At 43.7% G+C, this 57671-nt stretch carries 49 protein-coding genes, 1 tRNA gene and 2 riboswitches (2 of these 52 cut by a window edge); of the genes, 18 read left to right on the top strand and 32 right to left on the bottom strand.

Features of this window, described 5'->3' with window-relative positions:
- The 4 genes from NST85_RS00670 to fba all read right to left on the bottom strand — a co-directional run.
- Nucleotides 1-12, bottom strand: the beginning of a protein-coding gene (locus NST85_RS00670) for a radical SAM protein (RefSeq protein WP_127194612.1). The gene continues 1257 nt to the left of window position 1, outside the view; only the first 12 of its 1269 coding nucleotides appear in the window; it begins with the start codon at nt 10-12; its stop codon lies off the left edge, out of view.
- Between the two features lie 63 nt (nt 13-75).
- Entirely contained in the window at nt 76-1413 is a 1338-nt protein-coding gene (gene rho, locus NST85_RS00665; protein WP_127194611.1) for a transcription termination factor Rho, read from the bottom strand.
- Between the two features lie 176 nt (nt 1414-1589).
- The gene (locus NST85_RS00660) at nt 1590-2843 is read right to left on the bottom strand and encodes a UDP-N-acetylglucosamine 1-carboxyvinyltransferase (RefSeq protein ID WP_127194610.1); all 1254 of its coding nucleotides are present in this window, start codon (nt 2841-2843) and stop codon (nt 1590-1592) included.
- A 200-nt stretch (nt 2844-3043) separates the two neighbouring features.
- Nucleotides 3044-3895: a class II fructose-1,6-bisphosphate aldolase gene (gene fba / locus NST85_RS00655; protein WP_127194609.1), complete on the bottom strand. Its 852-nt coding sequence runs from the start codon at nt 3893-3895 to the stop codon at nt 3044-3046.
- A gap of 345 nt (nt 3896-4240) precedes the next feature.
- On the opposite strand from fba, the gene NST85_RS00650 reads away from it, so the two are divergent.
- A complete protein-coding gene (locus NST85_RS00650) occupies nt 4241-5563 on the top strand; it encodes an IS4 family transposase (protein WP_341188262.1) in 1323 nt (440 codons plus the stop codon).
- Nucleotides 5564-5752: 189 nt separating this feature from the next.
- Here NST85_RS00650 and NST85_RS00645 read toward each other — a convergent pair whose 3' ends face one another.
- The 3 genes from NST85_RS00645 to rpoE form a co-directional block, all read right to left on the bottom strand.
- Nucleotides 5753-6127: a response regulator gene (locus tag NST85_RS00645; RefSeq protein WP_127194608.1), complete on the bottom strand. Its 375-nt coding sequence runs from the start codon at nt 6125-6127 to the stop codon at nt 5753-5755.
- Between the two features lie 128 nt (nt 6128-6255).
- Nucleotides 6256-7857 carry a CTP synthase gene (locus NST85_RS00640; RefSeq protein WP_127194607.1) on the bottom strand — a complete coding sequence of 534 codons (1602 nt, stop codon included), beginning with the start codon at nt 7855-7857 and terminating at the stop codon, nt 6256-6258.
- Nucleotides 7858-8171: 314 nt separating this feature from the next.
- Nucleotides 8172-8738: a DNA-directed RNA polymerase subunit delta gene (gene rpoE / locus NST85_RS00635; protein WP_127194606.1), complete on the bottom strand. Its 567-nt coding sequence runs from the start codon at nt 8736-8738 to the stop codon at nt 8172-8174.
- 483 nt (nt 8739-9221) lie between these two features.
- Between rpoE and NST85_RS00630 the strand changes: the two genes are divergently transcribed.
- Nucleotides 9222-10370, top strand: a complete 1149-nt coding sequence (locus tag NST85_RS00630; protein WP_127194605.1) for a S8 family peptidase — start codon at nt 9222-9224, stop codon at nt 10368-10370.
- Between the two features lie 131 nt (nt 10371-10501).
- Here the strand turns inward: NST85_RS00630 and argS are convergent, their stop codons facing one another.
- The 5 genes from argS to speE form a co-directional block, all read right to left on the bottom strand.
- A complete protein-coding gene (gene argS / locus NST85_RS00625) occupies nt 10502-12181 on the bottom strand; it encodes an arginine--tRNA ligase (RefSeq protein ID WP_127194604.1) in 1680 nt (559 codons plus the stop codon).
- A gap of 1 nt (nt 12182) precedes the next feature.
- On the bottom strand, nt 12183-12605 hold the full coding sequence (locus NST85_RS00620; RefSeq protein WP_127194603.1) for a DUF1934 domain-containing protein: 423 nt from the start codon (nt 12603-12605) through the stop codon (nt 12183-12185).
- A 239-nt stretch (nt 12606-12844) separates the two neighbouring features.
- Complete coding sequence (locus NST85_RS00615) at nt 12845-13789, bottom strand: hypothetical protein (protein WP_341188261.1); 945 nt, start codon at nt 13787-13789, stop codon at nt 12845-12847.
- A 147-nt stretch (nt 13790-13936) separates the two neighbouring features.
- On the bottom strand, nt 13937-14806 hold the full coding sequence (gene speB, locus NST85_RS00610) for an agmatinase (protein ID WP_341188260.1): 870 nt from the start codon (nt 14804-14806) through the stop codon (nt 13937-13939).
- A 14-nt stretch (nt 14807-14820) separates the two neighbouring features.
- Nucleotides 14821-15648, bottom strand: a complete 828-nt coding sequence (gene speE, locus NST85_RS00605) for a polyamine aminopropyltransferase (protein WP_341191056.1) — start codon at nt 15646-15648, stop codon at nt 14821-14823.
- A gap of 214 nt (nt 15649-15862) precedes the next feature.
- Between speE and NST85_RS00600 the strand changes: the two genes are divergently transcribed.
- The 4 genes from NST85_RS00600 (at nt 15863) to NST85_RS00585 (ending at nt 21586) form a co-directional block, all read left to right on the top strand.
- A complete protein-coding gene (locus NST85_RS00600; protein ID WP_127194600.1) occupies nt 15863-17926 on the top strand; it encodes a transglycosylase domain-containing protein in 2064 nt (687 codons plus the stop codon).
- A gap of 92 nt (nt 17927-18018) precedes the next feature.
- Entirely contained in the window at nt 18019-18699 is a 681-nt protein-coding gene (locus NST85_RS00595) for a DNA-3-methyladenine glycosylase (protein WP_341188259.1), read from the top strand.
- 257 nt (nt 18700-18956) lie between these two features.
- Nucleotides 18957-19337, top strand: coding sequence for an ArsR/SmtB family transcription factor (locus NST85_RS00590; protein WP_127194598.1), 381 nt, complete (start codon nt 18957-18959; stop codon nt 19335-19337).
- Nucleotides 19334-21586 (top strand): heavy metal translocating P-type ATPase, encoded by a 2253-nt coding sequence (locus NST85_RS00585; protein ID WP_341188258.1) that lies wholly within the window; start codon nt 19334-19336, stop codon nt 21584-21586. The genes NST85_RS00590 and NST85_RS00585 overlap by 4 nt, the downstream gene beginning before the upstream one ends.
- 100 nt (nt 21587-21686) lie before the next feature.
- Here the strand turns inward: NST85_RS00585 and NST85_RS00580 are convergent, their stop codons facing one another.
- A complete protein-coding gene (locus NST85_RS00580; RefSeq protein ID WP_127194596.1) occupies nt 21687-22199 on the bottom strand; it encodes a YwhD family protein in 513 nt (170 codons plus the stop codon).
- Nucleotides 22200-22377: 178 nt separating this feature from the next.
- Between NST85_RS00580 and NST85_RS00575 the strand changes: the two genes are divergently transcribed.
- The 6 genes from NST85_RS00575 (at nt 22378) to NST85_RS00550 (ending at nt 28492) form a co-directional block, all read left to right on the top strand.
- On the top strand, nt 22378-24378 hold the full coding sequence (locus tag NST85_RS00575; protein WP_341188257.1) for a M1 family metallopeptidase: 2001 nt from the start codon (nt 22378-22380) through the stop codon (nt 24376-24378).
- A 159-nt stretch (nt 24379-24537) separates the two neighbouring features.
- On the top strand, nt 24538-25368 hold the full coding sequence (locus tag NST85_RS00570; RefSeq protein ID WP_127194594.1) for a hypothetical protein: 831 nt from the start codon (nt 24538-24540) through the stop codon (nt 25366-25368).
- A 230-nt stretch (nt 25369-25598) separates the two neighbouring features.
- A riboswitch (cyclic di-AMP (ydaO/yuaA leader) is annotated at nt 25599-25733 on the top strand.
- Between the two features lie 6 nt (nt 25734-25739).
- Entirely contained in the window at nt 25740-26231 is a 492-nt protein-coding gene (locus NST85_RS00565) for a C40 family peptidase (protein ID WP_127194593.1), read from the top strand.
- Between the two features lie 258 nt (nt 26232-26489).
- Nucleotides 26490-26626: riboswitch (cyclic di-AMP (ydaO/yuaA leader) on the top strand.
- A gap of 4 nt (nt 26627-26630) precedes the next feature.
- Nucleotides 26631-27113, top strand: coding sequence for a C40 family peptidase (locus NST85_RS00560; protein WP_127194592.1), 483 nt, complete (start codon nt 26631-26633; stop codon nt 27111-27113).
- 360 nt (nt 27114-27473) lie between these two features.
- Nucleotides 27474-27995: a GNAT family N-acetyltransferase gene (locus tag NST85_RS00555; RefSeq protein WP_341188256.1), complete on the top strand. Its 522-nt coding sequence runs from the start codon at nt 27474-27476 to the stop codon at nt 27993-27995.
- Between the two features lie 140 nt (nt 27996-28135).
- Nucleotides 28136-28492, top strand: coding sequence for a c-type cytochrome (locus tag NST85_RS00550; protein WP_127194590.1), 357 nt, complete (start codon nt 28136-28138; stop codon nt 28490-28492).
- A 335-nt stretch (nt 28493-28827) separates the two neighbouring features.
- Here the strand turns inward: NST85_RS00550 and NST85_RS00545 are convergent, their stop codons facing one another.
- The gene (locus NST85_RS00545; RefSeq protein ID WP_127194589.1) at nt 28828-29130 is read right to left on the bottom strand and encodes a 4a-hydroxytetrahydrobiopterin dehydratase; all 303 of its coding nucleotides are present in this window, start codon (nt 29128-29130) and stop codon (nt 28828-28830) included.
- A 198-nt stretch (nt 29131-29328) separates the two neighbouring features.
- Nucleotides 29329-29622, bottom strand: coding sequence for a hypothetical protein (locus NST85_RS00540; protein WP_341191055.1), 294 nt, complete (start codon nt 29620-29622; stop codon nt 29329-29331).
- A gap of 200 nt (nt 29623-29822) precedes the next feature.
- Here NST85_RS00540 and motA point away from each other — a divergent pair, with 200 nt between their 5' ends.
- Both motA and motB read left to right on the top strand, forming a co-directional pair.
- On the top strand, nt 29823-30626 hold the full coding sequence (gene motA / locus NST85_RS00535) for a flagellar motor stator protein MotA (RefSeq protein WP_127194588.1): 804 nt from the start codon (nt 29823-29825) through the stop codon (nt 30624-30626).
- Nucleotides 30610-31398, top strand: coding sequence for a flagellar motor protein MotB (gene motB / locus NST85_RS00530; protein WP_127194587.1), 789 nt, complete (start codon nt 30610-30612; stop codon nt 31396-31398). The genes motA and motB overlap by 17 nt, the downstream gene beginning before the upstream one ends.
- A gap of 88 nt (nt 31399-31486) precedes the next feature.
- Here the strand turns inward: motB and NST85_RS00525 are convergent, their stop codons facing one another.
- Together NST85_RS00525 and NST85_RS00520 are read right to left on the bottom strand one after the other, a co-directional pair.
- A complete protein-coding gene (locus NST85_RS00525) occupies nt 31487-32191 on the bottom strand; it encodes a pseudouridine synthase (protein ID WP_127194586.1) in 705 nt (234 codons plus the stop codon).
- A gap of 9 nt (nt 32192-32200) precedes the next feature.
- Complete coding sequence (locus tag NST85_RS00520; protein WP_341188255.1) at nt 32201-34093, bottom strand: ATP-binding protein; 1893 nt, start codon at nt 34091-34093, stop codon at nt 32201-32203.
- Nucleotides 34094-34488: 395 nt separating this feature from the next.
- Here NST85_RS00520 and tadA point away from each other — a divergent pair, with 395 nt between their 5' ends.
- Nucleotides 34489-34983: a tRNA adenosine(34) deaminase TadA gene (gene tadA / locus NST85_RS00515; RefSeq protein ID WP_341188254.1), complete on the top strand. Its 495-nt coding sequence runs from the start codon at nt 34489-34491 to the stop codon at nt 34981-34983.
- A 118-nt stretch (nt 34984-35101) separates the two neighbouring features.
- Here tadA and NST85_RS00510 read toward each other — a convergent pair whose 3' ends face one another.
- The 4 genes from NST85_RS00510 to NST85_RS00495 all read right to left on the bottom strand — a co-directional run bounded on the left by NST85_RS00510 (nt 35102) and on the right by NST85_RS00495 (nt 37674).
- A complete protein-coding gene (locus tag NST85_RS00510; protein ID WP_341188253.1) occupies nt 35102-36013 on the bottom strand; it encodes a YitT family protein in 912 nt (303 codons plus the stop codon).
- A gap of 245 nt (nt 36014-36258) precedes the next feature.
- Nucleotides 36259-36417 carry a small acid-soluble spore protein P gene (locus NST85_RS00505; protein WP_341188252.1) on the bottom strand — a complete coding sequence of 53 codons (159 nt, stop codon included), beginning with the start codon at nt 36415-36417 and terminating at the stop codon, nt 36259-36261.
- A gap of 94 nt (nt 36418-36511) precedes the next feature.
- Nucleotides 36512-37399 carry an SPL family radical SAM protein gene (locus NST85_RS00500; protein WP_341188251.1) on the bottom strand — a complete coding sequence of 296 codons (888 nt, stop codon included), beginning with the start codon at nt 37397-37399 and terminating at the stop codon, nt 36512-36514.
- Nucleotides 37400-37585: 186 nt separating this feature from the next.
- Nucleotides 37586-37674 (bottom strand) — tRNA-Ser (locus NST85_RS00495).
- Nucleotides 37675-37934: 260 nt separating this feature from the next.
- Between NST85_RS00495 and NST85_RS00490 the strand changes: the two genes are divergently transcribed.
- Nucleotides 37935-40277, top strand: coding sequence for a helix-turn-helix domain-containing protein (locus NST85_RS00490; protein WP_341188250.1), 2343 nt, complete (start codon nt 37935-37937; stop codon nt 40275-40277).
- 44 nt (nt 40278-40321) lie between these two features.
- On the opposite strand, the gene NST85_RS00485 is transcribed toward NST85_RS00490, so the two are convergent.
- From NST85_RS00485 to NST85_RS00475, 3 genes are read right to left on the bottom strand one after another with little or no spacing between them, the layout of a single operon-like run.
- Nucleotides 40322-41338, bottom strand: a complete 1017-nt coding sequence (locus NST85_RS00485) for a glycoside hydrolase family 130 protein (RefSeq protein ID WP_341188249.1) — start codon at nt 41336-41338, stop codon at nt 40322-40324.
- A gap of 57 nt (nt 41339-41395) precedes the next feature.
- A complete protein-coding gene (locus tag NST85_RS00480; RefSeq protein WP_307401889.1) occupies nt 41396-42310 on the bottom strand; it encodes a carbohydrate ABC transporter permease in 915 nt (304 codons plus the stop codon).
- Between the two features lie 24 nt (nt 42311-42334).
- Nucleotides 42335-43288 (bottom strand): ABC transporter permease, encoded by a 954-nt coding sequence (locus NST85_RS00475; RefSeq protein ID WP_127195140.1) that lies wholly within the window; start codon nt 43286-43288, stop codon nt 42335-42337.
- 342 nt (nt 43289-43630) lie between these two features.
- Here NST85_RS00475 and NST85_RS00470 point away from each other — a divergent pair, with 342 nt between their 5' ends.
- The gene (locus NST85_RS00470; protein ID WP_341188248.1) at nt 43631-46384 is read left to right on the top strand and encodes an alpha-mannosidase; all 2754 of its coding nucleotides are present in this window, start codon (nt 43631-43633) and stop codon (nt 46382-46384) included.
- A gap of 27 nt (nt 46385-46411) precedes the next feature.
- Nucleotides 46412-47698: a glycoside hydrolase family 125 protein gene (locus tag NST85_RS00465; RefSeq protein ID WP_341188247.1), complete on the top strand. Its 1287-nt coding sequence runs from the start codon at nt 46412-46414 to the stop codon at nt 47696-47698.
- Nucleotides 47699-47919: 221 nt separating this feature from the next.
- On the opposite strand, the gene NST85_RS00460 is transcribed toward NST85_RS00465, so the two are convergent.
- From NST85_RS00460 to NST85_RS00425, 8 genes are all read right to left on the bottom strand, one after another.
- Entirely contained in the window at nt 47920-49482 is a 1563-nt protein-coding gene (locus NST85_RS00460) for an extracellular solute-binding protein (RefSeq protein WP_341191054.1), read from the bottom strand.
- Between the two features lie 485 nt (nt 49483-49967).
- On the bottom strand, nt 49968-51251 hold the full coding sequence (gene serS, locus NST85_RS00455; RefSeq protein ID WP_341188246.1) for a serine--tRNA ligase: 1284 nt from the start codon (nt 51249-51251) through the stop codon (nt 49968-49970).
- Nucleotides 51252-51398: 147 nt separating this feature from the next.
- Nucleotides 51399-51983 (bottom strand): pyridoxal 5'-phosphate synthase glutaminase subunit PdxT, encoded by a 585-nt coding sequence (pdxT, locus tag NST85_RS00450; RefSeq protein ID WP_341188245.1) that lies wholly within the window; start codon nt 51981-51983, stop codon nt 51399-51401.
- A 19-nt stretch (nt 51984-52002) separates the two neighbouring features.
- Nucleotides 52003-52884, bottom strand: coding sequence for a pyridoxal 5'-phosphate synthase lyase subunit PdxS (pdxS, locus tag NST85_RS00445; RefSeq protein ID WP_127195145.1), 882 nt, complete (start codon nt 52882-52884; stop codon nt 52003-52005).
- A gap of 109 nt (nt 52885-52993) precedes the next feature.
- Nucleotides 52994-54412 carry a D-alanyl-D-alanine carboxypeptidase family protein gene (locus NST85_RS00440; protein ID WP_341188244.1) on the bottom strand — a complete coding sequence of 473 codons (1419 nt, stop codon included), beginning with the start codon at nt 54410-54412 and terminating at the stop codon, nt 52994-52996.
- Nucleotides 54413-54523: 111 nt separating this feature from the next.
- Nucleotides 54524-55981, bottom strand: coding sequence for an IMP dehydrogenase (gene guaB, locus NST85_RS00435; RefSeq protein ID WP_127195147.1), 1458 nt, complete (start codon nt 55979-55981; stop codon nt 54524-54526).
- 308 nt (nt 55982-56289) lie between these two features.
- The gene (clpP, locus tag NST85_RS00430; protein ID WP_341188243.1) at nt 56290-56877 is read right to left on the bottom strand and encodes an ATP-dependent Clp endopeptidase proteolytic subunit ClpP; all 588 of its coding nucleotides are present in this window, start codon (nt 56875-56877) and stop codon (nt 56290-56292) included.
- A gap of 19 nt (nt 56878-56896) precedes the next feature.
- A protein-coding gene (locus NST85_RS00425; RefSeq protein WP_341188242.1) for an RNA polymerase sigma factor crosses the window boundary here: on the bottom strand, nt 56897-57671 show its 3' portion. The gene runs 20 nt beyond the window's last position; 775 of the gene's 795 nt are visible here — the last part of the coding sequence; its start codon lies off the right edge, out of view; its stop codon occupies nt 56897-56899.

Below are 57671 nucleotides of genomic sequence, written 5' to 3'. Positions count from 1 at the left end.
TACTAAATACATGTTGTTCTCCTCTTCGCTTAACCTTCATGCGTCCTACACCAGCAGGGAAATCAGGCGTGATTGTTAAGACCCAGATCCGGAACCAGATCCAGATCCTGGTGATGGTGCAGTACGTACAGAGCGACGTGCTCCGCCACTACTTCCAGATGGTGCGCTTCCTGCTGCGTCGAACGAAGCTAGGAACTCCGTATTTGTCTTGCTGTTTCGCAGCTTTTTCAGAAAACCTTCCACAAAATCGTAAGAATCATTCATATTTTTACGGATCGACCAAATCGTATCCAATTCTTCCTTCTTCAGCAACACTTCTTCACGGCGAGTACCAGAGCGACGAATATCGATAGCCGGAAAAATCCGACGTTCCGCCAGCTTGCGGTCCAAGTGAAGTTCCATATTTCCTGTACCTTTAAACTCTTCATAAATGATATCATCCATACGCGAACCCGTATCTACTAGTGCGGTAGCCAGAATAGTTAGACTTCCGCCTTCCTCTACGTTACGAGCTGAGCCAAAAAACCGCTTTGGACGATGAAATGCTGCAGGATCAATCCCCCCGCTAAGAGTCCGGCCCGAAGGTGGTACAACAAGGTTATATGCCCGTGCAAGACGAGTAATGCTGTCCATTAAAATAACAACATCCTTCTTGTGTTCCACTAAGCGAATAGCGCGCTGTAATACAAGTTCGGCTACTTTAATATGATTCTCTGGAAGTTCATCGAATGTAGAAGCAACCACTTCACCTTTAACCGAACGCTGCATATCTGTTACTTCTTCCGGACGCTCATCGATTAACAATACGAATAACTCGATTTCGGGATGATTAGTGGAAATGCTGTGGGCAATTTCTTTCAGAAGCAGCGTCTTCCCTGCCTTAGGCGGAGCTACGATCAATCCACGCTGTCCGAGTCCGACTGGGGCGAGTACATCCATAATGCGGGTAGATAAATGATTAGGGGATGTTTCAAGCACGAGCTTAGTCTGTGGGTAAAGCGGAGTTAATGCTGGGAAGTGTAGGCGTTCAGCAGCCACTGCGGGGTTCTCCCCGTTAACCGCATTTACCTGAAGAAGGCCGAAATACCGTTCGTTCTCCTTTGGCGTTCTGCATTTACCAGAGACTAAATCTCCTGTTCTCAGGTCAAACTTCCGTATTTGCGAAGCGGAAATATAAATGTCCTCTGCACTTGGCAAATAATTTATAGGTCGTAAAAATCCATAACCCTCAGGTAATATTTCAAGTACGCCTTCCATAAACATAAGTCCACTTTGTTCTGCTTGCGCTCTTAAAATAGCAAAAATCAATTCTTTCTTTTTCAACTGTCCGTAGTATGGAATCTGATACTGTTTCGCAAGCTTATACAGCTCGGTCAGTTTCATTCCTTCCAAATCGGCAATTTGCAGATCCATGTAAAAACCACCTATTCAATTTTTTCATATAAACTCAACTATATAGATTGAACTAAAGTTTGTACTGACAGAATTCATAATAGCTTAGTATACATAGATGATGAGTGCCATTGTCTTTAGTTCAATTCTATCTAGCATATCCAATTATGTGGTAAATTATGACATTAGGCAAGAGACTACTCTTCTTCTCGCCACACGTCCGCACCCAAAGCGCGCAAATTAGTTACTAGATTGTCGTATCCACGGTCAATTAGTTCTACCCCAGACACTTCAGTAACGCCGTCATCCACGGTCAATCCTGCAATGACAAGCGCAGCCCCTGCACGAAGATCAGCCGCTCTAACCTTAGCCGCATTTAATTTGCCACCTTCAATAATAGCAGAACGCCCTTCAACACGAATCTTTGCACCCATTCGTACTAGTTCAGGCACATGTTTGAAACGATTACTATAAACAAAGTCGCTTAATACGCTAACACCCTCAGCCTGAGTCAAAAGACTAGTCATTGGTGATTGCACGTCGGTTGGAAAGCCTGGATAAATCAATGCTTTCACATCCACATGATCGTATCTTGGAGCACCCATAACACGTATGGATTCATCCAATTCTTCTACTCCAACACCCATTTCAATCAATTTGGCGGTAAGCGCCTCTAAATGCTTCGGAATGACGCCGTCTATCAATACATCGCCGCGCGTCGCCGCCGCTGCAATCATATACGTTCCAGCTTGGATCCGATCCGGAATAATGGAATGACGACAGCCTTTCAGCTCAGACACGCCCTCAATCCTAATCGTTTCCGTTCCAGCGCCTTTAATAATTGCGCCCATAGAATTCAACAGTGTTGCAACATCTATAATCTCAGGCTCTTTAGCCGCATTTTCGATAATTGTAGATCCTTTGGCTCGAGTTGCAGCCAACATGATGTTAATTGTTGCTCCTACGCTGCTAACATCCATGTAGATTTTAGCGCCACGTAGTTCTTTTGCATGCAAATGAATAGCACCGTGCTCGTTCGTCACGGTAGCACCAAGTGCTTCAAACCCTTTAATATGTTGATCAATCGGACGAGGTTCGAAATTACAACCTCCTGGCAATCCGATGGTTGCCTCTTTAAAACGTCCTAACATAGCGCCCATCATGTAATATGAAGCACGCAGTTTCTTTACAGGCCCATTGGCCATGGGAATAGATCTAATATCGGAAGGATCAATTTTCATATAACTACCTTCCCAAAATACGCGCGCACCCAATTCTTCCAGAATTTCTGCATAGACTGCGACATCGCTTAGAAGCGGTAAATTATCAAGTACAACTTCTGATTCTGCTAAGATTGCAGCCGGAATCAATGCAATTGCACTGTTCTTGGCACCACTGATCGATACTGTACCGCGCAGCGGGCGTCCGCCGCTGATCATTAGTTTTTCCATAAGCTAAAGGGTCCCCCTACGTATTTTGCAGTCGGTAAACGACATGATTTTCCTTCATTTTTGGCAATGAAAATGGAAAGACACCGGCTATGCGGTGCGCTCTCCATATCTGCCTATTCAACTACTTGCCTGACAAACGGGTAGAGCACGGGCAAACTTACACTCCGTGTTCTAGTCAGCAGGCACAGAAGAGAAGTTTATTATGCTTTGTTACTGGATCCAAACTCACGCATTTTACCAGCAACTGTTTTTTGGATTTCTTCACGACCTGGTTTGATAAAGGTACGTGGATCGTAAGCATTTGGTTGTGCCGCAAGTACTTCACGAACAACTTTCGCGAATACGATTTGGTTCTCAGTGTTTACGTTGATTTTGGAAGTACCCAAGGAGATTGATTTCTTGATGTCGTGTTCAGGAATACCTGTTCCGCCATGAAGTACCAATGGAAGTTTGATCGCGTTGCAGATTTCTTCCATTTCTTTGAATCCAAGGTTAGGCTCACCATGGTAAGGTCCGTGTACAGAACCAAGAGCTGGAGCTAGAGTATCGATACCAGCTTCTGTGATTTTGATGCAGTCTTCAAGTTTAGCATACATGATTCCGCCGATAACGTCGTCTTCTTGTCCGCCTACTGTACCAACTTCAGCTTCTACAGAAACGCCTTTTGCATGTGCATATTCAACGACTTTTTTAGTCATTTCAACGTTTTCTTCGATTGGGTGATGTGAACCATCGATCATTACAGAAGTAAATCCTGCATCGATAGCTTCTTTACATTTCTCGAAGCTTGAACCATGGTCAAGATGGATAGCGACAGGAACAGTAATCTTCATGTCGTGAATGAGACCTTCTACCATTTTAACAATTGTAGTGAAACCGCTCATGTAGCGTGCTGCACCTTCAGATACACCAAGAATAACTGGTGATTTTTCTTCTTCAGCGGCAGCAAGAATTGCTTGCGTCCACTCAAGGTTATTGATGTTAAATTGACCTACTGCATATTTGCCTTCAAGTGCCTTGTTCAACATGTCTTTCATCGATACTAATGGCATAATTTCAATCCTCCTAAGGGTGTTGGTTTTATCCATATCTTTAGCCGACATTCACACTAAGACATTATATCACAATAGGCCAAAAATACTAAACAAGCTTTCAATTGTGTTTGTGAACATCTTTTATAATTTATCTATGCAATGAATCTTATACTTTTGCACAAAAAAAAAGGACCCCGTTGTTACAATGTCATTAAGTTAAAGCATAGGTCCAAAAATTAAGAAAAGAGCAGGTTATCGAAAAGATAGCCTGCTCTTTTTTTTGCGCGAAACTGAGAAATAGAACTTGACAAGTAGATTGAAATGTGTGGCGTAGCCCCTTGAAAAAACGAGGAGGTTACGCCAATGAATGAGTATGCGAATTCACTAAAAGAAACGCTGACATCCCTTCTACGAGAAATGTCAGCCGCACCAGCACCTTATGTCAAAAACCCTGAAAAAGACTTTACCCGAAAGAAAAAGCTACCCTTTGAAACGGTTATGCAACTCTTGATCTCCATGGGTGGGAACAGCATGTATAAGGAACTCTTAGAATCGCAAGGCTATGACGTAAACACCGCGACCACTTCTGCTTTTGTCCAGCAGAGAAATAAAATCCTGCCTTCAGCTCTGGAATTCTTGTTTCACAAATTTACGCAAACCTATACGGATATCAAGCACTACCGAGGGTATCGATTACTTGCTGTTGACGGTTCCGATTTGCATATCGCAACAGACTCTGCGGATACGGACACCTATTTTCAAAGTCAGCCGAACACGAAAGGCTATAACCTTCTGCATTTGAATGCAGCCTATGATTTGTGCAGCAGACTTTACGTGGATGCCATTGTTCAGCCACGAAGGTTGTGTAACGAGAGAAGAGCACTAGCAGATATGGTTGACCGTTCCTCCATTAAAGACAAAACCATTGTTACTGCCGATAGAGGTTATGAAAGTTACAACAATTTTGCGCATATTGAACGCAAAGGGTGGAACTATGTTATTCGGGTAAAGGATTTAGATTCTAATGGTATTCTTTCAGGCTTGCGTTTGCCCTCTGGTGGAACGTTTGATATGGACGTTTATCTGACACTCACCAAAAAACAAACCAAAGAGATCAAGGCTCATCCCGAAATTTACAAGTTCGTCCCTTCCACGTCTACTTTTGATTTTTTGGATTTGCATGAGAACTTGTTTTATCCCATTTTTTTTCGGGTTGTTCGTTTCGTCCTGCCGAGTGGCGCTTATGAAACCGTCATTACGAATCTTTCTAGCACTGATTTCCCACCCGATGAACTCAGGTCTATTTATAACATGCGATGGGGTATAGAAACCTCTTTCAGGGCATTAAAATACACAGTCGGTCTGACGAGTTTTCACGCAAAGAAGCGAGAGTCCATCACCCAAGAGATTTTCGCAAGAATGATCATGTACAATTTCACTGAAATGATTACCTCGCACGTAGTCATTTCTCAAATGAATAAACGGCATCAATACCAAGTCAACTTCACGGTCGCCGTTCACGTTTGTAGACATTTCCTGCACTCAAGAGACAATGGATCCCCGCCCGATGTTGAAGGACTGATTCGCAAAAACATTTTGCCGATTCGACCCATTCGCCCAGGGCAGAAGAATACGCGCAAAATTCGCTATAAATCAGCTGTTAGCTTCGTTTACAGAGTAGCATAATTCGTTTCACATGAACATTTTTTAAGCGGGTATTTCATCCGCTTTGTTTGCTGTACGCTTTTTTTCTTGCTTGCGCAAAAAAAAACGGCACAGTTCTTTTACCCATGCCGTTTCGGATTTCATTTTTATTCTCGGTTTCGTTTTGAGCTTATCTTAATGACATTGCCCGTTGTTAGGGTCCTTTCCACTCTATAGGGATCCGCTTCTTAACTGCTCGTGGACCGCGATGCGTATTTCATCAATATCAAATGGCTTGGTGAAATGCATCAGCGCACCCAGATCAGTAGCTTGCTTAATAATATTAAGCTCGCCATAGGCGGTCATCATGATGACTTTAATCTCAGGATTGGCTTCCTTGATGTGTCGCAGTATTTCTAGTCCATCCATGCCCGGAATTTTCATGTCGAGCAGTACCAAGTCCGGGGCGTCGCTCTGGACGATTTCCAAAGCAATTTTGCCATTGGGAGCTTGGAATGTCTTGTAACCCTCACTACTGAATACTTCCATCAACAAAATTCGAATACCGTTCTGATCATCAACAATCAATATCTTCTTCTCTTCCAACGAGAACCCCCCTAAGAGTTAACTCTTACCAAACAACTAATTCGCCTCTAATTAGGAAATACCTTCTTTTGGAAAAAAGGGGTTGATATATGTTTGAAGTTACTGTGAAGATTCACAGAGAAATGAACTTATGACAAGTGAGTAATTGCCGCTTTAACAAACTCACGGAAAAGTGGCTGCGGACGGTTCGGACGGGAAGTGAATTCCGGATGGAATTGTACCGCCAAGAACCAAGGATGGTTCGGCAATTCAACGATTTCGACAAGTCGTCCATCTGGTGAAGTACCGGAAATCCGCAGACCTGCTGCTTCAATTGCTTCACGGTATGTGTTATTAAACTCATACCGATGACGATGTCTCTCGTATACAAGTTCATCGTCGTAGCACTGCATAGCAAGTGAATCCGGAGTAAGCTTACATGGATACAGACCAAGACGCATCGTACCACCCAAGTCTTCAATATCTTTCTGCTCTGGAAGCAAATCGATGACCGGATACTCAGTTGACGGATTGATTTCGGAGCTATTAGCACCCGGAAGACCAGCCAACGAACGTGCGTATTCAATAACAGCCACTTGCATGCCTAAGCAAATACCGAAGAATGGAATGTTCTTTTCGCGTGCATAACGGATCGTTGAGATTTTACCCTCGATACCGCGGTCACCAAACCCACCTGGCACGAGAATCCCACCGATACCACCTAAATGTTCCTCAACGTTCTCATCAGTTATATCTTCCGCATTGACCCAACGAATTTTCACATCGGCATTAGCATCAAACCCAGCATGAGATAACGATTCAACTACACTTAGATAAGCATCGTGTAATGCTACATATTTTCCTACGATAGCAATTTCAACTGTTTTCTCAAGCTTGTTGATTCGCTCTACAAGATTCTCCCATTCGCTCATATCCGCTGGAGGAGTTGTCAATTTCAGATGATTGACGGCAATCTCATCGAGACCTTCTTCACGCAAGTTAAGTGGTACTTGATACAATGTATCCGCATCACGGCATTCTACTACCGCACTAGCATCTATATCACAGAATAGTGCGATCTTAGCCTTCATATCATCGGATAGTTCATGCTCAGTCCGGCATACGATAACATTTGGTTGGATACCGATACTACGCAGTTCTTTAACACTGTGCTGAGTTGGTTTCGTCTTCACTTCACCAGCAGCTTTGATATATGGAATAAGGGTAACATGGATGTACATAACGTTCTCACGACCAATGTCACTCTTGATTTGGCGAATGGCTTCAAGAAATGGCAAACTTTCAATATCTCCGACGGTGCCCCCGATTTCGGTAATGACCACATCAGAACCGGCTTCACGTCCGGCACGATATACACGTTCTTTAATTTCGTTCGTAATATGCGGAATAACCTGTACTGTTCCACCCAGGTATTCCCCGCGACGCTCTTTACCAATTACTGAAGAATAAATTTTACCTGTTGTTACATTGTTGTTCTTCGAAAGGTTGATGTCGATAAACCGTTCATAGTGACCCAAATCAAGATCCGTTTCTGCACCATCATCGGTTACGAACACTTCCCCATGCTGATACGGACTCATTGTGCCCGGATCGACATTCAAGTAGGGATCAAATTTTTGGATTGTTACCTTTAAACCCCTGTTCTTCAGCAGTCTTCCCAGCGATGCGGCCGTAATCCCCTTCCCGAGCGAGGAAACGACTCCGCCTGTTACGAAAATATATTTTGCCACCGTCAAAAAACCTCCTATATATAGTACGTGCTCAAAACTACCTCAGTAGTAAACCTGATATGCGGGTGACCCAAGAGTCATTAGCGTAACCCATTTTCTATAAATCCATAGCTAAATGGGCAATAAAAAAACAAAAAAGTGACACCCGAATAGGATCGGGGCACTTTTATAAGAAATCATATTTATTGGATTGATTCATAAGCCCATGCAATAGTTTACCCGTTACCTCAGCCTCTGTCAAGTGAATAAGGGTGGGTATTCAGGATACCTTGATGTGGCAAATTTATTGTGTAATCAACGATACGAAATCTATTTTACTTATCTTCTTCGCTATCGTCCAAATCATCTTCGGAATCTTCTTCATCTGCAAGTTCGTCTTCATCCTCATCCAAATCTGCATCCTCTAGAAGAGCCTCATCTTCCACTTCTTCTACTTCTTCAACATCTTCCTCGTCTTCATCCGCAAACAACTCATCTTGATCGTCATCGACCTTATCAAAGCCGTCTCCATCCGGAGTAAAGGATTCTTCTTCTGCAAAGTCATCATCTTCAAGATCGTCATCGTCGTCGTTAATAATACGTGGACGTTTGGCGTTACCAACTGGATCTTCAGACTTCTCAACTGGATACCAGCGTTTCAGGCCCCACAAGTTGGTGCCAACACAAGCAAAACGGCCATCAATATTGATCTCCGTATATAATTGCGCAATCGCTTCACTAGACTCTTGCTCCGACATACCACGAACCTTAGCAACCTCTTTCATAAGGTCACGATAGTAATAAGGTGTATTTGCTACTTTTAAAATCATAAAAGCCAAATCGACCATCGGAATCTCAAAAACTTTCTCCGGATCAATTTTCAAATTAATTGAAGTACTCACCTGGCGGACACTTCCTCTCACGCAATGTTCATTTAAAATTCAAATTAAAACGTAAAACCAATCATTAAAATTGATTCCTTCACTAACATATCCATATCACACATTAGTAAACCCTATTTGGAACTAAATTGCAAGTTTAAAAAAAGTCGCAAGTTTATAATAATCCTCGATCCCTGATTAGGGTGACCTACACAAGAAAAAGACGGGAACAGAGCGTTCACCGTCTCCTGACTGTATCCTCTCCAAAAGGAAGCTATAGAGCAACCCCCCGAAGGTTAGTGAAAGCCTTATTACGGCTCTCACTCCATCCTATGTCCAGATTCTAACTTTGACACGCACATCCAAGCTTATCTTTAGAAATTTATGTAATTTGCATAGACCATACCCCTTAGCCCATTTCCTATAAACAGGGCCCCTTCCCCACTCAGCGATTAGAACATCATCATAATATACTGCAACACTTCGTCAGGAGGGGCTACCATAATGGACTACTCCGTATTCCTACAATATTTAAATGGCCACATAAACACCTCCGGAACCAGCGGGCGATATATTATCCGCTTTCCCCATCCGGCACAATACAACGAATGTCTACGCCAACTACACAGACTTAGACGGAAGCTCCCAGCATTAAAGCGAGTCCGCACCTCTTCCTTGCTTCGGGCCTTCCTATGTCCACTAGGCTTACCGGACAAAGTTACCCGCAATCGATTCGGTGTATTAGTGGAGGAGGATTCTATCGTTAGTGTCCACTCCGCCTCCCCAGGTAAGGAACGTAGTGCAGAAATTCCTTGGGGTGTCAGACGTATCGATGCTCCGGAGGCCTGGTCTCTCTCGACAGGAAGTCAAATCCGGATCGGCGTTATTGACACTGGGGTGGACTATTCACACCCCGACCTTCGCTATTCACTTGCACGGGGAATTAATTTATTAAATCGCGTTAGCCTACCTCACGACGATAACGGACACGGTACTCATATCTCTGGCACGATCGCCGCATCTGGAGGTTCGCAGGGCATCATCGGTGTTGCCCCCCGTTCTTTGATTTATCCCGTAAAAGCTTTTGATCATAATGGCTCTGCCTACGTCTCTGATATTATCCTTGGTATCGACTGGTGTGTCAGGAACCATATGCATATCGTCAATATGAGTTTTGGTATGAAGAACAAAAGTGTATCTCTACAGAATATTATACGTAAAGCTCATGAGGCAGGTATTATCGTAGTCGCCTCCTCAGGCAATGATAAGAAAAGCCGTAGCGTAGATTACCCCGCCCGCTATTCTCAGACTATCTCCGTTGGAGCCACAGGTAAAAATGGTCGTATTGCTCCATTTAGTAACCACGGATCCTATATCGACATCTACGCTCCCGGAGAAAAGATCTATTCTTGCTGGCTCGGAGGCGGGCATCGCGAAATGAGCGGCACATCCATGGCGACTTCCCATGTCAGCGGAGCTATCGCCCTATTACTATCCCTGCGCCCCGGTATGACTCCAGACCAAGTCAAGCGGCGGATCCGCCGTAATGCCCGCGCGCTCCCCGCTAACAGTCCCTTAGCCAAAGCCGGCACAGGGGAAGCCCATGCATCACGTCTGCTGCGCGGCAAAACTAAAAAACTCACTTCATCCTAGCCTAGACCGTCACGACGATGATATGGGCGATAATCACCACTTCCACAAACACAAAAATCGCCCTCCACCCATAATAGGGAAAGGGCGATCCATTCTAATTGACTTAGAATGCCGTAGCCAAATAAGGAATATTACATCCGTTCTGGCGCAGACACTCCGATCAATGTGAGAACATTAGCCAAGGTCGTACGAACGGCCCCGAGTAGAGCCAAACGTGCAACCGTCTGCTCACTATCTTCAGTAATTACACGCTCCGCCTTGTAATAACTGTGGAACAGTGAAGCAAGTTCATATACATAACGAACGAGTCGATGCGGTGCAAAGTTCTCCGCTGTCGTTCTGATTTCTTCCGGTAGTTCACCAATCTTCCGCAACAGGTCATACTCATGCTCTGCTGTCAGTTTGTTTAAATTAATGGACTCCAAAGATGGGATTACAATGCCTTGCTCCTCCGCCTGACGATACACGCTACAAATCCGGGCATACGCATATTGAACATAAAAAACAGGGTTCTCATTAGATGTGGAGATAGCCAAGTCCATATCGAAATCAAGATGCGAATCCATACTACGCATCGTGAAGAAATAACGAATAGCATCTACTCCAACCTCATCCATCAAATCAACCATAGTTACAGCTTTACCTGTCCGTTTGGACATTTTAACCTTCTCACCATCTTGGAACAGACTGACCATTTGCGCTATAAGCACGGTAAGCTTTTCTGGATCATTGCCGATTGCTTCCATAGCTGCTTTCACCCGAGGGATATATCCATGATGGTCAGCGCCCCAGATGTTGATCATACGATCAAAACCACGGTCATATTTATTCCGATGGTAGGCGATGTCTGGAGTCAGATAAGTATAGGTACCGTCGTTCTTAACGAGTACACGATCCTTATCATCACCATAATCTGTCGTACGCAACCAAGTGGCTCCATCCAATTCAAAGGTTTGCCCTTTAGCCCGTAGTTCTTGAAGCGAGTTCTCCACCTGTCCATCCTCATACATAGACGATTCACTAAACCAGACATCAAAACCAACCCGAAAACGTCCCAAATCCCGCTTAATCTTCTCAAGTTCCTTCTCTAGACCATATTTACGAAGGAATGCTTCACGTTCCTCTGGTGTTAAGGACAGTAATTCTTCACCCTTCTCAGCAACCAGTTCTCTAGCGAAACCCTTGATGTCTTCACCATGATAGCCGTCTTCCGGCATTTCTGTATCCATTCCAAGCTCTTGCTTGTAACGCGCTTCTATCGACTTACACAGATTAACTACCTGATTACCAGCATCATTAATGTAATATTCACGAGTAACATCATAACCAGCGAAATCTAATACGTTACAGAGGGCATCACCAACCGCTGCACCGCGGGCATGTCCTAAATGTAAACTCCCCGTAGGATTAGCACTAACAAATTCCATTTGCATCTTTTTACCTTGTCCATCATTTACCCGGCCATAATCTTTACCTTGAGAATAGACCTGTTCGATCACAGGATACAAGTAACTCTTGCTCACGGTAAAATTGATAAACCCAGGGCCAGCGATTTCCGCCTTTTCAATACCCGCCTTCTCGTAATCAAGATGACTAACAATGGCTTCAGCAATTTGGCGTGGGTTCTTCTTCGCAATCCGGGTCAACTGCATCGCCGCATTGGTAGCTAGATCTCCATGTGCCTTCTCTTTCGGTATTTCCATAGCCATAGCTGGAATCTCTTCTTCAGTCGCTAGTCCAGCAGCTGTAATGGCTTCAATAATGGCTTGCTTCACCTTCTGGTTCATTTGTTCTAATGGATTGAGTGTCATATCAAACTTCCTCCTGTATATTTAAGCTGATAACAAAATGTCCTGATAACTCTTCATAAGCGTACAAATCGTACTCCCAGAACACAGTGCCAAATGCGCCTTCTAGATTGATCTCCAGTCTACTGGTGTCCGTAGATAGATTAAACTTCGTAAATGGGGAATGGTAAAACCCCGGCAGCCGTTGACCCGCTTTGAATGCCTGTTGCGATTCAACTTCACCATGCCGCATAATCTTCAGCTCATTACTCGATATTTTGATCATCGTTCGTGTTATTCCACCTGTTGGCCCTTTGTCCGGCTCCTCATACTTCACATATAAGATGCCTTCTCCGCCGGCAACGACTTCGCCCCGTATCTCCTGAACACTCTTATCCTCGCCCTGAGTACTCGTGAGCACAATACGAACTTCCTTCTTGTCTGGCATGTCCAAAATCTCCATTCTATATCCTGTGAATCTAAATACTTCTAAGATTCACGTAGTCAAAAGACAATTTTAGAGCAACTTCTATATATTACATCAAAGTTTTCTTCTTGTACTACTATATCCAGTTCAACACATCAATTCAATATGATCCGTCCAATAGATGACTTGGAATGGGTTGATTATTGGAAGAATTACAAAACGCCACCCCTATGAGCTGAGCAGCGCTTGTGGACTAACTTCTATAACGGCTGGCTTATTACAATATATTTTACCTTATTTTCGTTGTAGTATAGATGGAATTTATAGTAATCTCCCACTTTATAACTCCATCTACTGACTAATTTCAAGGCTTCAGGGCCAAGTTTAGTCATGACCTGATCTAACGTGATTCCAACCTTAACATCATCCTGTGTAGCATAAGAGTCATTAGTGAATACAATCTGGCGGTTCAACATAAGAATCCCATTACTAAATTTCCGTGCTTCTTTAACTTCACCAGTACCATCATCATAGTAAGGGATCTTCCAGATCACTTCTGCATCCTGGAGTTTTGTTTCCCATCCATTAAAATCTAGGCCGCCCATTTCAGTCTGTTCTGCATTTAAGGGCATAGGGTCGATGCTACCAGCACTCTCTTGTTCTACCCTAGCGTTCTCCAGGAATATATCTAGCACAGCTAATTCGGAGTCTTCCCTAAGCAAGCCTTGCATTAACAGCAGCACTTGGTCATCAGCGTAATAAGATACTCCCTCTACTTCAAACGTATTGTTACTCAAGTTATAAGGCAAATCATATTCATGATCCTGCAAAATGAAGTGCAACATTGCCTTCTCATCGTCAGCTTGCGGACCTTGTTCAGCTCTTGCCACAGTCGTATCCGTCCATCTTAACGATTGCAATAGAACAAATAGTCGATTGTCTGGAATATCCTTCTGGATACCGCCACGTTCTACTGAAATAGCTTTTACGTCTTCTTCCTGAAAATCAAGCATCTCAAATAGATAAGGTAAAACGACACTCAGACTCGGTTCTGAATTCACTGGAATATTCTTGTCCTCTTCCTTCTCAAGCTCAATAGTGGAATCAACACCCGTGATAGTAACGGTGGAACGATTTGAAGGAGCTTTATAATATATCGCTATCACCACTACAATTGCCAAAACAATAATTACACCGGCTATCATGAATAGATCTCGCTTATTCCCTTGAATAAAAAACACCTCCTATGACGATAAAAAAACAAGCATCTCCTCCCCGTCTAAGGTGCAGAAGATGCTTGTTGTCGTTAAGCTCTTATATATTGTATTCGTAATGTAATCAAAGTTCCCCTACTACTTCACAAAACCAAGCAGCATTTCACGGATTAGCTTAGCCGCTACAATTGGCGTTTGTTCTGTAGGGTCATAAATTGGTGCAACCTCCACGAGGTCACATCCTACAACATTAACGTCTGAACCTGCGATAAGATGAATCGCATCCAGCAATTCCTTCGAAGTGATGCCTCCAGCCTCTGCCGTGCCCGTTCCTGGCGCACATGAAGGGTCTAGTACATCGATGTCGATGGTAACATAAACTGGACGACGTCCGAGTTTGGGTAGCTCCATCTTAAGTGGTGCAGCCACCTCGAACGGATGGAAATGGGTATTCTCACGTCCAAACAGGAATTCTTCCTTAGAACCCGAGCGAATACCGAATTGATATACATTTTTGCCACCCATCAGCGCTGCTGCCTTGCGGATCGGCGTCGAGTGGGATAATGGCTCGCCTTCATAATGTTCACGAAGATCGGCATGGGCATCAATGTGAATCAAGGCAAGGTCCGGGTATTTCTCATACACGGCCTCAATGATAGGCCAGCTCACAAGATGCTCCCCACCTAGTCCAATCGGGAACTTATCATCTGCAAGTAAACCACGTACATACTCGCCGATCACTTCAAGGCTGCGACCTGGGTTACCAAAAGGAAGTAGCAAATCCCCAGCGTCAAAATAAGAGGAGTCCAGAATACTTTTGTCCAAATAAGGGCTATACTCTTCCATACCAACCGAAGCCTGACGAATCTTGGATGGACCAAAGCGGGAGCCAGGACGGAAGCTGACGGTATAATCCATCGGCATTCCATATATGACTGCCTTCGAAGATTCATAATGCTCAGAACTACAAATAAATACGTTACCAGAATACGCTTGATCCAGTTTCATTCTCCTATTTCCCCCTATTTTACGAGATCTTCGACGAACTTAGGCAATACGAACGCTGCCTTATGCAATTTAGGTGTGTAATACTTCGTATCGATCTCGGGAATTTGCTTCTCATCTACTTCAAGCGGATCATATTTCTTGCTTCCCATAGTGAACGTCCACAAACCGCTTGGGTAAGTAGGAATGTTCGCTCCATACACACGAACGATCGGGAAGATTTCCTTCACATCACGATTCACCTGTTGAATCAAGTCCGCCTTAAACCAAGGGTTGTCCGTCTGAGCAACAAAAATCCCATCGTCTTTAAGCGCTTCATAAATACCTTGGTAGAATCCACGCTCAAACAATGGTGCTGCTGGTCCAACTGGTTCAGTGGAATCGACCATGATCACGTCGTATTTATCTTTATTTTCGATAATATGCATATATCCATCATTCACTTGCACTTCAACCCGTGGGTTGTCGAGTTCACAAGCGATTTCCGGTAAGTATTTCTTCGAATATTCGATAACTTTGCCATCAATGTCAACCAGCACAGCCTTTTCTACTCCTGGGTGCTTGATTATTTCGCGGATTACTCCACCATCACCGCCACCTACAACGAGAACATGCTTCGGGTTCGGATGAGTAAATAACGCCGGATGTGCTACCATCTCATGGTACACAAATTCATCCTTAACCGTTGTCATTACCATACCGTCCAGCACTAGCATACGCCCAAATTCTTCGGTATCGATTATCGCCAAATCTTGAAAGTCCGTCTTCTCTGTAACTAACGTTTCCCGAATTTTTGCGGTAATGCCAAAGACGGGCGTCTGTTTCTCCGTAAACCACAATTCCATCGTACATACCTTCTTTCCGCCAGAATAGTGTTTAGTTGTCATATGGCTCTCCAGATTCACTTCTCGCAAAGTTTCACTTCCTATATTGTACCAAACAAGTTGTATTATATTAAATCATGACCAAAATGTGAATATCTACCTCAAACTTTCCCATACTTAAAATAACACCGCCGTAGATGACAACAGGTACGGGAGTGGAAAGGAGGTAAGACTCATGCAGAGACTGATCCGCAGTGGTGGCAAGAAGCCGCCCCGCCGTAAATGGCTTTTCTTCAAATTAATACTGTCCACTGGATTGCTAGCCTTATTTGCCATGGGCATTTTACTGTTATATCTGTATCAGTCTGATCTACCGCTAGCCGATTCCGACCGCAACTCACAATTACTAGACCAAAATGGCAAGAGTATCGCTGTATTCTCAAGTGGAGAGCGTAATCGAGTCAGCGTAGCATTAGATGAGGTCTCCCCTTTGCTCATTCAGGCCACGCTTGCCGTGGAGGATCGTCAATTTTATGATCATGTTGGTTTTGATATCAAGGGTATGGCCCGGGCCCTATTCGTAAATCTGCAGAAAATGGATAAAGTGCAGGGAGCCAGCACATTAACCCAACAGTTAGCTCGAAATCTATACCTATCTCATGAACGCACATGGTCACGTAAAATCAAAGAAGCTATGTATACGGCGCAGCTTGAAATGAAATATAGTAAAGACGAAATTCTCCAAATGTATTTGAATGAAATTTATTACGGGGGAGGAGCCTATGGGATCGAGGCTGCATCCCAAATGTACTTTGGCAAGTCTGCTAAGGACCTAAACCTAGCGGAAAGCTCCATCCTCGCTGGTGTACCCAAAGGACCGACGTACTACTCTCCCTATAATCATATGAAGAATGCGAAAGATCGACAAAAGACCGTTCTATCTGCCCTGGTCACCACAGGAGGAATTACTCAAGGGCAAGCGGATGAAGCCTATAGTGAGATGCTAAACTTTAAATCACAGAAACAACGGATTACGGCGGATCAGGCTCCCTATTTTCGCGACTATGTCCGTAATGTTGTGGTTCATGAGTTGGGGTTTGACGAAGATTTGCTTGAGCATGGAGGGTTAAATATATACACCACACTCGACATGGATGCGGAGGAAGCAGCGGAAGCGGCCATTGCCTCTGAACTAGGAGGCTCACCTGACCTTGAGGCGGCCTTGGTATCCATTGATCCGCGTAATGGCCATATCAAAGCACTTGTTGGTGGCGTGAATTACGCTCAAAGCCAATATAATCATGTCTTTGCTACCACGCGTCAACCTGGATCAAGCTTTAAGCCGATCATGTATTTGAGCGCATTGTCTTCAGGGAAGATGACCAGTGTCAGCAAGTTTAGCAGCCAACCCACTTTGTTCCATTATGATGACAACCGAAAAACATATAGCCCCAAAAACTTCGGGGATAAGTATTTAGGAGACATCGATATGCGCCGAGCTATCGCCGCCTCGGACAACATTTATGCAGTCAACACCATCTTGACGGTCGGCGCTGAGCAAGTGATCGAATTAGGGCGCAAAATGGGGATAACAAGTGCCATGACGCCTGTTCCTTCCCTAGCGTTGGGTACTTCCCCAGTCAGTCCTTTCGAGATGGCCTCTGCTTTTGCAGTCATTAGTAATCAAGGAAAGAGAATAAAACCTGTTGCTGTTCTGAAAATAACGGATGATCAAGGGCATACCCTCTACGAGGCACCCTCTCCTCACGAAGAGAAGGTAGTTGAACCCGCCGCTGCTTACGTACTCACGCATCTACTGGAGAGCGTGTTTGAAACGGGTGGAACTGGGAACAGAGTATCTGCCAATATCCTGCGGCCCGTCGCGGGCAAGACCGGCACAACTAGTACGGACGCTTGGCTCGTAGGATACACACCGGAATTGTCCACCGCAGTATGGGTTGGTTATGACAAAGGGAAGATTCTTGGCACTACAGAGTCACGCAAAGCAGCACCGATCTTTGCAAAGTTTACGGAGAAGGCGCTGGAGAAAGTTCCACCCAAGATTTTTCCGATCCCGGACGGAGTGGTGAGTCTATATATCGACCCCAACACCGGTATGCTGGCTACTGCTGACTGTCCAGACAAGCAGCTCGAAGTGTTCATCCAGGGCACGGAGCCAACAGAAGTCTGCACCGAACACGGGAAGGGAGAAGGCGAATCGGTACAACCTCTACCCGTGAACGATAAGCCGGAGAGCCACTCCTGGTGGAGTGATCTGAAACGCTGGTGGATGGAGTAAAAAATGCGTAGGTCATGGACTGTGGACTAACCATGCTCGGGTAGATATCATGTAGGTATCGCATTCAATCCACTGTTAAGGAGAACCTAAGGATGAAGTCTACCCATGCAAATTTCCACAAAGGAGATCTTCTTCCTTGCTCTTTTTATAGAAGATCAGCTCTAGAGGTTGCTCCTCTTCTACTCGGCCAGACGCTTGTCCGTCGTACAGAGGATGGGGATATCCGCTGCCGCATCATCGAAACAGAGAGCTACGGTGGTGTAGCGGATAAGGGAAGTTACGCCTACGGGGGGCGACGTACTACAAGAACAGAGATCATGTTCCATGAAGGCGGTGTCGCATACATCTATTTGATTTATGGTATGTATAACTGCCTCAATGTGGTGACAGGTCCCATGGATGATCCTCAGGCCGTGCTCATTCGCGCGGTAGAGCCACTGACTCCTGCAGATGAAGTTCTTATGCGCAACAATCGCGACATCATCATTCGCAAGCCTGCCGACCTCTCGGGAGGTCCTGGCAAACTATGCCGAGCGCTACGAATCGACAAATCGTTCAATGGGAGTAATCTTTATGAATCAGATAGTCCAATCTGGCTCGAAGCGGGGCAGCATCAAGTGGACAGTCCACTTATTGTACAAGCACCTCGCATCAATATAGACTATGCAGCGGAATATGCCGCCAAACCCTGGCGATTCTACTACCTTGATCACCCATATGTTTCGGTACTCGACAAGAATGCGAAGAAGTGGAATGCTTCCGAGCCGAGTTAAGTAACTACATAGAGCCTCCATTCCTACTGTAATTGGTAGTTTGGAGGTTTTTTGATGTGAATTCTTGTAGGTGTTGAGACTACAAATAGACTCAATCTGGGTATAGGAGTTTACAGAAACATTCAGACGATCGTTCGAATTTCGTTGTGCATAGGCTAACACAAGAACATTCAAACGTAGGCTTGAATATAAAATGAATTGGGAGTATAATACATTCAAACAATCAAATGAACGTTTGAATAAGGAGGTTCCAATAGATGACTAAACAACCTGTAGTCCAAAATGATACTTGTGAACATCAATGCGGAGATACTACCAGAACAGATGAGTTACGAAAAAGTCTGATTGACGATGAGATTATCGGCATGGCCCAAATGTTCAAGGCACTGTCTGATCCCAATCGGGTGAAAATTGCTTATTTGCTTCTACAAGGTAAAGAATTATGTGTATGTGATATTGCTGCCGTTCTTGATAGCTCAGTGGCCACGGCATCTCACCATCTGCGTCAACTCAAAAATATGGATATTACAAAGTCTCGTAAAGTAGGTAAAAATGTCCTCTACTCGCTAAACGACCATCATATGGAGGCACTGGTTACCATGACACTGGAACACCAAAAGGAGAAGAGATCGCTATGAATAACTCCAAATCTAACCCACAATCTAGCGGAGATGGATCCGCAGCCCGAGTAGAATACCGTGTTCAAGGCTTATCCTGCGCCAACTGCGCGCGCGAGCTTCAAGATGAGCTTCAAAAAATGGAGCATGGGCATGATGCGGCACTCATGTATAACAGCGGACGTCTCCTAATCTCTCCTAAGGCAGATCTCTCCCGTGTTGAAAGCATACTGAAAGGCGACGGCGCCTCCCTGGTCAAGAATGGAAGAGAGCAAGAGAAAGGGCACGCTCATGGTGGTCACAACCACAGTCATGATGATGGCCATGAACATTCTCACGACCATGCAAAAGGACAAGATCATGGACATGATCACGGACATAGTCACGGTGAAGGTGAAAGGCTTGTTAAATGGATGCTCAGTTTATCCGCCGTCATTTTTGCAGCCTCACTTGTACTCGGATCTATACTTCCCGAAAATGCTCTTATTGTTATGTATCTGACTTCGATGGTTCTAAGTGGTTACTCTACTTTCTTAAGAGGACTACGCAATCTGTTCCGATTGAAGTTCACCATGGACACACTCATGACGGTTGCCATGGTTGGAGCTGTTCTAATAGGTGAATGGAAGGAAGCTACGCTAGTTGCCCTCCTTTTCGGTCTGAACGAATTGTTAGAAGGATACGGCATGAGTCGTGCCCGTAAGTCAATGGAAGCACTCCTAGACGCAGCTCCGAAACAAGCAACCCTGATCCGTGAAGGCAAGGAAGTAACGGTTCCGATCAGTCAACTTCAAGTCTCAGATATCGTTCTCATCCGCGCTGGAGAGAAGATTCCCTCAGACGGCACTGTCCTTGAAGGCCATAGCGCTGTAAATGAAGCAGCGATTACAGGCGAATCAATCCCTGTCCCTAAGAAGCCTGGATCGCCCGTATTTGGCGGTAGTGTCAACGCCGAAGGTTTATTGAAAGTCACGATTGATAAAGCATATGAGGACTCATCGCTAGCTAAAATCATGCATCTTGTTCAAGAAGCCCAAGATACAAAGACGCCAACTGAACTTTTTATCGATAAATTTTCCAGATACTACACACCAGCTATCATGATCATTGCAGCGCTCGTCGTGCTAGTTCCGCCACTCCTGTTCGGACAGCCTTGGATGAAATGGGTATACGAGGGCCTGGCCATTCTGATCGTTGGTTGCCCATGCGCCCTAGTTCTCTCTTCACCTATTGCCTTGGTTAGCGGTATGACACGTTGCGCACGAAATGGTGTCCTCGTCAAAGGCGGGGTTCATTTAGAGCAACTTGGCAAGATCAATGCCATCGCTTTTGACAAGACCGGCACACTCACCAAAGGTACTCCAGCTGTTATACGGGAGATCGTATACGATAACGAAAAACTCCACAAAGTGGCTGGAGCGATAGAGAACGGCTCTTTACATCCACTCGCTAGTGCTATCGTTCGGCATATTACTGCAAAAGGAACACCCAAGTCATCCTTCCCACAACCTTCTGACTTGGTAACACTACCCGGTGTAGGCATACAAGGGAATATTGAAGGTACTCGCTATTTGGTCGGAAGTGAGGAGGTCCTAGAACAAGCTTCTCTTTCTAACGTGGAGAAAGCACAAGTGAAGGGCGATCTGCAGCGTCTAAAAGACGAGGGTCTTACCGTCGTCCTTGCAAGCGATGACCGCCACGTGCTTGGTCTCTTCGGTCTTGCCGATGAGATCCGTCCTGAGAGTCAAGAGGTCATCAATCAGCTTCACCGTGCCGGAATCGAGCATACTGTCATGCTAACGGGTGACCATTCAGGTTCAGCTCAAGCTATTGCCGCCAAGACTGGCGTAACTGACTGGCATGCAGGCCTCCTCCCTGAGCAGAAGGTTAATAAAATCAAGGAGTTGTCTCGCAACTGGAAGGTCGCTATGGTTGGCGATGGCATTAATGATGCTCCAGCACTTGCCGCTTCCTCCCTGGGGATCGCGATGGGTAAAGGTACGGATAGCGCCGTAGAGACTGCTGATATCGTTCTAATGCAGGATCACCTTGGCAAACTACCAAGCGCCATCCGTACCGCAAGACAAGTAAGTCGGATCATCCGTTGGAATATCGGCATCGCTTTAACCCTTAAACTAATTGCAATACTACTCACAATTCCAGGTTGGCTCACCCTTTGGATTGCGGTTATGTCCGATATGGGCGCTACAATTGTTGTTACATTGCTTGGACTAACCGTCCTTCTTGGGAAAGATAAACAAGTGAATTGATAAATTATAGTACTTTATGAATTAGATTTTAGTTTCATTATTAAAAAAATGGCGTTCAAATTGGTTATCAATTTGAACGCCATTTACTCTATCGCAGCTTTTAGCCTTCCAGTGCAGTCTTCAATTCCTCTGGGGAACGGTCCCACCACTCGTTATTGGTCTCAATCAGTAAGTTCTTGAGTGCCAACTTCTGCTCAGCACCCAAACCATCTAGAATAATCCGTCTCTTGAGAGCATAATCCATCTTGTTAACATGCTCGGCAAGAATCTTCCACCCACGCCGCGCTTCTGTATCAATCGACATCTCACAAGCCGTCATCCCGCCGTAAAATTGTCCTTCAGCCCCGCGATCTACCGCTACCCACACGATCCATACCTGCCGTCCATTCGGAACATCCTCGCGATTTACCGAGAATTTAATGCCCTTCTCAACTTTGCTCTTGGCGTGCATGGCACCGATATCAATATAAGCCTCATCCCCATCAATAATAACAGGTGACATGCTGTTCAAATCAATTGAACCCGCACCGAAGCCTTTATGCTTACTTTTCTCTTCATTACTAATAATATTTAAGGCAAAAATCTTCTTGCCTGGTTTCTGCGTGTTATCCATAGTCCCCTCCAACTTTCCTGATACAACCTATATTTATAATACAAAAAAGCTTCCGCCAATATGTTTCCCTGGTATGGGTACCTTCGCCCCAAACAGATTAATTTTATTTTAGCTAATAATCTCCCAAATGCAAACATATACATGCTGTAGATGCTTGTCAACAGGAGGTATCCATTGCATGACCAGACGAACTATTATCATTGGCATTTCTATTCTTAGCTTATGCCTCATCGGCGGAGCCCTGCTGTTCAACCTTCGCTCAGATCAGGACAATCTGCCTTCACTCGCTTCAGAAATGGGCAAGCCTCAGACTGTACAAAGTCTGACAGAAGCACCCTCTACCACACCAATTGAAAGTATTCAGCAGCCCACAGCGGAAGTGCTGAGTCAGCGAGTTTCGGAGTACCACATCAATGTGGCGCTGAATGAGAAGGAAGGAACGCTCACCGGATCGGAAACACTAACCTGGACCCACCCCGGTAAGAAAACCGTAAACGAATTGTATTTCCATCTATACCCCAATGCGTTCGCCTCAGCCGAAACCACATTTATGAAGGAATCAGGCGGCAAACTACGGGGTGACGCTATGCCAAAGGATGGTTGGGGCTCCATGGAGTTAACCGAGATCCGAACCAGTGACGGTATCTCCTTACTCCACCGGGTACAGTATGTTCAACCTGATGATGGGAATGTAAAAGACAAAACCTTGGCCAAAGTACGGCTTCCCGTCTCCGTGCGGGGCGGAGAGAGTATAACGCTAAAGGTCAATTTTACCGTCAAGCTCCCAAAAATATTTGCCCGGATGGGGTCCGCCGGAGATTTTGTGATGGCAGGGCAGTGGTTTCCGAAATTGAGTGTCTATGAACCCGCAGGCACGCGTGGTGTAGCTACAGAAGGTTGGAATCTTCATCAATATCATGGAAATTCTGAATTTTATTCTGACTTCGGCATTTATAACGTGAAGATTAATGTACCCAACAACTACACTGTAGCCGCCACCGGATTTCCGACCAAAGCTGCAGTAATAGATGGGGACCGTAAGACGGTGCAATATTATGCAGATGATGTACATGACTTTGCATGGTCGGCTTCACCTAACTTCGTCTATGCAGAGGAACCCTTTTCTTCTCCCGATGTCCCGGGTGTCCGGATCAAACTATATCTAGATCCAGCTCACAAGGATTTAAAAGAACGCTACTTCTATGCAGCCAAAGTGGCATTATCTAATTTCAGTAAATGGTATGGGCAATATCCTTATTCTACCCTATCTATTGTTGTCCCGCCCGCCGAAGGCAATGGAGCTGGTGGAATGGAGTATCCAACACTTATAACCTCTTTTGGAGCGAGCAGTGACTCTCCCGGTTACGAAGAACTTGAGCGAACTGTCATCCATGAAATTGGACATCAATATTTCTACGGTATGGTAGCGAGCAACGAATTCGAGGAGGCCTGGTTAGATGAAGGTTTCACCTCTTATATAGAAGACAAGTTAATGGAACAAGAATTCGGCATCACTGCGAACCTGCCTATTCAGGCCGCTATGATCTCCTCTCCTGTCTCACTAACACAGGTCTCATGGAAGTATGGTTCAAGTGATAACTATGCCAAAAATGTCTATTACCGCGGCAAACTAGTTCTGCGCGACATCGAGAACCAGGTCGGGAGCAAGACCATGAACCGGATTTTATCTACCTATGCGCACAAATATCGGTTCAAGCACCCCACATCGACTGATTTTCAAAAAATTGTAGAGCAGGTCACAGGACGCTCCTGGAAGCCTTATTTCAAACAATATGTATATGACGGTGAAATGGCTGATTACTCCATCAATAGCATCACCGTGAAGCCTATCAGTCAGGATAAGAGTCCATTGTACGAATCAACCGTCAGTATCAGCCGGAATGGGGCAACAACCCCCAAAGTTCCGCTACTCTTTACCTTCAAGGATGGACATACGACTCACAAAGTATGGACCGGAGAAGACAACCAAATCCAGATGAAACTGGAATATAAAGAACCCCTAGTTTGGGCTATGATTGATCCCGACTATTCACTGGTATTGGAAAATAAGCATATTAACAATTTCTTTAACGCTGACATCGATAAGACGCTCCGCACACGCTCTAATCTAGGAATCGTCAAACTATTGGAGTCCCTACTTGGATCATTCCTATGGTGATACCTAGCTCATAAAACTAAGGCTGTGCTTACGATGTAAGTTTTGCTCGATGCTTATTCAAGTTGCTACGCCCACAAAATCCATGCTTACGACGTAAGTTTTGTACGACGTCTATTCTATGGTGCTACGCTCACAAAACTTTTAGGAGGGAAGAAGGTTATGACCTATGTTCGCAGTGGATGGGGGCATCTAAAGAAGCAGTTTCCCTCCGTCATTATTCTGTTTCTATATCAACTTCTCTGGGGTTTCTTTCTGTACCGGCTAGTTGATACGGCTGTCACCTCGGTGCTACAAAGATATCCGGATCCTTCACTTAGCGACCTCAGCCGGATTCTGTTTCTTGTTGAGGGTCAAATCGGACTACGGGAAAACCCCGATATTGCAATGTACTTCTGGATTTTGGTCAGCATGGTAGCCATTCGTTTGGTACTGGCTCCTCTAATTCAAGCCGGCATCTTGTATGGATTAATGCCCCAGGAATCACGAAAATCCGGTTTGCCACTCTTTAGAGGAATGCAAGTGTTCGGGAAGCCGCTTTTTCTCTTTTATCTTCTAGAACTCATTCTTATTTTAGTCCCAGCATTTTGGATTGTACCTAAATTGAATCATCTCTGGCCTAGTTTACTGCAAACAGGAAGCGATCTTCCCACTATATTAACCATAGGGGGCTATGCGCTTGGATGGGTTTGTTACATCTGGATCCTAAGGCAATGCCTCCTGTTCGCCCAGTTTGGATATCTATTTAAAATGGGTACCTGGGGTGCCTTACTGACGTGTATAAGATATCTGTTACCAGGGATAGGCATTTCACTACTGCTAGGGATATTCAGTTTTACGGTGTTCATGTTGTTCGGTACCATCTCATGGTTCTGGACAGGTTTAATCGCACTTATTCTGCAACAATTACATCCATTATTCCGAAGCATATTTAAAGTTTGGCAAGTAACGTCTCAATATCAGCTCTGGGAAACAAAGTCACAAAAAAGTTAATTTTATTTTCTCTCTACTAACTTCCCTATTCCCTTGTAACTCTAAGACCCCCGTATCTTTACGGAGGTCTTGTTCTCTATTCACTCTGTAATTCTCGCTATTTAACTATTGCCAAAAGATACCTACCCCTGCTACAATAACAGCAGTACAATTCCAGTAACAACTTTGTAATTATTTTTGTCATCTTTAGCAGGAATTCTACTCTCGATGTAGAATATGTATTCTCGGGTGTTATATCATAGCCGAATTCCCTGACCGGGGAACGGGGGAACCATTTTGGGTGAATTGATCTCGCTTCAGAGGGATCATAGGGGACCTTCAACCGAATCCTTAAGCTAACCTCGTAGGCATTGGAAGGAGCTTGACCTGTTTTGAGAAAAAAGCTAACCGCAGTAGCAGTAGGTTGTGCCCTCTTATTTACTTTAGGAACTGGTAGCGCTTTCGCAGATTCCAAGTTGGACAGTGCTATTGACAAGGGCCTAGGTACTAAATATGTTTCGGGTGGAACTACAACATCAGGATTTGATTGTTCCGGATTCACTATGTTCGTATTTAGCAAACTCGATATCGAGTTGCCTCATCAATCAGGATCCCAATATAAGATGGGAACTGCTGTAGAAAAAGATGAGTTGAAAGCTGGCGACTTGGTGTTCTTTAACACTAGTGGCAAAGGCGTATCTCATGTAGGCGTATTTGTTGGAGACGGAAAGTTTGCTCACGCTTCTTCTTCTAAAGGAGTAGTTATCAGCAAGCTAAGTGATGATTATTATGTTAAACGCTATGTTGGAGCTAAACGTATACTCAGTACAGATAAGTTTGAAGAAGTAGCTACAGATTCACCAGATCATGATGATGTAGAATAATAGTAACAAGCAAAACCCGCAGAGGTTCCATTCGGAATCCTCCCTGCGGGTTTTTTTATTGCCCACAGGAATTATTACCACGTTAACGGGAATTATAAACGGATGGGAGACATCATTATGGGAATATCGACCAAATAGGGTGTTGAACTTGTAAAAGTTTGCTCACTTTGATACACTAATCAAAGTAAATAGTAACAACTTTGTAATCTGTCTTGTAACAGTAACTACGACTACGACTACGACTACTTTCAGGTGCACATCATTGAACAGCCGAATTCCCGGCACCGGGGAAACGGGGGATCCAGTATGGGTGAATTGATCTCGCTTCAGAGGGATCATAGGGGACCTTCAACCGAATCCTTAAGCTAACCTCGCAGGCATTGGAAGGGATTTGACATCTTGAGAAAGACTTTGACAGCAGCGGTAACTAGTTTAGCTATTTTGTTTACTATGGGAACAGGAAGTGTCTTCGCCGATACCTCAAGCAAAACACCATTAGAAACTGTAGTTAGTTCGGTATACGGTACACCCTACAAATTTGGGGGAGTTAGCACAAGCGGATTTGATTGTTCCGGATTCACTAGGTATGTCTTTAAGAAGATGGGTGTGGATCTTGCTCGTGTTTCTACAGCCCAATACCAGCAAGGTAAAGCCGTATCTAAGAGTCAACTAAAAGAAGGGGATCTCGTTTTCTTCAACACGTTAGGAAAAGGAGTATCTCATGTCGGTATTTACATCGGTGATGGAAAGTTTGCACACTCTTCATCCTCGAAGGGAATCAGTATTGATAAACTAAGCAATAGCTACTATAAAGCTCGTTATGTTGGAGCTAAGCGTATTTTGAGCCAATACAGTTACTCTGTCTATGCCGCTGAATCTTGATTTCTTTCATAAAACAAACACAAACATAAGTAATGTAAGATAAACTTTATCGCCACAATTGATTCTTGCCGGAATCTATTGTGGTTTTTCGTATTCTATTCAACAACACGGATACTCAGCAATATATGCCGGATAATCAATATTGGTTCAATCTCTCTTCTTTATAACGAAATTTTTAATTAAAAGGTTTCCGCCTTTTACTAATTTCCTTATAATGAGAATTACCCCTTCACTTCACATTTCAAACATCTCAAACATTAGAGTCTTTACAATGATATAAAATCCCGTTACAGTGAGGGTAAACTGACTCTGCTGGAGAACGCAAAATGCGGCATTCCTACGGTCCAAGGAGGCATAAAAATGGATAAACCTATTCCCCAGTTTCAGATAGCCGCTATGGAAGATAGTCACGGAGCGGAAATAAGCACATGGCGTTACGATTCCCCTTATGATGTCTATAGTTGGCTACCTTGGGAACAAATGAAAGCGCTCGATGTAGAATTCGGTAATCCAGTTTTACGGGCCGAGCAGTATGTTTCCCTATTGGATGCAAATGGAGTACTTTCTGGATTTGCCCAATACTTTCCACTAACTGATGTGACAAGACTCGGGATCGGTATGCGACCTGATTTATGTGGGCATGGTATGGGGCAGTCATTTGTATTGACGATTGTGGAGGAAGCCTTACGTCGCACACCACATCATGTCATTGATCTAGAGGTACTGACTTGGAATACTCGGGCAATCCGAGCCTACCAAAAATCCGGTTTTACGATTACAGATTTATATGAAAAATTGACTCCCGGGGGAATATCCAAGCCATTTTATTGCATGGTATACAAAGGAATTCCAACTCTTCCAGAAACGCCAACTTCAGAATGACTATGACAATCTGCACATTATTTCAAAAGATTTGAATAGTATATAAAATAAATATTACTATTTTTGACACAAACGCTTTGATCCGCTACCAGGTTCCGTTATAATAAAGGGGATAGTTTACATTTGGAGGGACGATCGGAATGCAAAAGTGGATCATGAGCGGGTTATTCTTCGTCGCGTGTGGATTAGCCCTTGTATTAATGCTCTCCTTACCAGGCAAAGAACAAGTTGCACAAGAAAATAAACCTCAAATGCCAGAAGTTACGTTAAGCGCAGAGCACGCAGAAACCGTTGTCGCGACAAGTTGTATTAGTTGTCACGGGGATCAGCTAGAAGGAAATGTGGGACCAAATCTACAGAAGATTGGTGCCGAGTTATCCGCAGAGCAACTCTACGCAATCATCAATAAAGGTAAAGGTAATATGCCTGCATTCAAAGATAGACTAAAGGACGAAGAAATTGCCAATGTCGCACTATGGCTAGCAGAGAAAAAATAGCATAATTTACAGAATCGCAGGGAAGGCCCGCGAGGAGCATGTTATCATCTCCTCGCGGGCCTTCTGTGCCATCCACACATTTTCACATCATAGAGCACTACATGCCTGCTTTGCAGCCAATTGGATTAACCTACTAGCTATGTTATGGCATAAGCGCCTTAACTATCACTATGCTAAAGTACATTGGACCAGTTGCGCCGAATCACTGCAGCTTGGCGTCAGCACAGTATTTAACGAAAGTAAGGACGCAGAAGAAATGCATAAATATATCTATGTGTCCTGACTAATGCAGATCTATCTATATTCATTAAAATTCAAACTAAAACATGTAAAGCTTATCGATCTACTGCACTGGATTTTACGAAAGCTTCGTTATATTGCTGCGCTTCTTTAATATCCACTGCCGTAATCCCGCCTGATTCCCATGATGTTAAGCGAAGCGTTACCGTCTTATGGTCAATGGTTATAAAAGGATGATGATTGAACGCCTCTGAGATTGTAGCCACCTCATCAACGAACGCAATACCTTTCATAAAGTTGGAGAACGAATATTTACGCACTATCCATCGTCCTTCCTCCAGCTCCCACCCCTCCAACTTTTCCAAATGCGCTTCTACTTCTTGCGGTGTAAACGGCATTCTTCTTCCTCCCGTTCTTTCAGAACTTCTTAAATTTACCCAGTTTATTATATTCCCCATGCCTACCTGATCATACGTGAGAGAATCATCCATTATTCCTTAGAACTAAGTCACACCATATGCTATATAAGCTATTCTTTTCCTAGTCTATTTTACCACTCATGTGGGCTCATTCAAAATTAGTTAGGGGAACCCCCGTCAAACTAGCTTGACGGAGGTAAGTTCCTTTTCTCCAATGAGGAAATTAATAACATGGTTGTCAGCATCGTGAATCACGACCGCACATCCAACCTCAATCATCGACTGCGTACCTAGCGCATAAAATAAGTCTTCTGCCAGCGCTTCATGAACCTCATGTCTATCCTCAGCGGACAACCTCTCCCAGTCCGAAGATTCCATCTCAAAAAAAATGTAGCTATCAGAAATACATGATATTGCCTCCGTCAACTCCGCTAAAATAAGTCCATAATCCCTACCGTGCTTCACTCCCACAAGCATCAAAACTTCCCTTCATTATGTCTTCAAAAGCTATATTTCTATTATACCGGAAAATTACACTTAAAAAAAAAGCGAAATCTGTCGATAACAAAGATAAACCATTTTTCTTGCTGTCTTAATCTCATAAATGTTCTTCTGCAAGGATGCTGGAAGGATCGGAAAATGGATTCAATATCTCAAGGACGAGGTGTACAATGGAAATTTCAACGATTATTGGACTTATACTTGGTGTAGTGGCGCTTGTACTAGGGATGTTTCTGAAAGGTGCTCCGGTTGAGAGCTTAATCCAGAACCCCGCAGCCTTTGTCATTATATTTGGTGGGACAGCCGCAACCCTCTTTGTTGCCTTTCCTCTATCAGAACTTAAGAGGTTCCCTGCATTATTAAGAATAACAATGACGAAACCCAAAATGATCAGCAAAGCCGAATTAATTAAATTGTTCATGGAATGGGCGACGATTACAAGACGCGAAGGACTACTTGCACTAGAGAGCAAGGTTGACGAAATCAATGATGACTTTCTGCGTGGCGGTATGCGCATGATTATTGATGGCAATGATCAGGAATTTGTTCAGGATGTATTAACAGAGGACATCGCTGCTACAGAAGAGCGACACAAGGCTGGCGCCATGATCTTCTCTCAAGCCGGGATGTACGCTCCAACCCTAGGGGTACTGGGAGCCGTAATCGGTTTGATCGCCGCTCTATCAGATATGAGTGATATCGCTATACTAACTCATGCCATTTCCGGGGCATTTATCGCTACCGTTTTTGGTATTTTCACGGGTTATGTGATGTGGCATCCAATTGCCACTAAATTGAAACGTCTTTCAAAGAGAGAAATGGAAGTTAGATTAATGATGGTGGAGGGACTACTGTCCATTCAATCAGGAGTATCAACGATTGCGATTCAACAGAAACTTGCTGTATTTTTAACCCCTGCCGAACGTGCGCAAATTTTAGAAAAGGGGGCGGGTGAAGGTGCGCAAAAAGTCTAAACGGCATCAAGAACATGAAGAGCATGCCGATGAAAGCTGGTTACTCCCCTATTCTGACCTTATGACGCTCCTATTGGCTATGTTTATCGTATTATTCGGTATGAGTAATATAGACAGCCAGAAGTTTCAGGAGATGAGCGACGCCTTTAATAGTGTGTTTACCGGAGGTTCCGGTGTTCTGGACCACAATTCAATGGTTAGTACCAATGAGAATACCAGTATGGATGATATTTCTAACGCCCTAAACAGAAAAATGAACGATCTACAACGTAAAGAAGAAGAAAATCTGGTCGCTCTTAAGAAGCAGCTTGACGAATATATCGAGCAGCATGGATTATCCGAACAACTAGATACGAATCTTAATCAATCACAACTGATGATCACAATTAGTGATATTGCTCTCTTCCCATCAGGCGAAGCAGAGGTTAAACCAGATGCACGAATACTGGCTAAAGCTATCGCAAGGATGCTGGAGAAGTTTCCTGATTATGAAGTATTCGTGTCCGGTCATACCGATAATATTCCGATTTCCACCAATCAATTTCGGGACAACTGGGATTTAAGCTCGGTCCGAGCCTTAAATTTCATGAAAATCCTTCTACTTAACGATCAACTAGATCCTAAAATGTTCATCGCTACCGGCAATGGTGAATATCGCCCAGTGGCGTCCAACGATACAAGTGAAGGACGCTCACAGAACCGCCGGGTTGAGGTCTCCATCATCCGGAAGTATCAGGATTCTGCTGCTGTACAAGTTACACCTGTAGAATAGAAACTCAAATAAACATACATTTTTGAGAACATAAAAGGGAAAGTATTGGTGTCTAAGTGACCCACCAATACTTTCCCTTTTATTACTATTAAGACATCGGGTAATCTAACGACAGACTTAGATCACGCTTCTCTTGTGGTGTTAATTCCCGCCATGTCCCGATTGCTTGATTTCCCAGATGAATATTCATAATCCGGATACGTTGCAATCTACGTACCCCATAACCTAATGCACTGCACATACGGCGAATTTGTCGGTTCTTACCCTCCGTTAAGATCAATCGAAAGACACGTTCATTAATGCGAGTAATCTGGCAAGGCCGGGTCATTTCTCCGAGAATCTTTACGCCTTCACTCATCGCTTTAAGAAATGAGGGAGTCACTGGTTTATCGACGGTAACGATATACTCCTTCTCGTGCTTGCCCTCTGCCCGTAGTATTTTATTAACAATATCTCCGTCACTCGTTAGTAGAATAAGGCCTTCTGAGTCTTTATCTAAACGACCAATGGGAAATATGCGTTCTTCATGGCCTACAAAGTCTACAATATTACCTCGAATATGTTTCTCGGTCGTACTAGTAATCCCCACCGGTTTATTCAATGCGATGTAGACGTGTCTAGAAGGCTTGTCAACAAGCGGCTTCCCGTTAACTCGAACATCGTCACCTTCTTCAGCTTGACTGCCGAGAACGGCCTTTACGCCGTTTATCGTAACTTTGCCTGACTCGACCAACTTGTCCGCTTCTCTTCTTGAACAGTATCCCGTCTCACTAATAAATTTATTAATCCTCATTCTGTCATGTCACCCCACTATGTCATTATCCCCAATATTCCCTTGTTCTGCCTCCGCATGAATCCTCGGTAACGTCACCGTCACCACTGTGCCTTGGCCAATCTCGCTCTCAATTACCAGCGTACCCTGATGGGCCTCGATAATCCGCTGAGTAATCATGATCCCAAGACCGGTGCCTTTCTCTTTGTTCGTATAGAACGGCTCACCGATCTTTTTCAAACGTTCCTTCGAGATTCCTACTCCCTCATCTGTCACAGTGATCACCGCATGCTTTGGACAATCACTATCTAACCGCAGGGTAATTCGCCCCCCTACTGGCATAGCCTCCATCGCATTCTTCAATACGTTAATGAACACTTGCTTCAACTGGTTCTCTTCACAGTGTACCAGAACAGAATCCTGCGGGAAATGGACTTCAAACTCAATATTATGTAAATGCGCCTCACTATCTAATAAAGAGATAACATCTCCCAATGTAAAACGCACGTCTTTGACCTGAAAATGTACGGCCTGAGGTTTGGCGAGAATTAGAAACTCACTCACAATTAGATTAATTCGGTCCAATTCAGATAACATAAGATCGGTATGACTCATGTTGATCGCCTTGGCACGCTGCTGCATTTGCAGAAAACCTCGCAGTGTCGTAAGCGGGTTACGTATCTCATGCGCCACCCCTGCGGCAAGTTGTCCAACCATGGTCAATTTCTCCGAACGACGAAGTAACTCTTCCATCTTATTGTGCTCTGTCATATCACGAGAGATACTGATTACTGCAGTAATTTTCCCATCTTCATCAAAAATAGGGGATTCACTCATACTTACATTTATCTTGCTTCCATCTTTACATATCCGAACAGCCTCTGACAGCACAAAGTGCCTACCAAGCTCTAATTCCTTACGCCATTCTCTTCGGTACTCCCCTGGAGAACTAGGAATAAAGTCCAATCTAGAGCCCACAACTTCCTCGCCCGTCCATCCGTACAGATATTCAAATGCCGAATTCACACGAATAATCTTCCCATCCAGATCCGTTAAATGGATCGCATCCGCCGTCTGATTGATGATGGATTCTAAATGCTCCTTCATGGCTCGGTTCTCCTCATTCTTCCGATGCAACTCCATCGTATTTCGGCCGAGGCTTCTAGCCATTGCATTAATTCGAAGAGCCAACAAACCCAGCTCATCCTTTGATTTGACTTGTAATCTATCCTCAAAGTCACCAGAAGCTAACTGATTGACCCTGTTAAGAATATCGTGAATGGGCCTGGTCAACTCACCAGCTAATATGTAACTCGCAAACACAACAATTTGTAGAAGCACAATCGAAGTGGAAACCTGACTCCACACCACTTTAGAGATGGCTGATGAAATCGGCTCATAACTTGAAATAATTCTAATGACATAGGATTCACTTTGGTACGGCATAATTGGAATGAAGCTCACGAGTACATGTTGACCGTTAATATGTGTATCATTCAGAAAACTTGTTCGTGTCTCTAATGCTTTTCTCACAGACCCTAGATCAGAATCATTCCCATACGAATTGGTACCAAAAAGAATATTCACGTGACTTTGACTGCCAAGACTCATTCCAGTTATCTCTAAGAGGTTCTCATTAGACTTCAGCGATTCCTCTGCTATTCGCCCCGGGCTGGCTAATGAAAGTGTACTCATAATTAAGGCGTTGTTGATATCCTCATTAAATTGACGCTTAACATAATCGTAGACGGAGCGGCTTTGTTCAACCGCAAGAGCAATCTGTTTGCCTGTTAACATCATGTTGCTCTCACTATCTTTACGTAAATTATCCCGTGTCGAAAAATAGCTCAGGCCAATATTCAAAGACAGAATAACTAGGGCAAATACTGACATAATTAGAGATAGCTTTGTTTTAATGGACAATTACTCTCCTCACCCCTTGGAACAAGTCTATCAATTTAATATATATTTTGGAATATATTGTTCTATATCTTCATCATACTCGTAACGACATCTTTTGCAAAGATATTGATATTCACTTGCTGATTTCCTACAATCAAGAAGCAACGACCTAACCTCGTTCAGGAAACGTCAACCATTTTAGTGAAAATAATAAGCTTATTCAAAAAATGTTAAGGGTTTATCCACATACTATTAACATATCAACAGAATATGTGCACAGTTTGTGTATAATAGTGGGGATAAAGGAATTGGATATCAAACTTATGCACAATCTTGTCCACAACATGTTAACAACGAATATTTGTTCGTTGAATAATTCTTTGTTTCGAATCTAGCTAAGGAGCTGAAAGCATCTCATGTCACTACCTATACCTCCAGAACCTCCTATCTCTTCTTACCCTCATGAATACTGGATGAATGAAGCAATTGCTGAGGCACGCAAAGCTGAAGCCATCGGCGAAGTACCGATTGGCGCCATTATCGTTCTCGGGGACGAAGTTGTTGGCAGAGGCCATAATCTAAGAGAAAGTGGTCTAGATGGAACAGCACATGCCGAGATGATTGCTATCCGCGAAGCCAGCCAATTCATTGGAGCTTGGCGATTATTAAATTGTCGTCTCTACGTTACTTTGGAACCCTGTCCCATGTGCGCAGGAGCGATCGTTCAATGCCGCGTGCCCCATGTCATCTACGGCGCCCCTGATCCCAAAGCTGGATGTGCAGGCACATTAATGAACCTACTTCAGGAGCCTAGGTTTAATCATCGGACTGAAGTTACTCACGGCATTCTTCAGGAAGAGTGTTCTACAATGCTCACGATGTTCTTCCGGCAGTTGCGTAATAAAAAATAAATTACGCTCTAAACACATAAAAAAAGGAAACCCATGCGAATAAAATTCACATGGGTTTCCTTCTTAACTAACTCATATATTGAACCATCTTGCAACCAGTGGTGACTCAGGCATCCCGTTAATGGATAGCCTTCTTTTTGAATCGTCCACCTTTCACATCGTGGATATTTCCGACTGCCATAAAAGCACTATCATCATAATAATTTACAATTTCCTTGAGTTTGGCTTCCTCCAAACGAGTAATAACACAAAAGATAACTTTCTTCGGATCGCCCGAAAAACCACCTTCGCCGGACAAATACGTTACGCCACGGCCCAATCGACTCTGAATGGCATCCCCGATATCATCAATCTGATCGCTGATAATCCATACCGATTTCGATTCATTTAAACCATCTACGACGATATCTATCGTCTTAAAAGCGATATAATAGGCCAGTAGTGAGAATAGTGCACTTTCCCAATTAAATACAAAACCTGCACAAAGCAAGATAAAGAAGTTGAAAACCATAATAATTTCGCCGACAGAGAATGCCGATTTACGCGAGATCAAGATAGCCACAATTTCCGTGCCGTCCAGAGATCCACCAAATCGTATAACCAAACCTGTTCCCAAACCAAGCAAAATGCCACCAAATACAAAAGCCAATAAAGTATCATCAACAAATGCCTCTACAGGGTGCAACAATGTTGTTCCGATCGCCATTACGGTAATACCTAAAAGAGTAGACATCGCAAATGTCTTTCCAATTTGCTTATATCCAATAATTAGAAACGGTAAGTTAAATACGAATAAGAATATACCGAGTGCCCAATCCGATAAATGCGAAGACATGACTGATATACCGGTGATTCCACCATCCGTAATTTGATTCGGTACTAGAAATAACTCCAGTGCCACCGAGACAATAATGGCTCCAATAATTATAAACAGAGTTCTAAGTACGATATTGCCTAGGGTTCTTTTGTGGTGAGGACGAATCGGTTGGAGCTCAGCCTCAGAGGGTATACCTTGGAGTATTGAGTCCATAGGGTTTGAGGAATTTAAAGAGGTCAAGCGCATCACGATCCTTTCAGTATGGGTTTAATATTTATTCCTTCTTTCGATTTCATTAAAGTCAACCATCATAAACTGGATGGGGCCCTACTTATATTATTACATTTTCTTGACTCTCTGTCTTGTTTTATTCAATTTCAAAAGAAAAAAACCCCAGCAAAAATGCTGAGGTCGCGTCCAAAAAATCACCTATTTTACAAAATGCCACGAGTCTTAAATTAGCTTCCTTGGGGATTATTATGACTCACATGATTTCGGTTTTTCACCTTTTTGGACCCAGACAATGGCTCTGGCCCACCTTGATTTCTCTCATCGTGATTCCCCTCATGGTTAGCGGGTTGAGTTCCTGGTGTAGTATAACCTTTCGGCTTACTCATGACATATTCCTCCCTTATCTTTGCTGCATTATCCTCCTTAATTTGTGGTAAAACAGCTCTGTTTATGCATTTACCCCTCAGATTCCGTTAACGTTCAAAATAACTGAAGCTGCTCCGGTGGTTCAGGGGGAACAAAACGCTTTACATCCTTCATCTCGCATACTACTCCATACTTATCACAAAGCTCGTGAAGAAGCTCCCAGAGTGATTTTGCGCGGGGCGACATACAATTGTAGCGCTCTCCATATGTCCTTTGATATTGGGGAACCAAACCTGGAGCTCTCTCCGCTAACTTTTCATAATAATAATCTCGTTGTCGATCTCGTAACGACATGCCTAACCAGGGAATAATAAATTGTGCCCCAGAGGCATGAGCTCTTTCCACTATCTTTACAATATTAGCACGGCTGTCCGTCAGGAATGGCAATGTAGGCATCAGAAGTACACCACTATATATGTCCTGCTTAGCCAAGGTAGCCAAGGCTTGCAAACGAGCAGCTGGAGCTGGGGCATGAGGTTCGATCCAAGAAGCCTGTTCCTCGTCACAAGTACTAATCGATACAGCCACTGTAGCATGAGTCCGCTGGCTGATCTCTTGCAATACATCAGCATCTCGAACTATCAAATCACTTTTTGTAACGGTTTGGACAGCGAATCCAGGCGCGGCGGCGATTGTTTCTAACACTCCCCGTGTCAACCGCAAAGAGCGTTCGATTGGCATGTACGGATCGCTCATAGAGCCCGTTCCAATCATTCCCTTGTGGCGCTTACCCGCCAACTCTTTTTTTAGAAGTTGAACAGCGTTCTTCTTTACCGCAATGTCTTCAAACACTTCAATTCCGTAACACTCACTGCGGGAATCACAATAGATACATCCATGTACACAACCCCTGTACACATTCAAATTGTAGTCTACCCCGAACCAGTTCTCCGGTTGCTTCTGTCTGGATAGCAGTGTACGCGCTTCAATTTCATGCACCATATAAGTCGCCCCTTTAACCCTAACAAGCCATTTTCCCTTTATATAAACATGCCAAAAAAAATACTATATGGCAACATGAACTATCAGTATCCTCAGAGGGGTGCACCAAAATAACAAAAAAGCCGCCTCCCTCATGGGAAACGGCTGTATCAGCTTATCAGTAGTATAGACTTTTTTTAAAAATTATGGCGGAGAGGGTGGGATTCGAACCCACGTGAGCTTGCACTCTAACGGTTTTCAAGACCGCCCCGTTATGACCGCTTCGGTACCTCTCCATAAAACATATCTGATTAGCGAACAAAATAGATCATACCATATAAAATAATCATTTGCAAGCATTATTTCTTCATAACGTTTTAACCATGTGTTCACCTAATGATAAACGCTAATTCTGGTACATAGCCTAATCATGCTATATAAGACTGGTCAACCTTTACAGGAACATTTATTTATTACATAATAGAAAAACGGCCTACTTCACCTTAAAAACTACCATATACTACCATATATAGTAACTTCATTGGAGGGAACATTCGTGGCAAAACTAGCGTTTAAGTCATTCAGCATGTCCAAGCTCCGAATGTACGGAAACCATTTCAAGTCAAAATTGCTCCTAAAATATGCCTTGTCCTATATATTAATGTTCCTAATACCGTTGAGTTTTGTCACGATGTTCATTTATGAAAACGCAGTCAATAGTCTCCGTACTGAAATAGAGCAGTCCAATGTAAACCAACTCAATCAAGTTAAAATGACGATAGATGATCGCATGAGTGAATTGCAAGAAATAGCTAGTAAAATATCATATGACGAGCATCTAACCCCTTATATGGTTCGCCATCCATACTATGGACTTGAGGCCATCAGCACCTTAGCCAGCTACAAAGCAAACAGTAGCATACTTGAGGATTTATTTTTGTACTTTCATAATGATAACATCATCTACTCCTACCGAGGTTTAAGTGATCTGGATGTCGCATTCGGCAAAATATATCAATATGAAAATTGGAGTAAGGACGATATATTGCGTGATCTTAATGAATCAAAGCAACCTCTCATTCGTCCAGTTGAAAATGTAACCGTTAACTCACGTAAGGAACCTTTGCTGACCCTGCTTGTTCCGATCAAACCAAATGATCCTTTTCCTAACGGAACGGTTGTTTATTTGATGAGTGAAGCCAAATTGACGGGTGTTATGGATACGATTCTTAATGACTTCTCGGGCAGCAGCTATATTTTTAGTGAGACCGGTGAAGTACTTACTACAAACAATCGTGGGGTAGATTTGCCCCTAGAAGTGTTGACTACCTTGTCTTCGCTTAAACCTGGCATTCATAGCATGGATCTTGCTGGAGAACAACACTCAGTTGTTTCTGTTAAATCCGATCATAATAACTGGACCTATGTGACTACGATGCCAAGCTATCAATTCTTCAGCAAAGTGGCCCATATCCAGACCTTGATTCTTATGGTGTTCTGTATTGTTGTATTAAGCGGTATCATTGCTGCCATGATCTTGGCCAAACGACAATATCATCCTATCAGGGACTTGATAGAATTCGCCAAACTAAGAGGCAATGGCAATAACACGGACATCTCCAAAACGCGTAATGAGTGGGATTGGATTAAACAAACTATCCAAGACTACAGCACCACAATAGATTCACAAGAGCCTTTTGTGCGAAACCAATGCCTGCTGCTCCTATTGAAGCATGGGAAGCCCGATGATCCCGAAATTGAACAGATGATTACCAATGCCGGCCTAGAGTTTCCTCACGGTCAGGGTTTATATTTCTCGGTTATTCTAGCCTGGGATGAAATGATAGATAACGAAGAGAATAGACAGGTACGATATCATTTACAAGAAATGCTTGGTGAGTTTGAATTCCCTGATTTAAACGCCCATATCTATGGAGTGGAGTTCTCAACTACAGATCAATTTGCGCTCATGGTTTCGCTACCAGCTGAAGATAATGATAATGTTCAGGAGCGAGTAGAACAAGTCATCGAAGCCATCAAAGTTATTGCCGTCGATAACTTCCAGCTCATCCCATACATTGGCGTAGGTACCGTGTACAATGACCTCGCTGGGTTAAATCAGTCCTTTATCGAGGCAGCCACGGCTATGGAGAACCGGATGATGGGGTCAAGTGGCCGTGTGACCTACTTTGAACATTTATCTGAAATCACTTCATCAACTGCAGAAACGTTTTGGATTCCCAAAAAGTCCATGTTAAAGCTAGAGCAAAGTCTTAAGCAAGGCAATGAAGCTGTAGCAGATCAAACAATTTCTAGCATCATTAATGTAATCAAGGAAGCATCGCTACCGATTTCACTACTACGGTGTATCTGCTTCGATCTTCTGAACTCCTTGCTCCGCACTGCTTCTGAGCTCGGAGTAAACGAAGTGTTTAGAGATATCTCTAGCTACACCAGCTTTGAATCTTTGGAAGAATTGGAGATCAAATTAACCTCCATGACCTCCTACATCTGCCAACAGGTGGAGCGGAATACGGAATCCGAGCAACCATCATTAATTGATAACATTGTCGCTTATGTAGATCTACAATTTGCCGACTATACACTCAGTTTGGAGCATGTTGCACTGAAATACTCAGTCTCCATTTCTTATCTTAGCCGCAGCTTCAAAGAGAAAATAGGCTGCAATTTCTCACAATATATCTGGCATCGGCGGATGGATGAGGTCATTCGGTTGCTTATAAATACCAACGCCCCTCTCCAAGAAATCATAGAAAGTGTTGGCTATCTAGATGTACCGAACTTTATCCGGAAATTTAAGAAAGAGACGGGCTATACGCCAGGACAATATCGTAAACTACATGCTCTAGAGAGCTCAGCTCCGCAAGAGAAAGAATAAAAAGCTTGAGTCCCGCCCTCCGAGCGGGACTCAAGCTTTTTTTATTATTGCGGTTCGTTTAGTATATAATCCACTAACTCATCTAGAGGTACAGTAGCTAGTGCAATAGCCGTATCTGTTACTCCGTAGTAAATATACAACAGTCCATCTTTAACTACATTTCCTGTTGGGAATACGACATTCGGAATTTGGAAACCGAATTTCTCGTAGTACGTTTCCGGCTCCATAATGAAATTTTTCGTTCTTGCAATAATTTTCTCCGGGTTTTCCAGATCCAGTAGCATGGCTCCTACTCGGTAGACAATATCTTCATCTACTCCATGGTACAACACCAACCAACCCTTATCCGTTCTTACCGGTGGCGTTGAGCCGCCGATTTTTCTTGATTCCCAGGACAGACCTTCTGCCTTGGCCAGTAACTTCGGCTCCTCCCAGTTGATTAGGTCCTCTGAATAAGTGATCCACATAGCAGCCTTTTCTGTGCCATATGCCTCACCTACATATTCTTCTGGCCGACGCAGCAACACAAATTTACCATTGATCTTCTCTGGAAATAAAATATTATCGCGATCATTGATGTCCAGTGGAGTAGTATCCGCTACAAACTCCCAATCGATCAGGTTCTTAGACTTAAGGATAGATGAGCGAGTTAGCCAATGTCCTTCCTCTTCCCCCCAACCGTCTGGATACGTAGGGATTGAACGCTCTGGTACTCCTGCTCCCGTTGGATAATAACTCATCGCACACGGACGCAAGGCATAGTTCAAATAAAAGATGTCATCTATTTTAACTACCCGCGGGTCCTGTACGCTCCCATAAGGAAAGCCTAGCATGTCCGGGGTTACGATAGGTTCATCCTTAACGTGGGTGAAGTTTACGCCATCCTCGCTTTCTAACAAGCCTAGGAAGTTCTTACATGGGGTGAGCGAGCCTGCGGTTCTTTCGATCATATAGAACTTATCGTTGTCTATAATGACAGCAGGATTAAATACCGTTACTTTACGCCACTCATAGCCTCCAGGGACTACAATCGGGTTATTGGGATGCCTTGTAATTTTCATGATTTGCCTCCTGAAATTTTTTCATGGGTAATATAAGAAAACTGTAATCTCAAATGGTTAGCCCTTCACGGATCCAATCATAACTCCCTGCACAAAGTAACGTTGCAAGAATGGGTACACGGCAATGATCGGTAGTGTCGAAACGATAATGACTGCGTATTTCACTAGCGATGCAATCTCGGCTTTATTATTCATAGCTATAGCCATATCCCCGCTGACTGCTGAACCTGTTGTCTCTGCGGTCATCTCTTGAAGTACTAGGATCTGTCTAAGCACCATTTGTAGTGGATATTTAGCTTCATCATTCAAATAGATAAGGGCCGGGAAATAACTGTTCCAGTGACTCACCCCATAGAATAAAGCCATAACAGCTATGATAGGTGAGGATAGCGGCAACACAATGCGGATAAACAGCTTGATATTCGTACAGCCGTCGATGTAGGCAGCCTCTTGAAGTTCTTTTGGAATAGTCGATTGAAAGAATGTTCTGGCAACGATGATGTTATATACAGATGCAGCTACAGGTAGAATAAGGGCTCCCATTGAATTAATTAGCCCCAAATTTTTGACCATCAAATAACTAGGAATAAGACCCCCGTTAAAGAACATGGTCACCAGAAACATACCCATAAAAAATTTGCGTCCGACAAAATCTGATCTACTTAGGGCATAGGCCGCTGGTAATGTAATAGCCAAATTCAGCATAGTTCCTAGAAACGTATAAATAATCGTGTTGCCGTATCCAGTCCAGATCTTAGGGTTCTCAAACACTAACTTATATCCGTTCAAATTAAACCCTTTGGGGAACAACCACATTTCGCCCGAGCTCACATAACTAGGCTCACTTATGGATGCGCTAATAATATAAATCACTGGATAAAGAACAACCACAAAGGCTAGCAGCAAATAAATATAGTTGAATATAAGAAATAGCTTGTCCGTTCTGGATTCTTTCATTGCCTTAACAGCCATATCTCAGTCCTCCTTCCTTTCTTGTTACCATAAGCTTGTATCACTTGTGCGCTTGGCAATTCTGTTAACGGTAATGAGCATAAGTGCATTTACAATCGAGTTAAACAATCCAACGGCTGTGGAGAAACTGTATTGCGCACTCACTAGACCTGAACGGTATACAAACGTAGAAATGACATCCGCTGAGTCCATGTTGAGTGGATTTTGCAATAGTAAGACTTTCTCATATCCGACTCCTAGAATGTTACCCACATTCAAAATCAATAGAATGGTGATTGTAGGAATAATCATCGGTAAATTGATATGCAATACACGTTTGAATCTGCTCGCTCCATCTACAATAGCCGCTTCATGAAGCTGAGGATCTACACCAGATAGTGCTGCGAGGTAAATAATCGTTCCCCAACCCGTGCTTTGCCACACACCGGATAATACATATACGGTCTTGAACCAGCGTGGATCAGTTAGAAAAGCAGGAGCATCAAAGCCCACAAACTCAACCATTTTAACAATCATCCCTGTGGATGGTGATAAAAAGGTAATGATCATTCCTGACATAACGACTACAGAAATAAAATGCGGAGCATACGTAATCGTTTGTACAGATTTCTTGAAAAATCCGTTTCTCACTTCATTAAAAGCTAGTGCCAGTAGAATCGGAAGCGGAAACCCTATAGCAAGCTCATAAAAGCTGAGACTCAGCGTATTCCACAATAGATCCCAGAAATAATATGAATTAAAAAAACGTTCGAAATGTTCAAACCCTACCCATTCACTTCCCATGATCCCTTTAGTCGGAATAAAATTTTTAAAGGCAATTTGAATTCCGTACATCGGACCGTAATGAAAAATAAGGAAGTACAAAAATGCAGGGGCAATAAACAGGTATAACTCCCAATTTTGCAGTATTCTACCGCTTAGTGAACTGCTTCGTAGAGATCTTCTTTTGATCGCAGGTACTTTCCCGTTTCCCTTCATTTTCTTCTACCCACTCCTTTCCCTTTATGTCTCATATTCTTAGTTGACTATGCCTCTTACCCATGATCTGGCTGCATAGCTGCTAACGCTTACAATCAAAATTGTAGAGAGTTTTACCTGTTATCGTAAATATGTAGAATCTGCATTGTCAGTCCAAATGAGATCAACCCCTTGCTGTGAAAGGGCTCTCATAAATATTTGATATTCACTTGGCTTCATCTCCCCTATGTTTTATGTGTTGTTTTTATCCCCCTCTTCAGACGAGCAAATCATACATATTGTGATTTCGATAGAGATATGTGAACCTTCATACGAATGTCTTTGAATATAGGAGGTTTTTATATGACCCGTAAAACAGCTCACCTGATCTCCCATACGCATTGGGATCGGGAATGGTACATGCCTTACGAGCATCATCACTACCTACTGATGGAACTGATGAATGATCTACTTACGACCCTAGAAGAAGATGAACGCTATCGTTATTTCCACCTTGATGGCCAAACGATTATTATTGAAGACTTTTTACAAGTGCATCCGGAAAAAAGAGAACAGCTTGAAAAATACATCACCGAAGGACGCATTATCATTGGCCCATGGTATGTATTGCAGGACGAGTTCCTAACAAGCTCAGAAGCGAATGTCCGTAATCTACTGATTGGACACCAGGATGCAGCTAAATATGGGGTAATCTCGAAGCTAGGATACTTCCCGGATTCCTTCGGCAATATGGGCCAGGCGCCTCAATTGCTACAACAAGCCGACATTGACACAGCAGTGTTCGGACGTGGAGTAAAACCTACTGGATTCGACAATGTGGTCATCGACCATATCAACTCCAGCTATGAATCTCCTTATTCCGAAATGTTCTGGTCTTCCCCCGACGGATCCAAAGTGATCGGTTTGCTATTCGCCAATTGGTACAGCAACGGTAATGAGGTCCCTGTAGATCAAGCAGAAGCTAAAATTTATTGGGATAAACGTTTGGCTGATTCCGGAAAGTACGCTTCAACTCCCGAATTGTTGTTTATGAACGGCTGTGATCATCAACCTGTTCAAATGGATTTGGGAGACGCTATCGATACAGCTAAGGAACTGTTCCCTGATGTTGATTTTGTTCATTCTAGCTTCGAGAACTATATCGATGCCTTGAAGGAGCAGCTTCCCGCCGATCTAGTGACCGTTGAAGGCGAGCTGCGCAGCCAGCATACCGATGGCTGGGGCACATTAGTCAATACCGCTTCGGCACGTGTCTACCTGAAGCAGCTCAACCAGGTTGGTCAGACTCTGCTAGAAAAGGGAGCTGAGCCACTTGCCGCTCTAGCTCATCTTGTCAGCGGAAAGTCTTATCCTCATCAATTGCTAACTTATGCTTGGAAAACATTGATGCAGAATCACCCTCACGACAGCATTTGCGGCTGTAGTGTAGATGAAGTTCACCGCGAAATGGTCAGTCGCTTCGATAAGAGCAGACATATAACCGAAGCCATTATAGACGAGAGCTTGAAGGCAGTTGCCGGAGAAATCGGAACCGCGAATGTGGAGGCATGGGGAGATTCGAGTCTTCCTGTTACGATCTTTAACATGACGGGATGGGATCGTAGTGGAACCGTGAGCGTTGAGCTCATTACTCATAAGGCTTACTTCAAGGAAGGGCCTAATCCAACGGCGATTGCCGAACGGTTAGGGGCGCTACCACTCCATTTGGAGGACGGTCATCTACTGGATGAGAATGGTCAGATTATCGCCGCTAAGGCGGAGGATTTAGGTGTTCAATTCGGTTATGAACTGCCTCAGGATCAATTCCGTAAACCTTATATGGCCCGCAAAATTCGTTTGACCTTTAATGCAGGGCAGGTTCCGGCACTTGGCTTCAGAACCTTTGCCTGGGAGCCATCAGCATCCAAGCTTGGGCAGGCTACTCGTAGCCCGCTTGTTGCCTTTGAAAATGGTATGTCTAATGAGTTTATTGCTGTACAAATCCATGAGGATGGCTCTTATGATGTGACGGACAAACGTAGCCAACGAACTTTTGCAGGTCTCGGTATATACGAAGACTGCGGAGATATTGGTAATGAATATGTATTCAGACAACCGGAAGGCGATATTGCGCTGACTACCAAGGGTATTCCTGCTCAAATTACGCTTGTAGAAAATGAGCCTTACCGAATTTCCTACGAGATCATACATGAATGGGAAATACCAGCTTCAGCAGATGCCTTATTTGAAGAGGAAAAACGCAAGATGGTGCCATTCCGCAAACGCCAGGCCGCTCGTTCGGCAGACACGCTGCCACTGAAAATTGTCACCACAATCAGCTTAGAGCAGTCTGGAAAAGGAGTTCAGGTGTCTGCCTCATTCAATAATCAGGCACAAGACCACCGACTTCGTGCTCTATTCCCTACGGGACTGGAAGCAACAACACATCTTGCCGATTCCATATTTGAGGCAGCAGAACGCGACATTACTCCAGCATCCGAATGGATCAATCCGAGTAATGCCCAGCACCAACATGCCTTTGTTAGTGTATCCGACGGCCAGTTTGGCCTGACGATTGCAAATAAAGGTCTTAACGAATATGAAGTGCTACGTGACGGGGTTAATACAATAGCCGTTACCCTCCTGCGCAGCGTATCAGAGCTGGGAGACTGGGGTGTATTCCCTACACCGGAAGCACAATGTCTAGGTGAACACACCGTAGAGTTTGCCATTTATCCGCATGTTGGCACTGTTGTTGAATCTATGACCTTTGCTGAGGCTTATCAGTATCAGTCACCGTGGTTCCATATCCAGGCGGAACGGAATCAAGGATCATTACCATCAACGTATCAACTTTTAAAATGGCAGGGTAACTCGCTCGCCTTGTCGGCCTTCAAACTGTCCTTAGATCATGAAGATGTGATGATTCGGTGGTACAATCTGGCCCATCAATCTGAAGAATTCACCATGAAGCCTTCCTTCCCAGTGGATAGCATCTATTTGAGCGACATATTAGAGCGCAGACACAATAGCGAGGAACTGGTTGATGGCGAACTTCAAGCCACTGCAGGCAAAGCCCAAATCATAACTTATGCACTAACACCTCAGAAAAAATAAATTAAAAAATTAGGAGGAACATTTATCATGACTTTAACCTTACCAGCTTCCATTACACAGTTTCTAAATGAGTCGGACGAGCGCCTCGCTCATAATCCTAAGCTACAAAAGCTGTTCAGAAACTGCTTCCCTAACACGCTTGAGACGACAACCAAACTGCTTGAAGATGGCACTACCTTTGTATTCACCGGCGATATCCCAGCCATGTGGCTGCGAGATTCAGTGGAACAAGTTCGTCATTACATTCCTTATGCCAAAGAAGATAAGGATTTACAACGCATTCTCAGCGGTCTAATTGCCCGTCAGATGTTCTACATCAACATTGACCCTTATACTAACGCCTTTAATGAAACGGCGAATGACAAGCATTACAGAGCCACTGACGATTGTAATTTGAACCCTTGGATGTGGGAACGTAAATATGAGTTAGATTCCCTTTGCTTCCCGGTTCAACTTCTCTATTCGTACTGGAAAGAAACAGGACAAACGGATGTCTTTACAGATGCTTGTTATCAAGCACTAACATCGATTGTAAATGTGATCATTACTGAACAACATCATGAAGAGAAATCTCCTTACCACTTTATCCGCCAAACCGTACAGGAGACTGAAACCTTGCAAAACAATGGACGTGGTCTACCTGTGAACTACACAGGTATGTCATGGTCTGCCTTCCGTCCAAGTGACGATGCCAATCTATTCGGATATAACATTCCTGGCAATATGTTCGCTGTAGTTATTCTCGGACATATCAGAGACATCGCCAAGGAAATCTATAACGATACCCGGCTCGCTGAACGTGCGGAGAAGGTTCGTAAGGAAATCGACTTTGGTATCCGTGCTTATGGTATTGTTGAACATCCGAAATACGGCAAAATATATGCCTACGAAACAGACGGATATGGCAACTACTGCCTCATGGACGATGCAGGTACGCCAGGATTACTTACCATCCCTTATATTGGCTACGCAGGAGTAGATGATCCGATCTACCAAAATACACGCCGGTTTGCTCTCAGCTTTGATAATCCATTCTACTTTGAAGGCAAGTTTGCCAAAGGTATCGGTAGCCCGCATACTCCAGGCGGTTATGTATGGCATATGGCGCTGTCGATGCAGGCCCTCACTTCTAACAATGATGAAGAGATCAAAGAATTGATTCAAACCCTGATCGATACGGATGCGGATACCGGTTATATGCATGAAGGCTTCCACCCAGATGATCCTTCCGACTTCTCACGGGAATGGTTCGCTTGGTCCAACAGTCTCTTTGCTACACTGATCAGTAAGGCTATGGATAAGCGCCTCGTATAGAACAGAATTAGCATAATAGATCGCAACAAACTAAAACAGCCAGTCTCCCGTAGGGGAGATTGGCTGTTTAGTTTTAAACTCGATTTTCTACTATTAAAGTGATATCTCCCCTTTCATAGTGCATCTATCCAGAGCACCTAACTAAGCTTTTACTCACACGAAGAGGGTACCCCAGCAGCCATTTTCACGGCATTTGGGATACCCAATCTTAAGTCATTATCTTAGCTTGTTTTCCAACGATCATATGCTGTTTGATATACCTCAGCTAATCGTTCACTGCCCATTTTCTTAAGTGTATCTACGTATTTGTTCCAACCGTCCAGTGATTCCTGGCCCGTAATAAATTTAGCTTCCATTTGCGATACATAAGTACTCAAATCAGAGCGTAATGTCGTTACTTCAGTAGATTCTTCTGCCGTCAAGAACAATGCTGGGAATGGTACTTTAGATCCACGATCCGTCAACTTTGTTTTTGATTCTTGAACTACCCACTCTTCAAACTCATTTTTGGAAAGTTCATCAGGAACTACCATTGGTGTTCCAACTCCATAGTTAGGTGTCAGCTTAGAACGATAGTCTTCACGGTCTTCTCCATTTGGAACTGGTAAGTATTCAATTTTGGTCTTACTCTCGTCTGTATACTTCCAGAGGGTTCCTTCAGGTCCTTTGTTAAACAACATCGATCCTTCTGTAGAGTACATATAGTCTACCCAACGAATGGATGCCTCAGGTGCTGGATTGCTGTTTGAGATCGCAAACGTACCCGTAGCAAAGCCTTTATTTCTAGCGATTGCAGGAGCATCTACCATATCGCTCTTCACAGGACTAAACATCACATCTTCCGTGCTAGGCTCACCACCAAGGGCCATGTAAGCATTCCAGTCAGAGAACAACAGGACTTGGTTATTTTTAATCTTTGCTTTTTTCTGATCATCTGTTTGTGAGAAAGACTCATGATCTAGAAGATTTTCATTCCAGAGTCTATTCATGTAAGTCAGATAAGCCTTGTATGGCTCTTCCATTGGCGTATAATGCACTTTATCCTGGTCATCAACATAGATTTCTTCTTCATTGGCACCAAAAGCACCAAGGATCCATGTGCGAATATCTCTTAATTTGTTCGTACCACTAGAAGAGGATAGAGGGATTTCATCCTGAACACCGTTACCATTAGGATCCTCGTCTCTAACACGTTTTAAGAGCGTGTACAATTCTTCAGTTGTTGTAGGAATTTCTTTCACATCAAGCGCTTTCAATAATTTGCTGTTATACCACATCGGATTTCTGTACCACGGTTGGAACATCTCAATGCGCGGAAGAGAATAAATATGTCCGTCTGGCGCTGTAATGGATTTGCGAATATCAGGATAATCGTCTAGAACCTTCTTGATATTTGGCGCATAATCATTGATCAAATCTTCAAGAGGAATCAGGATTCCTTGTCCCCCATAGTTCAATTCCTCAGCTTGCGTCAATTTAGCCCCGAAGAAAATATCAGGATAATCGCCACTTGCAAACACTAAATTTTTCTTCGTATCGAAGCTATCCCGAGGTGCATTAAGGTATTCAATACTGATCCCCGTTAATTTCTCCATCTCCTGCATAACAGGCATGTCCTTCCAGTTTTGAATCCCCATATCAGGAGCCATTATTGATAAAGATAAAGGCTCATTAACAATAGGATATCCCTCTTTGTTTATAGCAGCTGTATTCGTACTCTTGTCTGTTCCCCCGTTACCTTTGCTATCAACTGAACCACAACCACTGAGCAACGTTAGCGCCATTACTGAAACTAATAATAACGATATGCCCTTCTTCTGATTTGTACGCACCGCATTTCCTCCTCTTGATGTTTTCTATTTTATGTTGTCTAGATAATAAACGAAGAAAGATACAGCTTCGAATATTACCTCACATGATCGCGCTTGCAAAATATCTCGTAAATTGCTAACGCTTACAATGTAAATTGTAGACAATAGGGAGTCATAGCGTAAATATGTCGATTTTGCATTGTCACACTTATATCAACAATCCCTTACCCGATAAGGAGTAGGGGTTTTATGGTCACTTAAAAACGCGGGCAATGTGTCATTTTTGAAATACCAATAGACTGCAAAAAATACACATTTACAGTTATTCAACATGCTCTATCCCTGCATTTCTTAACTTATTTACCTCAGTCTGAGATTGTAAAAAAAGAGGCCAACCCCTAACTTACGGTTGGCCTCTTACTGACAACGAAATAATCACTACACATCCACAGTCAGTTTTATTTACGTTTGGAAATGACCTGTACATTCCCCATGTAAGGACGAAGCACTTCCGGCACTTCAACACTGCCGTCTTCCAGTTGGTAATTTTCTAGGATCGCAGCTACCGTACGACCTACAGCAAGACCGGATCCGTTCAATGTATGCACAAATTCCGGTTTCGACTTCGGATCTGGACGGAAACGAATATTGGCGCGGCGCGCTTGAAAATCTTCTACATTCGAGCAAGAGGAGATTTCACGGTAAGCGCCAGTTTCCGGCAACCATACTTCAAGATCATATGTCTTCGCAGCCGTAAAGCCCAGATCACCCGTGCAAAGAGCTAGAACCCGATATGGTAGATTCAGCAGTTGTAACACCCGTTCTGCATCCCCAGTCATCTTTTCCAATTCCTCATATGAGGTCTCAGGATGTACAATTTTGATCATTTCGACCTTATTGAACTGATGCTGACGAATTAAGCCCCGTGTATCCCGTCCTGCAGCACCCGCCTCTGAGCGGAAACATGAGCTATATGCAACGTAATGATGCGGTAATTCTTCGCTGGTGAGAATTTCATCACGGTGGTAGTTAGTTACTGGAACCTCAGCCGTTGGGATGAGATAGTAACCATCCTCGGTCAGCTTGAAGAGGTCCTCTTCGAACTTCGGTAGCTGTCCAGTTCCATACAGACTGTCACGATTCACGATATAAGGTGGTAACATCTCCTCATAACCATGTTCATTACTGTGCAAGTCCATCATGAAATTGATCAACGCCCGTTCCAAACGTGCACCTAGACCTTTATAAAAGGTGAAGCGTGACCCTGTTACTTTGGCCCCTGCTTCAAAATCCAAAATCCCCAAGTCCACCGCAATGTCCCAGTGAGCTTTCGGTGTAAATTCAAAAGAACGTGGCTCACTCCAACGACGAATTTCTACATTCTCCTCTTCAGAAGCACCAATAGGTACGCTGGAATTAGGAATGTTAGGAATTGCCATCGTCAGTTCTTCAATCTGAGCCTCAAGAGAACGAACTTCATCGTCCAATTCTTTAATCCGATCTCCAACTTCACGCATCTCTGCAATGAGTTCGTCAGCATCTTCCTTGTTCTTCTTGCGCTTGGCTACTTCTGCAGACACCGTATTACGGCGGCTCTTCAGCGACTCGCTCTCCTGCAGTAGCTCCCGACGTTTCTCATCCAGAGGTGAAAAACCCGAGATAAGAGTTAATGATTTCCCCCGGTTCTTAAGCGCCTCTTCGACGCGTTCGTATTCATTTCGCAAAATTTTAACATCTAACATGGGTAGTCCCTCCTAGAATCATCCCTAAGCAGTCTTATTTATCATCATAGAAGAATGTGCCTGCTGTCGGGAACCGCCGGAAAACTTTGGTGTCCTCCAAAGAAACAACCTCAACCCTGGAATAGAGTCAAGGTAACAAAAGCAGCATTAGTTTACAGTCACATGCCTTCTCTGAATCATTTCCGTAAAATATTTATGTAGCGAGTAATCGTCTGTCAGCTCCGGATGAAACGACGACACGAGCAAATGTCCTTGCCGAGCTGCAACAATCTCATCCTTATACGTAGACAATACATCAACGCTATCAGCAACTGAAGTAATGAGCGGCGCACGTATAAACACAGCACGTAACGGCTCTTTAAGCCCCTTCACTTCCAGATTCGTCTCAAAACTCTCCCGTTGACGCCCGAAAGCGTTACGGGAGACCGTAATATCCATCAAACCAAGGTGAGCTTCTTCCTCTCCTTCGATTCCTTTGGCTAAGACAATCAATCCAGCGCAAGTACCAAAGATCGGCTTGCCTTGATGTGAAAATTCCCGAATGGCTTCGATGAAATTATACTTTCTCATCAGCTTACCAATCGTCGTGCTCTCCCCACCAGGAATAATCAATCCATCAAGTTCCTCAAGCTGATCAGGGTGCTTTACAGGCACCCCTTCCGCTCCAGCACTTTGTAAACTCGCAATATGCTCTGCAACAGCGCCTTGCAGCGCCAATACGCCCACCTTCATGACAATCCTTCTTTCTGTATTACCAGCCGCGATCGGACATCCGCTCAGACGGCGACAATTTCGAGATTTCAATGCCTTTCATGGGAGCGCCCAAATTCTTGGATACTTCAGCAATCAACTTATAATCGGTATAGTGCGTAGTTGCTTCTACAATTGCACGAGCAAACTTCTCAGGATTTTCCGATTTGAAAATACCTGAACCGACAAACACACCATCCGCGCCCAAATGCATCATCAGGGCAGCATCAGCTGGTGTAGCTACACCACCTGCAGCGAAGTTAACTACCTGCAACTTACCAGTCTCATGTACTTCAAGCAGTAACTCGTAAGCTACGCCCAGGTTCTTCGCTTCAGCATACAGCTCATCCTTAGATAAACCTTGTACCTTACGGATTTGGCTCTTAATGAGACGCATATGACGAACCGCTTCTACGATATTACCTGTTCCGGGTTCCCCTTTAGTACGAATCATCGATGCGCCTTCACTTATACGGCGCAACGCTTCACCAAGATCCTTAGCTCCACAAACAAATGGAACTGTGAAATCGCGCTTATCGATATGGAATACTTCATCTGCGGGTGTAAGGACTTCGCTCTCATCTAAATAGTCTACCCCAAGTGACTCCAGGACTTTCGCTTCAACAAAATGTCCTATACGAGCCTTGGCCATAACGGGAATAGTGACTACCTTCATGACTTCCTCAATAATAGTTGGATCAGCCATACGCGCTACGCCACCAGCTGCCCGAATATCGGAAGGAACACGTTCCAAAGCCATAACAGCAGTTGCCCCAGCTGCTTCAGCAATTTTAGCTTGCTCAGCATTCATGACGTCCATAATGACGCCACCTTTTTGCATTTCGGCCATACCTCTTTTTACCCGCGATGTTCCAGTTTCCATATCCACGCCCCCTTGGTATTGTACACTGTCTTTCTATACAATAATCTAACTTGTAATTTTACAATAGTGTCCCTAAATATACAACTCATTTAGTCGGAATTTATATATCTTAGAACAGATTCTTAATTCCGTTAAACAAATCTCCGAAGAAATCGCCAATTGCACGCATTAACAGTTTGAACCAGTTGGCCTTCTCTGCATCCTGAGCGGTAATTAGGTTAACCGTCTTCTCAAGTGCTTGATCCGTGCCATCTGCTTGGTAGGAATACGTAACTGTCCCCACCTTTGTTCCCTGTTTCAATGGAGCTGTGAAAGTCTCTTCAGATAGAGTTACCTTAGCTTGCAAACTGCTTGTATCTGCACCCTTAGGAATGACGAAGTCAACCCCTTGATCGGTAACAAGTGGAATTTGAGTATCTTTAGCTTTCTTCACTGTAATAAATTCGCTACCCTCAACAGTTGTTTTAGGAGCTACTATCTGTTTCGTTTCAAAGTTATTAAAACCATAATCAAGTACTTTGCGCGTCTCTACGAAACGAGCCTTTTCATCCGCAGTACCCATGACAACACTAATTAACCGTACCCCATTACGTACTGCTGTCCCAGTGAAACAGCTTCCGGCATTCACGGTATGTCCCGTCTTCAAACCATCCATACCTTCATAAGCAAACTGTTTGAAGTTAGTAACACTCTTGTTCGCTTCGAGCATGTAGTTCAGGTTAATCATCGGTTGCTTATCCCGTTCACGGAATTTCTTGGATTGAATCGTAGTGAACCGGTTAAAATCAGGGTGATCCGTTACGATGTACTTCGCTAGAAGCGCAGCATCCATCGCAGACATGACCGTTTCTTCCGTACTGTCCGGTTGGAATTCCTTAGGCATATCTTTAATATCTAATCCTGTAGAATTAGCAAAATGAGCAGTAGTCATCCCCATCCGTTTTGCCTCTTCATTCATCATATCTACAAATGCTAGCTCCGAGCCAGCAATATGCTCTGCCAACGCAACCGTAGCATCATTTGCAGATGCCATTGCCATAGCAGTATACAATTCTTCTATCGTATGTTGATCTCCCTCTGCTAGGAAAATTCGCGAACCTACCGTTTGGGCGGCATTTTTGCGAACCGTCACGATATCATCCCATGCAAATTGTCCTTTTTTGACGAGATCGGCCACAATGTACTCGGTCATCATCTTCGTCATACTTGCTGGAGGGAGTGCTTCATCACCGTTAACATTAAGTAGTACTTGTCCAGATACCGGTTCTATCAAAATAGCAGACCTAACCTTCAAACCTAGCGAATCTACGCTTGGGATTTTGGAAGCTGCGGTTTTCGCTGCAGCCGGTTTTGTCGTGGTGGCTTCCGTCTGCGTCCCCTCTCCCTCTGCCAATACCATTGCCGGAACCAGAGAGAAGCACAACATGTTCAGTAACAAAACAGACGCTACAGTTTTAGTAATAAATTTCCGTTTTGTTGTTGTAGATTTAAATCCTTTAAGTTTCAATGCTTTTAAAGCTCCTCTCATTTTCACATTCTTTTGCTTATTCTATTCTATCACACGGTATTCCGCAAAAAAAGACAGGCAGGGCGAAAATCGCCCTGCCTGAGATGAAACATGATAATAAGGTACAAAAGACTACAATGAATAGTTAGGTGCTTCCTTCGTAATTTGCACATCATGTGGATGGCTCTCACGCAAACCAGCGCCTGTAATCCGAATAAATTGCGTATCATTACGCAATACTTCCAATGATTTGGTTCCGCAATATCCCATACCTGAACGCAAACCGCCGAGTAGTTGGTGAATGGTGTCGGAAAGTGGTCCTTTATAAGCAACTCGACCCTCGATACCTTCTGGTACAAGCTTCTTATCGTCCTCTTGGAAATAACGATCTTTGCTGCCCATCTTCATAGCGCCTAGCGAGCCCATACCTCTGTATACCTTGTAGCGACGTCCCTGATAAATCTCCGATTCACCTGGACTTTCTTCCGTACCGGCGAACAAGCTACCCAGCATGACCGCATGTGCACCTGCAGCAATTGCCTTCGTAATTTCTCCTGAATATTTAATACCACCATCTGCAATAATCGGAATACCATATTCGCGGGCTACTGTAGCACAATCATAAACAGCAGTAACTTGTGGTACACCAATACCAGCGATAACGCGGGTTGTACAGATAGAGCCTGGACCAATTCCGACTTTGACAACGGAAGCTCCAGCTTCGATGAGCGCTCTTGTCGCTTCACCTGTAGCTACATTACCTGCGATAATGGTTAGTTCAGGATGACGTTTGCGTAGCTCAGCCACTGCTTCAAGGATGTTAATATGGTGTCCATGTGCAGAGTCTACAGCAATAGCATCAACACCTGCTTTAACCAATGCATCCGTACGCTCAAAAGTATCTTTTGAGATCCCTACAGCAGCACCCACAAGCAATCTACCTTGATGATCCTTAGCAGCATGTGGGAACTGAATCGCTTTTTCGATATCTTTGATGGTAATAAGACCTTTTAGAATATTATTCTCATCAACTAATGGAAGCTTCTCAATTTTATGCTTTTGAAGAATACCCTCTGCTTCTTGTAAAGTTGTTCCTACAGCAGCAGTTACCAAGTTTTCATGCGTCATAACTTCGCTGATCTTGATACTGTAATCATGTACAAAACGTAGATCCCGGTTCGTAAGGATACCCACAAGTTTATTCGTCTCATCAACAATAGGCACACCAGAAATTCTGTACTTGCCCATAACTACTTCAGCATCCGAAACAAGATGGTCCTTCGACAGTGAAAATGGGTTCGTAATGACGCCACTCTCGGAGCGTTTCACCCGGTCAACTTCTTCTGCCTGTTGTTCAATCGACATATTCTTATGAATAATGCCCATTCCGCCTTCTCTTGCAATCGCTATAGCCAACGCTGCTTCAGTCACCGTATCCATACCAGCACTAATGAGGGGAATGTTCAATTTTACCTTATCACTTAGTCTTGTAGATACATCAACCTCTTTCGGTAGAACTTCCGATTTTCGAGGCACCAACAATACATCATCAAACGTTAAGCCTTCCTTATCAAACTTACTTTGCCACACTTTGAAATCTCCCCCTTATATTCTATTCTTAGCCGGCCGATTATCTATATAAATCAAGGCCTGAAAGACGCTTACGAAAATATATTATTGCCATCTTAGCAAAGGGCATATAGGCTGTCAAGAATAAGCGGATTAAATGTACGGAGTCTCCCACCCGCTTGCGATTGTCCCTAGTACGCGTACACTTCTTGAATTTGAGTATTTCTTTATGGACATATTTTTGCCCCAAATCACTCGATATCATTCTCTTTATATAAAAGAAAGACCACTGCTTTAGACAGTGATCTCCCTAACTCTAATAATATTTATTACCCGTCCTTACGAATTACCTTATCAATAACGCCGTATTCAAGCGCTTCCTCAGCAGACATAAAGTAATCCCGATCCATATCTTTTGCGATCCGTTCAATGAATTGGCCCGTTTGTTCCGCAGCAATAGTATTTAACCTCTCCCGGATACGAACGATGCGTCTTGCACTTATCTCGATGTCGCTAGCCTGACCTTGAACTCCCCCATGTGGTTGGTGAATCATGATCTCACTATTCGGCAAAGCAAAGCGTTTGCCCTTTGTTCCTGATAACAATAGAATAGCTGCGAAGGAAGCCGCCATACCTGAACAAATGGTCTGCACATCGGGCTTGATGTATTTCATGGTGTCATATATGGCAAAGCCAGCCGAAGTTGAACCCCCTGGACTGTTAATATAGAAGTGAATATCTTTCTCTGGATCCTCTGCAGCTAATAAAAGCATTTGCGCAGTAATACTATTAGCAACCTGATCGTCGATTGCAGAGCCCAAAAAGATAATTCGATCCTTTAGCAATCTGGAGTAAATATCATATGAACGCTCCCCATGCCCGGTTTGCTCAATCACGTACGGAATAATTGTACTCATCTAAAAACCCTCCTTAAGATTAAGCCGCCATGGCATATAGAGTTGGATTAGAACTTGAAACTAAATTCTTATGTTCCTCAAAATTTGATGTTCTTTGGACTTGAACCCGATCGGCCTTTCGACGATTTAATGCCACTGGAACCATATCAAGTTGACTATTATCGTTCATAAGCATAATTAGCGCCGTAGCATTCTGTTCTCTAAAAGCCTCGAGATAAGCATATACCACTTTTTCATCGACCTTGTTCTCAACTTTTTGAGCTTTCTTTGTGACTGTAGGATCAAAATCCCTACTTCCGTTATGTGTGTTTGTTCTTAACTTCATTCGGGCGCGATGAAGTACCGCTTTTACAGCTCCTTCGGTTGAATCTAACAATTGTGCTGTTTCAGCGGCTGTGTACTGAAATACATCCATCAATAACAACGTTATTCGCTGATTAACCGGCAAATGATTCACCATCGTCTCCATAGCCGTCCAAATCATCATTGTATCTGACCGTTCAAAGGATGGTGTATCATGGACCGATAGCAAATCTGCATTAATCTTCTTCTTACGATAACGATCAATCCATACATGATTCGCGATTCGATATAGATAGGATTTGTTAATGTTTAGTTCAGCTCCTTTGCCAAGAGCCACCTTCCATACCTTTAACCAGGTCTCTTGTGCAAGATCATCAGCTTCCCCCGTAGTCCCTACAAGAGATTGACAATACTGTCTTAACCCTGCCTGATGCAACTGGACCCATTGGGGAAAATCACCTAGTTCCCCGTCCTGACTTATCATTTGGTCA

The organism is Paenibacillus sp. FSL K6-2524 (genome assembly GCF_038005525.1).
Taxonomy (GTDB): domain Bacteria; phylum Bacillota; class Bacilli; order Paenibacillales; family Paenibacillaceae; genus Fontibacillus; species Fontibacillus anaericanus.
Note: the sequence above shows the minus strand (reverse complement) of the source record. Positions and strands in the feature narration are given on the sequence as shown.

What these genes read in the sequence shown, in the direction of transcription:
- rho (WP_127194611.1), bottom strand. Translation starts at nt 1,413, where the DNA reads ATGGATCTGCAAATTGCCGATTTGGAAGGAATGAAACTGACCGAGCTG.
- NST85_RS00660 (WP_127194610.1), bottom strand. Translation starts at nt 2,843, where the DNA reads ATGGAAAAACTAATGATCAGCGGCGGACGCCCGCTGCGCGGTACAGTA.
- fba (WP_127194609.1), bottom strand. Translation starts at nt 3,895, where the DNA reads ATGCCATTAGTATCGATGAAAGACATGTTGAACAAGGCACTTGAAGGC.
- NST85_RS00650 (WP_341188262.1), top strand. Translation starts at nt 4,241, where the DNA reads ATGAATGAGTATGCGAATTCACTAAAAGAAACGCTGACATCCCTTCTA.
- NST85_RS00630 (WP_127194605.1), top strand. Translation starts at nt 9,222, where the DNA reads ATGGACTACTCCGTATTCCTACAATATTTAAATGGCCACATAAACACC.
- argS (WP_127194604.1), bottom strand. Translation starts at nt 12,181, where the DNA reads ATGACACTCAATCCATTAGAACAAATGAACCAGAAGGTGAAGCAAGCC.
- NST85_RS00620 (WP_127194603.1), bottom strand. Translation starts at nt 12,605, where the DNA reads ATGCCAGACAAGAAGGAAGTTCGTATTGTGCTCACGAGTACTCAGGGC.
- NST85_RS00615 (WP_341188261.1), bottom strand. Translation starts at nt 13,789, where the DNA reads ATGATAGCCGGTGTAATTATTGTTTTGGCAATTGTAGTGGTGATAGCG.
- speB (WP_341188260.1), bottom strand. Translation starts at nt 14,806, where the DNA reads ATGAAACTGGATCAAGCGTATTCTGGTAACGTATTTATTTGTAGTTCT.
- speE (WP_341191056.1), bottom strand. Translation starts at nt 15,648, where the DNA reads ATGGAATTGTGGTTTACGGAGAAACAGACGCCCGTCTTTGGCATTACC.
- NST85_RS00600 (WP_127194600.1), top strand. Translation starts at nt 15,863, where the DNA reads ATGCAGAGACTGATCCGCAGTGGTGGCAAGAAGCCGCCCCGCCGTAAA.
- NST85_RS00595 (WP_341188259.1), top strand. Translation starts at nt 18,019, where the DNA reads ATGAAGTCTACCCATGCAAATTTCCACAAAGGAGATCTTCTTCCTTGC.
- NST85_RS00590 (WP_127194598.1), top strand. Translation starts at nt 18,957, where the DNA reads ATGACTAAACAACCTGTAGTCCAAAATGATACTTGTGAACATCAATGC.
- NST85_RS00585 (WP_341188258.1), top strand. Translation starts at nt 19,334, where the DNA reads ATGAATAACTCCAAATCTAACCCACAATCTAGCGGAGATGGATCCGCA.
- NST85_RS00580 (WP_127194596.1), bottom strand. Translation starts at nt 22,199, where the DNA reads ATGGATAACACGCAGAAACCAGGCAAGAAGATTTTTGCCTTAAATATT.
- NST85_RS00575 (WP_341188257.1), top strand. Translation starts at nt 22,378, where the DNA reads ATGACCAGACGAACTATTATCATTGGCATTTCTATTCTTAGCTTATGC.
- NST85_RS00570 (WP_127194594.1), top strand. Translation starts at nt 24,538, where the DNA reads ATGACCTATGTTCGCAGTGGATGGGGGCATCTAAAGAAGCAGTTTCCC.
- NST85_RS00555 (WP_341188256.1), top strand. Translation starts at nt 27,474, where the DNA reads ATGGATAAACCTATTCCCCAGTTTCAGATAGCCGCTATGGAAGATAGT.
- NST85_RS00550 (WP_127194590.1), top strand. Translation starts at nt 28,136, where the DNA reads ATGCAAAAGTGGATCATGAGCGGGTTATTCTTCGTCGCGTGTGGATTA.
- NST85_RS00545 (WP_127194589.1), bottom strand. Translation starts at nt 29,130, where the DNA reads ATGCCGTTTACACCGCAAGAAGTAGAAGCGCATTTGGAAAAGTTGGAG.
- motA (WP_127194588.1), top strand. Translation starts at nt 29,823, where the DNA reads ATGGAAATTTCAACGATTATTGGACTTATACTTGGTGTAGTGGCGCTT.
- NST85_RS00525 (WP_127194586.1), bottom strand. Translation starts at nt 32,191, where the DNA reads ATGAGGATTAATAAATTTATTAGTGAGACGGGATACTGTTCAAGAAGA.
- tadA (WP_341188254.1), top strand. Translation starts at nt 34,489, where the DNA reads ATGTCACTACCTATACCTCCAGAACCTCCTATCTCTTCTTACCCTCAT.
- NST85_RS00510 (WP_341188253.1), bottom strand. Translation starts at nt 36,013, where the DNA reads ATGGACTCAATACTCCAAGGTATACCCTCTGAGGCTGAGCTCCAACCG.
- NST85_RS00505 (WP_341188252.1), bottom strand. Translation starts at nt 36,417, where the DNA reads ATGAGTAAGCCGAAAGGTTATACTACACCAGGAACTCAACCCGCTAAC.
- NST85_RS00500 (WP_341188251.1), bottom strand. Translation starts at nt 37,399, where the DNA reads ATGGTGCATGAAATTGAAGCGCGTACACTGCTATCCAGACAGAAGCAA.
- NST85_RS00485 (WP_341188249.1), bottom strand. Translation starts at nt 41,338, where the DNA reads ATGAAAATTACAAGGCATCCCAATAACCCGATTGTAGTCCCTGGAGGC.
- NST85_RS00480 (WP_307401889.1), bottom strand. Translation starts at nt 42,310, where the DNA reads ATGGCTGTTAAGGCAATGAAAGAATCCAGAACGGACAAGCTATTTCTT.
- NST85_RS00475 (WP_127195140.1), bottom strand. Translation starts at nt 43,288, where the DNA reads ATGAAGGGAAACGGGAAAGTACCTGCGATCAAAAGAAGATCTCTACGA.
- NST85_RS00470 (WP_341188248.1), top strand. Translation starts at nt 43,631, where the DNA reads ATGACCCGTAAAACAGCTCACCTGATCTCCCATACGCATTGGGATCGG.
- NST85_RS00465 (WP_341188247.1), top strand. Translation starts at nt 46,412, where the DNA reads ATGACTTTAACCTTACCAGCTTCCATTACACAGTTTCTAAATGAGTCG.
- NST85_RS00460 (WP_341191054.1), bottom strand. Translation starts at nt 49,482, where the DNA reads ATGGCGCTAACGTTGCTCAGTGGTTGTGGTTCAGTTGATAGCAAAGGT.
- serS (WP_341188246.1), bottom strand. Translation starts at nt 51,251, where the DNA reads ATGTTAGATGTTAAAATTTTGCGAAATGAATACGAACGCGTCGAAGAG.
- pdxT (WP_341188245.1), bottom strand. Translation starts at nt 51,983, where the DNA reads ATGAAGGTGGGCGTATTGGCGCTGCAAGGCGCTGTTGCAGAGCATATT.
- pdxS (WP_127195145.1), bottom strand. Translation starts at nt 52,884, where the DNA reads ATGGAAACTGGAACATCGCGGGTAAAAAGAGGTATGGCCGAAATGCAA.
- NST85_RS00440 (WP_341188244.1), bottom strand. Translation starts at nt 54,412, where the DNA reads ATGAGAGGAGCTTTAAAAGCATTGAAACTTAAAGGATTTAAATCTACA.
- clpP (WP_341188243.1), bottom strand. Translation starts at nt 56,877, where the DNA reads ATGAGTACAATTATTCCGTACGTGATTGAGCAAACCGGGCATGGGGAG.